A 41,096-nucleotide genomic window follows, 5' to 3' on the forward strand; every position below is an offset into this window, starting at 1 on the left:
ACTCAGGTTGATATCAGGATAGATTGTACTTTTATGAAGTCAACACCACTTTCTGTACGTTGGGGATTTAATACTGCAGATCACAGTGACCGGTTTACCATTGCAGGAAAACTGAGTGATATTTCCGCTGCAGCGCTGAATGCATTTGTCGTTCCTTACATGAGCGTTACTGCTACCGGAACTATACAGGAGATGTTGTTTAATTTTAAAGGAAACCCTGAAGGTATTGGAGGAACTTTTAATATCAAACATAAAGATCTGAAGGTTTCAATTTTAGACAAAGACAGCAAAAAGAAAAAAGGGGTTTTAAGTGCGGTGGTGAATATTTTTGTCAAATCAGATTCCGGTAAATTTCCCGAATCGGTTATAGTGGAAGATGTGAAAAGAGATCCGACAAAATCTTTTTTCAATCTGTTCTGGAAAGGAATCGAAGATGGCCTTAAAAAGACCCTGATTGGAATCGATGTGGATAAAACAAAAAAAACCGTTGAAAAAACGAAAAATACAGTACAGGATGTAAAGAAAACCGTGAAAGAAGTTAAAACTTCTGTGAGAGATATTGAAAAAGACGTCTCAGGTGCTGTTACATCGGATAAAAAAGCTGAACCTGAAAAACCTGTGGAGAAGCGGGGAGTTTTCAGAAAAATATTTAATAAAAAAGAAAATCCCGGAACCAAATAGGCTTCGGGAATATATTTTTACAGCAAATTAGAAATTGTATTCATCACTTTCATTTACAGGAATGTCCCGCAGAAAAGTATCAAAGTCCTGTCCTGAATAATTGCTTTCCGCACCGTAAGAATCGATAATGATACCCTTGTTGCCTGAATTGTCTTCAAGAACGTACAGTACGGCACTGTCATCAGGATTGCTGTCTCCTTCAAAGCGGTAGGTTTTTAAAATAGTCAGTTCGTCAGGATGATAATTCTTTTCTGAATCTTCATATCTCATCTCACAGGATTCATTCATTCTGAATTCTCTGTGAATGCCTCTCTCCCGTAATCTTTCCATTACCTGGCTTAATGTGGTCATTCTGTCTGGGGTTTCCGGATTTTCCATAATATTATTTTTTATTGAGTGTCAGTTAAACAGATCAGTACAATTTTCAAACCACAACAGGCTGCGGGGGTGAAATATTGTTTCTCTGAAACAGGATCCTGTGTTAACAAAAATTATAATTATAACAGAAAAAAAAGGTACACTATTTGATAGATCAAAATACAAAATTGTACTAAATATGAAAAAAGAAGTAGGAGTATTACTTGCGGGAGGTATTGGTCTCCTGGCGGTGCTTAGCTTTTTAAGCGTAAAAAAAATATTAAATAAAAAACATAAAAAGTATAACGAATATTACTCTGACCATCACAGACATTTTGATAGAAATTCTGAAGATGATGATCATGGGATCGAGTTTTATGCGTTCAAGTAAATTCAGCAGTAAGTAATAGAAGATAGATAAATTTGTTAAAAATCCGGTATCCATTTTTTGGTACCGGTTTTTTTGTGGAAAACTTTACTGTTAAAACTCATTATTTTTCCATTTATGGTTTATAATTTTACATCATCAATGCAGAATGAGAATATCATAAAAGGACAGGGTGCTCAGCGAAATGTAATTAACCGTTTCGACCGGTATACCTTTGAACCTGAAGATGAAGATCTGGAAACTGTAAAAACGTCTTTTACTGAAGTGTTTCCTAAAAGCATTGTTAATCACGTGAAAAGCGAAGATTTACCCATGCAGTATTCAATGAATCCGTATCAGGGCTGTGAACATGGCTGCTCTTACTGTTTTGCGAGACCAACGCATGAGTATTGGGGATATAGTGCAGGAATTGACTTTGAAAGAAAAATCATGGTCAAGAAAAATGCTCCGGAATTATTGGAAACATTTTTCAGAAAAAAAGGATACCGGCCTGAATCAATATTGCTGTCCGGTAATACAGACTGTTACCAGCCTGCTGAAAGACAATTTGAAATTACCAGAAAAATACTGCAAGTCTGTCTTGCCTACAGGCATCCCGTTTCTATACTGACAAAAAATGCTCTTGTTTTAAGAGATCTGGATCTTCTGAAATCTCTTGCTGAACAAAATCTTGTTTCTGTTTCACTAAGTATTCCTACGATTAATGAAGATCTCAGAAGGAAGATGGAGCCCAGGACAAGTTCTTCAAAAAACAAACTCAAGGCTGTAGAGATTCTGTCCGAAAATAAAATTCCTGTGAATGTAATGGTTGCGCCTGTGATCCCGGGATTAAACAGTGAAGAACCTTTAAGTATCCTGAAAGCAATCTCTGATGCAGGAGCGCAAAGTTTTGGTTACTCTTTAGTGAGGCTGAATGATAGCGTAGAACCTGTTTTTGTGAAATGGATTGAATCTAATTTTCCGGACAGGGCACAGAGGGTTTTGAATTTAATCAGATCGATGCGTGGAGGTAAACTCGGAGAAAAAAGATATTTTGAGAGACAGAAAGGGCAGGGGAATATTGCAGAAATGATCCATAATACATTTAAAATTGGCCGGAAGAAGTATTTTGAAGGGAAAGATTTTCCTAAACTTTCCACTGATGGTTTTACCGGGACAAAAGAACAGCAGCTGAGGCTGTTTTAAAATAAAAAACCACTCCCGTAGAGAGCGGTTCCAATCATTTCTGATCATTTTTTTAGATCGAATCGTCCGGACATTTAAAATCATTACTGCAGGTTGCACATACTAAAACGCCGTTACAGTAATACATACAGAAGTCAGGTTCAGGTAATCCCTTCACTCCACCTGCTCCTGAAATTGATTTCATTTGACCTTTACTTAGTTTTTTTAAATTTTTCATGTTGTTTTTGTTTAAAGTTTGATGATTTAGTAAAGATAATTAAAATTTATATACGTTTATGTTTTATTTGTCATTCAATGTACCACATGTTTTAAAACTGAGTTTGAATCATGGGGAAGATTAAGATAATTCCTTTTGAACAAAAGATAGAAGGAGCAGAAACAGTTAATAATTATTACTATGCTATCCAATTTGATTTGTGTCTGGATTGTAATAAAATATATTTAAGCTAAATGAATACCTTAATGATTGTGATGTTCTTCCTGCATATTTCGTCTCATGATAGATAAATATTATTTATATCCGCGGCGGGTAAAGGGTGTTATAATATCTATTCTGAATGTGTTTCAAAAGAAGATTCTGTGATTATAAAAAGTAAAAGAAAGTCTATGAAATTGGCTTAGTCTCATCCATTATGCTAAAATATAGTGATTATTTAAATAAAAATTGATATTTATTATTTCTAATCAAAAGATCATTCAACAATTGAGATAAAAAAATTAGAGTATAAGAATTTTTTATGATAATGGATACTTATAAAGAAGAGTTGGAATTTACAAAATGTAGTGTAGAACTTTGTAAGATTCTGTTTTATTATATATGTACAGATTGCAGAGCATATACCGAAAAAACACACAAAAATATAGACGGTCTAGATATTTCGAAATCTTTAAAATGTGGTTATAGTCCATACACTGGAGAATGGGAAGAGTGGAGTACAAATCCTCTCAAAGAAAAAGCTATAAAATATTATGGGATGTAACTATACAATAAATTTGAAATATTATTAGATTATTTATTATCTTCATCCCCTTAATAATATACCAAATCCATGAACTTCGACAAACTAATAGACTATTTTAAGCTCGACAGGCAGGAATTTTATTTCCAGTTCAACTCTCATCCCAATTATCCTTCAGCCCTGGCTTTCAGCGATACACTCAACTTTCTGGGTTTAAAAAATGATGCCTATGAATTGGAAAAAGAATATTGGGATGAACTCCCTGAAGAATTTATAGCTTTAGTCGATAATTCCTTTTCTCTGGTTAAAAAGAAAGGAAATGAATATACGGTCTATTCTGATAAAATAAAAAATCTGAATAGGGATGAACTTTACAAAAATTCAGGTGATTTTGTACTTCTTTTTGAAAAGACGGATCATGTAAAAACAACATCTTTTTTCGATTTTAAGCCGATAATCTATATCGTATTCGGAATTATTATTCTGTTTTCAGTTCTGCAGTTTGCGTGGTATGAAAGTGTATTTAATATTTTATCTTTACTTGGAGTTTATATTTCTTTAGAGCTTTTCAATCAGAAGTTCGGACAGGAATCGGTGATGGTCAGCAATATTTGCGGCGGTGGATCAAACACTTCTTCTCAAAGTTCATGTTCTAAGATTTTTTCTTCTGACAAAACCAACATTATAGGACTAAAACTATCGGATTTCAGTTTGATCTACTTTCTGGGAATTACATTGACAGGATTGATCTTTCCGCAGACTCAGTTTCTGTTGAAAATTGCAACAGCAGTTTCGATTCTTGTCATCCTATATTCTGTTTATATCCAGGCTTTTGTTGAAAAAGCTCTTTGCAGGGTTTGCCTTGTGATTATCTTTATTTTGCTGGCGCAGTTGGTTCTTGCTTTTCTCTATTTCGGCTGGTCAGTAAGTTTATCTGTTGTCTTTATCACGGCTGTATTTTTTATCTCTTTATTTTTTACCGTTGCTTTTTTAAATAATCTGATGAATCAGAAAGAAGAGTTGAAAAAATCAAATTCTAAAAACCTGAGATTTAAAAGAAATTACGATTTATTTAAAAGAGAACTTTTAGATAAAGAAAAAATTGAATTTACAGATAATCAGACCTTCTTCTTGGGCAGCAAAGACGCTAAACTTCATATTTCTGTTGTTTCCAATCCGTACTGTGGATTTTGTAAGGATGCTCACAAGATCATTGAAAATTTATTGTTACAGCACCCTGATGAAATCTCCGTACAGATAAGATTTAACTATGCAGAAGGAAATATGAATGAAAAGTACACTCAGCTGATTTCAGATTTTTTGAGTACTTACAGAAACAAACCGCAACGTGAATTTTTAAGTTCAGTTGATACTTGGTTTAAGAATAGAGATGAAAATGAAATTAACAAAAAGTATGGTGCCGGGCAAGGGGAAGATCTGAAAGATATTATTCAGATGACTGCAGAAAACAGTGCTGCAGGATTGAATTTTACCCCTGTTTTTATCATTAATGGTTACCAGTTTCCTGACAAATATGACCGTGAAGATATTCATTATTTCGTCAGTGAACTGATTGAAGATGAAGATTTTCCATCATAAATGATTTTCGTTTGTAAAAATTGATTAATTTTAAAATGATTAAAGCGGGATCCGAAAAGCTTAGAAAGAGTAGGAAATTACCAAATCAATTTTTATGAAAAATTTAAAAAAAATCAACCGACAGGAAATGAAAACAATTCAGGGCGGTCTTAACTGCAAAGGCGGACAACTTTGCCTGATCGAAGGAAAATGGAAATGCATGCCTTATGATGGATGCGGTGGTGGAAATCAGCCATAATTTAATTATCAAATCAAACTAAATCAAATTATTATGAAAAATTTAAAGAAAATTTCAAGAAGCCAGATGAAAAGTCTTAACGGTGGAGCTCCTACCTGTTCTGAAGCATGTTGCCCGCCACCGGGTATAAAAAGATGCCCAAATATTTATTGTTTTGCACCATGTCCAATAGAATCTTAAAATTTAGAATATGAAAAATTTAAAAAAATTAGCAAGAAACCAGATGAAAAATATCTTGGGAGCAGGACCAATCGTTGGTTGCTCAACAGCTTGTTGTCCGACAGATGGCAGACCAAGATGTCCTAAAATTTATTGCCCGGCGGTTATCTGCCCGCAATAATATGAAGGAATGTTAATTATGGAATTAACACAGATCTGAAAATTAGATAATGGCATTTCGGATAATACTTTTCTGAAAAATCAAATAATTTTAAATTTTTCAGTGAATATAATCTCCGTGTTTTAAAAATCACTAATTTAGGATAAAATTAAAGCGGTATCCGAAAAGCTTCAATAGAGTAGGAAAACCAAACATTATATATTATGAAAAATTTAAAAAAGCTGTCAAGAGAAAATCTTAGAAGTGTACAGGGTGGAATCACTATAGAGTGTGCACAAGGGCAGGCGGCATCTGTGAAATGCTATTCTACAAATGCTGAATGTGTAAATGATCCTGATTCAGGTGGTTTTTGCATTCGTTACTGCAATAAGTCTTGTTACTAAAGGTCAAAAACCTTTTAATTAGAAGAAAAATTGTCGTCTCTGGGCGACAATTTGTTTTAATTAAAAGTTTGAAAATTTCTTATTTTCTTCAGTGTAAATCTTCAACTTTCATGCTGATTCTTAAACACTTTAAATAGTATTATAGAATAAATATCTCTTGTAATAATATAAATTACGGAGAAAACTTTTTGTAAGGATTTCCTAGTTTTATCTCATTACAGTTTGGTGCCGCAAGCGCAGAGTAGAAATAAGGCATACTCATTCAGATAATATCAGCGGTCTTAATAAAATTCATTCAGATCTGTGAATTTTAATCTTGGATATCCATATTGTAAGTATATCAAATATTTGGGAATATTGGTTAGCGTAAGATCAGATTGAAATTTATTTCTTTGATTTTATAAAAATATAATAATTGAATTTTTTATAAACTATTCTTTAATTTGTCATTATTGTTGATTTAATGATTGTAATACTTTTAAAATTTTATGAAATAAAAATAATTTTAATAGTTGGGATTTAAATTATTTCCTTAAATTTGGAATTATTAATATAAAAAACCATGAAAATATTAAATTCAAATTCTAAAGGATTTTCAAAAAATAGCAAACTAAAGTTTAGTAATAAAATTCTAACCTGTTATAAGCTTCATTAAAGTTTTTGTTTTTTTTATATCATCTTTTGTTAAAAGATATTATCATTTTAATAAAAATTATGAAATTATTCCTTACCTATCTTTTTTTATTTTTTATAGTGTATATGTATCCTCAAAGGATACTTATGGGAAGTGTGAAAAATGAAAATAATGAGGTGGTATCTTATTGTTCAATAAGTTCTACAAAAGAAAATAGGGGGACGACTACCGACAGAAATGGAAATTATTCTTTTGAAATTTCCAAAAATGATTCTCTTGTTTTTGAGGCTAATGGGTATGAAAATAAAAAAATATCAATCACTGATATCGCAATAAATCCTAACATCGTTTTATATAGGAGAGTGTATGTTATTCAGGAAATTAATATTACCGGAAAAAAAACAAAGAAAGACATTTTGGGGGCTAAAAGCAGGCCAATGCTCACTTTTTCTAAAATGTTTGATCAAAATGTTCCCACCATTGAGCAGGGACAAATATTCAATATTTATAAGTGGACTAAACTTAACAGCTATAATTTTTACATTATTCCGAGCTCCAAATTCAAGGAAATTACTTTAAAGCTCAATATACATTCTGTAAAGAATAATGTACCGGATAAATCTCTCCTTCAGGAAAATATAATATTTAAAACCAATAGTACAGGCTGGCAAACCATTGATCTGGAAAAATATAAACTTATTTATAATGATCTGGACCAACTGGCGGTTACCTTACAACTTGTTGAAAGTGTACCTCAGGATAATGTAGATTTCATTTTCGGAATCTCTGCAAAAAAAACATTGTCCAAGGACTTACTGTTCCGTTATCAAAGCCAGGGGAAATGGGAAGCCAGTGGAGGAAGCTTTATCTCCAATATTGACATTAATTATATGAAGGATAAAAAGGAAATCGTTTCTAATAATGTACTTCCAACAGATAACAGCCCTGAGGATAAGATGCTGATGGATTATTATTTAAATAAAGAGAAGGCTAAGAAAACGGTTTATGGAAAAAATAAATCTGGAAAATATATTGATCTCAAGAATGCTAAAATATATTATGAAGAATACGGAAGCGGAGAGCCACTTGTCCTGCTTCATGGGAACAATGGCAGCATATCAGATTTCTATAACCAGATTCCTGATTTGGCAAAGCAATTCAAAGTGATTGTATTGGATACAAGAGGACAAGGAAGAAGTACAGATCTTACCACAGATGATTATACCTATGAAGAATTTTCTGAGGATTTATTAGCCGTAACAAAAGAACTTAATATCAGTAAATTCAGTATTGTAGGATGGAGTGACGGCGGAATTACAGGTTTGCTATTTACTATTAATCATCCTGATTTAGTTAATAAGCTAATCGTTATTGGAGCAAATACAAACCCTGAAGGAATAGAGCCTAAAACCCTGAATACTTTTAAAAAGCAGCTTGAAATAAAGGATGCCCCTAACCAGAGATTGATAAAACTGATGATTCTGCATCCTCATATAGAAACAGAGCAGCTAAAAACAATAAAAAACCCTGTTTTAGTTATCGCAGGAAGTAATGATGTGATCAAGGAAGAGCATACAAAATTGATCAATAGCAGTATCCCAAACTCAAAACTATTGATTGTTCCCGATGCTTCTCATTATGTTCCGTTTGAAAAACCAGACATACTCAATAAGTCGATCATCAACTTTTTAAAAATATAATTTAATTGATAATAAAGCGGAAACCGAAAAGCTAACGAGTAGGTACAAATTAAAATTTTTAAACCATGAGCAAAAAGCTTACAAAAAAGTTAACTCTTAAAAAAGAAAAGTTAACTCAATTAAACTCTGACGAAATGAAATCTGTAAAAGCTGGAAAAGAGCTAGTAACATCTGTTGTTGATTGTTCACACTGGACATGTACAGCTGGAAGCAGTAGGTCTACAAACCTTTGCGTTTGTCCTGCTTAGTAAATCAGAAACATTTTACAAAAATTGTAGCTACTCCGTAAGGAGTAGCTGCTTTTAATAGCTCTATTATGGCAAATAAATTAAAAATAGGCCTTTTAGAATTTGGCATAAGAGAAAACTCGCTCAACAATTCTAAGAAATCATTATACGATATCATTGACTATGCTACAAGAGCGGATCAAATTGGTTTCTCCAGATTCTGGGTTACTGAAAACTATTTTTCAAAAGCACATGACATGGCCTGGTCTACTCCTGAAATGCTGATTCCCATCTTATTAGGATTAACAGAAAAAATAAAAATAGGAATTGCCGGAGTTATTTTACCCTTACAAAGCCCATTCAGAGTGGCTCACAATTATAAGTTGTTATCCAGTTTATATCCCCGAAGATTAGACTTAGGGTTCGTTAAAGGCCTCGTTGGTGAATATGATCTTCAGTATTTTAATGTGGATGTAGATAAAGAAAACTACTTTTCTTCATTTCTTCCAAAACTGGAATCTACATTAAGCTTTCTGAGAGAGGAAAGTGAATTTCTAAAAAAAGACTTAATTATCCCTCCTTATAAAGGAAATATTCCGGATGTATGGTATATGGGATCTTCACACTCTGGCTTAAAAATCGCTTTAGAGCATGATCTTAATTTTGCAAGATCCATCTTTCATGGAGAATCAAACAAAGATTATCTTAAAGAAGAATTACAAAATTTTAGAACAGAATATAAAGCAAAACATGGAAAAGAAGCATCAATGGTACTTACTTTTTCAGGCTGCTGTCATAAAACAAAACAAAAGGCGATTAATGTTGCTAAAAGGAGTACCAACAACGATATAAGCAATATAAGCCTTGTAGGAGATGGAAGTTTTTTTCAGGAAAAACTGCTGGAATTTAAAGAACTCTACGGATATAATGAATTTATGTTTAATAATATCTCAAAATCACACAAAGATTCTTTAACAGCCATAGAAATATTAAGCCAATATGTATAAAGATAAAATTGACTTCTTTTTGACCCAAATTTCAGAAAAATGTAATGAAGATCAAGGTGAAAACATTACATTCAGCCTGGGAAATGGGTATTACTCATTATTTTACAACAATGATGTTGAGATTGAAAAAATTGAGGAACTGATTGACATGGCTTCAGAAGCTTCTTATTCCTCATTTGCTACCGGCAGCTTAGCAATCATCTACTTCATGAGGCTTTTGCATAATGCCAATATTATTGCGGATGAAGACATTGAAGGGATAGAAGAAGATTCTATTGAATTTTTCTTAGAATTACTTTCTGCCGCTGCAGACAGGAAGGAGTACGATTTATTCACAGGACTCATCGGATTGGGAATTTATTTTCTTGAAATTAAAAAATTCGATGCTGCGGCCAAAATAGTGTCTTATATAGACCATTTAAAACATGAAAGAAACCAATCCTTTTTCTGGATTGATCATATAGTAAAAGAAGACAATGTGATTGACCTAGGTCTTGCCCACGGCCAGCCTTCTGTCATCTCCTTTTTAGCCGAATGCTATCATAAAGGCTGCGAGAAAGAGACGTGTGCAAAACTGATAAGAGGAAGTGTCAACTTTCTAAAGGAACTTTACGAAGAAAATAAAGATTCACAATTCATCTTTCCTTCAAAACTCAATATCGCTACAGGAGAAAAGCAATTATCAGAAAGGCTCGCATGGTGCTATGGAGACTTAGGAGTTGCTATAAGCATCTGGAAAGCTTACACCGTTCTGCAGGATGAGGATCTGAAAGCGATGTGCCTTGCTATTATTCTGAATTTATCAAAAATAAAAGCAGACAAGTCCGGAGTTTTCTACAGCCAAAAAAATGAGTGTATAGACACAGGAATATGCCACGGAACATCTGGAATTTCTCATATATTCAATAAATTCTACAGAATATTTCAAAATCCAGAACTGAAAGAAGCACATGATTACTGGATGTCCTTAACCTTACAACAGCTGGATAAAGGAGCTAAGTTCCCTTATGACCTTAAGAATGATGAATGGGTAGAACACACAGGACTTTTGGAAGGGATTTCCGGAGTAGGAATGGTATTGCTGGACTATCAGTATCCCGATAGAGCCAGAGATTGGGATAAAATTTATTTAATGAACATAGGATGAAATACAACGATATAGAAAAACTGAACTTTTATCTGCTGAGAACACCACTTCTTCCGCAAAAAAATATTGATCAGTGGGAAGAGGATATCAGTACAGAAGGCTTCCGTAATACCATTTATTTATCATCACCGGATTTGTATGAACAGCTTATCAACTGGGACGAAAAAAAACTGTCCAAAGAAAAAGCTGATAAAATAAAAAAATCTCTGCTTAAATATTGGCTGAGAACTCATTTCAGAACCATCCCTTTTGGCACCAATGCCGGAGTAAGTATGGGCGAATGGAGTGACAGCACAAGCATAACCCTGGATAAAGAACAGGATAAAATATATGCAAGACTGGATATGCAGCTTTTGCATGATATTACGGTAAAGTTGGAGGAGAATATGCACGTGAGGAAGGTTTGTAAATTCTATACCAACAACACAATATACAGCACTAAAAATAAGTACCGTTATATTGAGCCTACCATAAAGGATTCAGGGTTGAAATATGAAATTATTTCTACAGAAAAAAACAAATATCTGAATTCCATCATAAAAGCCTGCCAAGACGGTTTAAAGCTTTCCGCGATTATAGAAATATTAGTTAATCAGGATATTTCTTATGAAGACAGTTTTGACTATATCAACGAATTGATAGATTCAAAAATTCTTGTCAGTGAACTCTCACCCAAGGTTACTGACAAGAATTTTCAGAATTTTATTTATCAGTTTTTGAAAGATTTGAAAATTCCTTCAGATAAAGAAAATAGTGAAGATGCAGAATTGATCCACAGCCTGACTATCATCTTTGAAATTGTACAAAAGGCCAACAAAACCAATAACACATTTCTTGCTGTTGATCAGATTTCTGAAATATTAACGTCAATCGGGATTAAAAACCACAAAAAAAATATCCTTCAGACCGATTTACTGAAAGGCAAAACTTCGAATACGCTTGATAAGAAGATTTTTAAAGATTTAAAAAAAGTACTTTCAACGGTTTTTCAGATTGGAGCGGCTGACACAATTGATTCTCTGGATAACTTTAAAAAGGAATTCACGGCAAGATATGACCAGCAGGAAATTCCAATACTATTGGCCCTTGATCCGTTATCAGGCATTAATTACCCTTTACATTCGGATAATGACAGCTCTAATCTCACCGATGGAATCCAGTTTAAGTCTGAAAATACGACCAATGTCATTCAGGGATCCCTGAAATGGAACCAGTTTTTAGGAGAAAAATTAATTAATGCTCTGAAAAATAATGAAAATTTAATACAAATTACTCAAGAAGAAGTTCATCCATTTTTAGAAGAAAATAAAAACATTCCTTTCTCAATGTCTTCATTGGTACATCTCTATGAAGATCAGGAAGGACAGCCGGTTATTTTCCATAAATTCAGTGACGGACCTTCATCTTCCACTTATTTGGGGCGCTTTTGCCATATGGATGACCAGCTGGAGGAATCAGTGAAAAATGCGCTGTCTGAAGAAGAATCTTTCTTTGACGGGCAGATCATTGCTGAAGTGATACACAATCCGCAGCCGAGAGTCGGGAATATTACAATCAGACCACATTTAAGGAAACATGAAATCCCAATCATTAACCGTCACAATGCAGATAGTGAACCTATCTATTTGAATGACCTTATGATTTCTGTTAAAAATGACAGAATTGTTCTTCGTTCTAAAAAATATAATAAAGAAGTTATTCCAAGTCTGTCATCTGCGCATAATTATAACCTGCATAAAGTACCGATGTATCATTTTCTCTGTGATCTTCAGTACCAGCACATGACACCTTCCTACAACTGGAACTGGGGCATGTTTGTAAATTATGAATATCTACCCAGAATAATGATCCATAACGTGATTCTGTCGAGAGCTTCATGGTTGTTGGATTACGATAAAATATTCAAAGGTAAAAAGGCTTCTATTCAGGTTTTTAAAGAGTATTTAACGGAGAAAAACATTCCTGAAATCTGTGTTTTCACAGAAAAAGACATGGAACTTCCTGTATTTACAAACAATGCGCTGTCACTGGAAATTCTCTTTGATTATCTATTGAAGGAAAAGCAGATCAGAGTGCTGGAAAATCTTTCTGGACAATACAAGACTGTGACTAAGGATGAGAACGGAAATCAACATAGCAATGAATTCCTAATTCCATGGCATAATTCCAGCAGCAAAAAGAAGGATAAGCTTACTTTTTTCCCTGTAAAAAATACAGTGGTTAGAAATTTTGTTCCCGGAAGTGATTGGCTTTTCTATAAGATTTATTGCAGTACAAAAGTTTCGGATCAGATTATTAAAGATACCATCTATAAATTTGCCAATGGACTTGTTAAAAAAGGAATTATACAAAAATGGTTCTTTATCCGTTACAGCGATCCGGATATGCACATCAGAATAAGATTCCTGACGACATCGCAGGACCATACTCTTTCCAGCCAGATCTATCAGTTGCTTGACAAATATCTGACCAGAGAAATGATTATCCATAAAATTGTTCTGGATACCTACAACAGAGAGATTGAGCGATATGGCGAAACTACAATAGATCAGATGGAAAGTATTTTTTACTTCGACAGCGAATGTGTCTGCCAGTTACTCAAAGAAGCTGAATACACAGAAACTCCCATCTGGAAAGCTGCCGTTGCAGGAATCAACCGTATTCTTGATGATTTCGGTTACCGTATAAAGGAAAAAAGAGACATCTTACAGCAGCTCGCCAACGGATACGGAAACATGCTGGATGATCATTCTAAACAGACATTGAAAGATAAATATAGGGATCACAGACATCAGACACTGGAACTTCTGGCAGGTACAGATGAGTTCTCTAAAACTCTGGATATAAGGTCTAAAAAAACAGCCCATTATATTACTGAAATTAAAGAACTACAGTCTCAGCAGATGGTAAAATCGTTAGTTGTAAGTTATATCCATATGTTTATCAACAGAACATTTGCTTCGAAACCGAATATCCATGAGTCTATCCTGTATTATTTTTTACATAAAAGCTATGACTCAGTGCTGAATATTAAAAAACTGACGTAAGATGACCAGAATCGCATTAATAAACTGTTATTTTGGCAAAAGCTGGCCTGAGTATTTCACCCATTTTTTATACAGCTGCAAATACAATCCGGATGTTGATTTTTTATTATTCACCAACCTGGAAGCGCCTTTCCATTTACCGAATGTCCATTTTATAAAGATTAATAATCTTGCTGAATTCAGTATAATGGCAAGCGAAAAACTGAACCTTGCGATCAACATTCTGGATGGTTACAAATTGTGTGATTTTAAGCCTACTTATGGATTGATTTTTCAGGAATATCTAAAAGAATATGACTTTTGGGGATACTGTGACATTGATATTATTTTCGGTAATATCCGATATTTTATCACAGAGAAATTATTGGAAAAATATGATGTTATTTCACCCCACAAAAACTATCCTGCTGGATTTTTTACCTTATTGAAAAATAATGAGCAATGCATTAATCTATTCAGACAGAGTAAAGATTACGCCCATGTTCTACAGAATACACGTCATTTCTGTTTTGACGAATGTAACTTTGAGTTTAATCTTGTTCATACCACAGATATTACAGAAATAACGACCGAAATTGAAAGTTTCACTCTTGTTGTAAGAAGGATGGAGCTTCAAAAAGAAATTAAATATTATCATAAAAACATTGTTCAGGAGTTTGTTTATTCCAATGTAACCCATCATTGGGTAGAGGGTAATATTTTCAATACAGTAACGGAAAAGCAATACCTGCTGATTCACCTTATCAATCTAAAGGACAATCCGTATTTTTTTATAGATCCTTTTGAAGCAAAGGGCAATTTTTCAATTTCTCCACAAGGGATTCATTATAAATCTAACAAAATTTCTTACTCATTAAAAAAGATCAGGAGAAAAATAGAAAAAATAGTGACCAATGCATTTTACAGATTTTTACTGCTGAAATCTAAGCTGCTCGCTTATATCCAAAAACAGCATGTCAATTTTCTGGAAGAACAGTCTTACAAGATTGGAAAAACATCTATTACCTTTTATCCACAGGACCAGAACAAACTCATCATTATTAACGAAAGCGATAACGGACTCCATTATAATCAATACTCTCTTTATAAACTTAGGGACAACCAGTGGATAGGAATAAGCAAAAAAAATATCAGTACTATTGATTTTCATTATAAAGATCAGGAAGATATTCCCTATAAAGTAAGTATAAAGAGTATAAAGAATGATATCACAGAAAATGCCTACTACATCTATTAAAAAAAATCAGCATCTATGATTGCAAAATATGATTATTTACTGGCCTTTAATTTTTTGTTGAAGAAATTCATACAACAGCATAAAAAAGCGGGAAAAATGCAAAACTATACTTTACCGATAGATGATTACAATTTCCTTAGCTTTTACAATATATTACAGAATGATTTTGAAATTGAAACAATGGTGATAAGGCTGGATGATTGGGAAGATATTGAAGAGCTCAGTTTTCCGGCTATTGCTTTCTTAAAAATCAATGGAGGAATCTTTGTATTGATGACTGATTATAAAGACGGAAAAGTATATTGGGAAAGCAAAGAATACGGAAAACAGACCAATACAATTAATCTGTTTAAGAAAATAAGTACAGGAATTCTTTTAGTCTCCTGTTAAGTCAGTTAAAAAGTGGGAATTGCTTTCTAATAAATATTTTTGTCAATAATTTTTAACAAAAAGCATATCTTTATTTTTGTGATAGACTTTTATTTTCAATAAAATGATTCTCCTTAGAGAAAGATATCCCATAAATTTGTTGAATTAACATTATAAACTGAATTATTAAAAGCTGGTATTCCCTTGTTTTAAGTATAATAAATTAAATTTTGAAAAAATTTCCTTTTTATAAACAGCCCGACTCCAAAGACTGCGGACCTACGTGTCTCAGAATTGTAAGCAAGTACTACGGAAAGAGTATCTCTTTACAGCAGATCCGTCACCTTTCGGAAACGACAAGGGAAGGAAGCAGTCTTCTTGGTCTAAGTGATGCTGCTGAAGATCTGGGGTTCCGTTCTCTGGGCGTACAGATTGATTTCAATACCCTCGCCGAAGAGGTTCCCCTGCCCTGTATCGTACACTGGAACAAGCAGCACTTTGTCGTGGTGTATAAGATTGATAAAAATAATGTGGTGTACATTTCAGATCCCAGTTATGGACTGATTACCTATAGCCGCGAAGAATTTATCAAGTTTTGGATCGGTGAAAATGCCAATGAAAATACAGAAGAGGGAATTGTCCTGATTCTTGAAACGACTCCTGCATTTTTTCAGACCGAATTTGATGATCATGAAAGCAAAGCCAGTTTTTCTTTTCTTTCAAAATATTTACTCAAATACAAGTCTTTAATTGTTCAGCTTGCGATAGGTCTTCTGGCCGGAAGTTTACTGTCTCTGATCCTGCCTTTCCTAACCCAGAGTATTGTCGATGTGGGGATCCAAAACCAGGATCTGAATTTTATTTACCTTGTTTTACTGGCCCAGATCATGCTTTTCCTTGGCAGAATGGGAATTGAAGTAATCCGCAGCTGGATTCTGCTCCATCTGTCAACCAGAATCAATATTTCCATTATTTCAGATTTCTTTATCAAGCTCATGAAACTTCCCATTAGTTTCTTTGATACCAGAATGACAGGAGATATCATGCAGAGGATCAATGACCACCACAGAATCGAACAGCTCCTGACCAATTCTTCTCTGAATACATTGTTTTCACTGGTCAATCTTATTATCTTCAGTATTGTTTTACTGTTTTATGATTACAGGCTTTTTGTAGTTTATCTCGTGGGAGCAGTGTTGTATATTACCTGGATCATGTTCTTTCTCGGAAAAAGAAAAGAACTCGATTATAAAAGATTTTCTCAGGTTTCGCAGGAGCAGAGCAAAGTCATTGAGCTCATCAACGGGATGCAGGAAATTAAAATGTTCAATGCCGAAAAACAGAAACGCTGGGATTGGGAGTTTCTGCAGGTTAAATTATTTAAGATCAGAATAAAATCTCTGTCACTGGAGCAGTGGCAGTCGGTCGGGGGAAACTTTATCAACCAGATGAAGGATATTCTCGTAAGCTTTCTGTCCGCCAAATTGGTGTTGGAAGGCAATCTTACATTAGGGATGATGCTTTCCGTTCAGTACATTATCGGGCAGCTCAACAGTCCTTTACTGCAGTTGATCGATTTTATCAAACAGACCCAGGATGCAAAAATATCCCTTGAAAGACTGGGTGAGATCCATGACAAGGAGGACGAGGAAAATAAAGATGAGCAGTATGCCACAGAAGTTCCCGAGAAAGATATAGAGATCACCAATATGTCTTTCCGGTATATTGGTTCAGATATACCCGTTTTTGAAAATCTGAGTTTAAACATTCCATATCAAAAAACCACGGCCATTGTGGGAGCCAGCGGAAGCGGGAAAACCACTCTGCTGAAGTTACTGATGAAATTCTATGAACCCAATGAGGGGGAGATCAGGATAGGAAGTACACAGATGAAAAATATCTCGCCGAGATTCTGGAGGGATCAGTGTGGGGTGGTCATGCAGGAAGGATATGTTTTCAATGATACGATAGCCAATAATATAGCTGTAGGCGAAGATTACGTAGATAAATCAAAACTGAGGAAAGCGGTGGAAATTGCCAATATCAAAGATTTTATAGAAGATTTGCCTTTAAGCTATAATACAAAAATCGGAAATGAAGGTCTTGGTGTGAGTGGTGGGCAGAAACAGAGGTTGTTTATTGCCAGGGCAGTTTACAAATCTCCCGAGTATATTTTCTTTGATGAAGCCACCAGTGCCCTGGATGCCAATAACGAAAAGGTAATCATGGAAAACCTGGAACAGTTTTTTGAAGGGAAAACAGCTATTGTCATTGCCCACAGGTTATCCACTGTAAAACATGCCGATAAGATTATCGTTTTAGATAAAGGAAAAGTGGTGGAAGAAGGAAGCCATACAGAACTGGTGGCATTAAAAGGTGAATATTACAGGCTTGTTAAAAATCAACTTGAACTGGGGAATTAACCATAAGAAATAATTCATAGATATATCAAAATTATTTTTAAATTTAAAAAAACATAATCAAGCGGAATCCGAAAAGCTATACGAGTAGGGAAAACTAAAACAAATTTATTTATCATGAAAAATTTAAAAAAATTAAAAAGAAACGAATTGAAAACTGTTAAAGGAGGTGCTCCCACTCGAGCTTATTGTTATCAACACAGAACTGAATTTTTCGAAGCACTTCCAGATGATTTTTGTTATCACGAAGAAAATGCGGGTCATATTGCTTGTGAATGTAAAAGACTTTATGGTTTGTAATATGAAAATGAAAGTTAAATCCTCAGAATGAGGATTTAACTTTAAATATATAAACGTGCAAAAAGACATATTAGACAACATAGAGCTCCGCTCAGAAAGCGTACAGGATATCCTCACAGAACCGCCTCACTGGATGTTTCGGTGGGGGAATACGATTATATTAATTATACTACTGCTCATTCTTGGGATGAGTTATATCATTAAATACCCGGAATTTGTTCCGGCACCGATAGTCGTAACCTCACAGAATCCGCCTGAAAAAATCGAGGCCAGGAGCAGTTCAAAGATCGAAAAAATATTTATCAAAGATCATTCGAAAGTAAAAAAAGGTGATGTGATGCTGGTACTGCAGTCTACTGCAAACTATCAGGACGTTTTACAGTTAAAGAAAATGATAGACTCTACCGCTTCAGATCAGCTGCTGTCATTTCCCGTGAATATAGCGGCCCATTTTAAACTTGGTGAGCTGCAGGGGGACTACAACAGTTTTGCGAAAGCATTTCAGGATGAGAATTTATTTACACGATTACAGCCTTACGCTCCGGAAAATATTGCAGCCAATCAAAGTATCCTGGAATCCAAAAGCCGGATCGCAACCCTTAAACAGCAGAAAAATCTTGAAGCTGCAAAAGCAGAGCTTTCCCGTAAGAGCTACCAGCGCTCACAGGACCTGTTCAATCAGGGAGTTATCGCTGCAGTAGAGCTTGAAACCGAAAAAGTAAAATATCTGCAGGCCCAGCAGAACCTGGAAAATCTTAATATTTCGCTTTCCCAGTTACAGGAAAGTATTTCTAATTTCAATAAAACCAAAAGCGGTACTGCAATCAATACCGAGAAGGATAAAATCACCTTTTCATCCCAGACTTTGCAGTTATTTGAGCAGTTAAGAAAATCTCTCAAACAGTGGGAGCAAAGCTATCTGATCGTTTCCTCTACCGATGGAATGGCGAGTTTCCAGCAGTTTTTTGGAGAAAACCAGTTTGTAAAAGCCGGGGATCCGATCGTATCGATCCTACCTGATCACACTGAACAGCTGGTAGGAAGAATGTCTGTTCCTACGGCAAATTCAGGAAAGATTATTCCGGGAGAGAAAGTATTGATTAAACTGGATAATTACCGGTTTCAGGAATACGGAATTATTGAAGGGAAAGTACAGAACATCTCTCTCATTCCGGATGATAAAGGAAATTATTATGTAGATGTCGTCCTGCCGAAAGGCTTAAAAACTTCGTATAACAAAACTCTGAAATTTGATAAAGAACTGAGGGGAAATGCTGAAATTGTGACTCAGGATTTAAGACTGATCGAAAGATTTTTCTATCAGATCAGAAAATTGCTCGGATACCAATCTTAATTCAACAGAGGAATTCAAAAAAATCTCTGTCAATCTGTGCGATCAGTAAGGAATTTTGCCGTCAGATTTCATAGATTGACACAGATCGTTTTCAAAATAAAACCGGACTTTTTTAGTCCGGTTTTATTTTATTTTTTAATTAATCCTAATTCAATTAAGCGTTCGTGAAGAAACTCTCCTGCTGTCGTATCTTCATACAGTTTAGGATGGTTTTCATCTACACAGTTTTCCAGTGCATTCAATGACATTTCGCTCACCGGATGCATGAAGAAAGGGATTGAGTACCTTGAAGTACCCCACGATTCTCTCGGAGGATTGACTACTCTGTGAATCGTAGATTTCAGTTTGTTGTTGGTATGTCTTGAAAGCATATCCCCTACGTTGATCATTAATTCGTCAGGTTCTGCAATCGCATCGATCCATTCTCCTTTATGATTCTGTACCTGAAGACCTTTTCCCTGAGAGCCCATTAAAAGTGTGATCAGGTTAATATCACCGTGAGCAGCTGCTCTTACCGCATCATCAGGCTCCTGTGTGATTGGCGGATAGTGAATGGGTCTTAAAATAGAGTTTCCTTCTGCGATTTTGTCATCAAAGTAAAATTCATCCAGACCAAGGTATAATGCCAATGCTCTTAAAACGTATTTCCCTGTTTTTTCAAGCATCTGGTAAGTTTCTTTACCCACCTCATTGAACTGTGGAAGTTCATCCACGATGACATTATCAGGATATTGGCCTTTGTATTTTGAGTCATCCGAAACATACTGTCCAAAATGCCAGAATTCTTTCAAATCCCCTTTTTTAAATCCTTTTGCAGTTTCTTTTCCGAAACCTACATAACCTCGCTGCCCTCCAATTCCGGGAATCTCATACTTCTGTTTGGTTTCTGTGGGAAGTTCAAAGAAGTTTTTTACTTCTCCATAAAGATCATCTACGAGTTGGTCATTGAGGAAATGTCCTTTTAAGGCAACAAAACCAATTTCTTCGTAAGCTTTTCCGATTTCATTTACAAATTTCTGTTTGCGTTCCGGGTCACCCGAAAGGAAATCACGCAGGTCTACACTAGGTATTTTATCCATTTTATAGAAATTTTACGTGATGCTAAAATACAGCTTTTTTGAATTAAATGATTTTAGAATTAATTATTTATAAACTAAATTTGTGCTGTGAAATCGCTGAAGACCCAATTGGTAAATAAATGGGGATGAAATTCAGTCGATTGCATTTGACCTTCAAAAAATAATAGAATTTTCAAATGAAAAAATATTCTTCCAAGAGAAGTATTCAGATACTTGCCCATCTTTTTCAGCAATACGGAATTGTAGACATCGTGATATCTCCGGGATCCAGAAATGCCCCCTTAGCTATTCATTTTTCTGAAATGAATGATTTCAACTGTTTCAGTATTGTCGATGAGAGAAGTGCATCTTTTGTAGCTCTTGGAATGGCGAAAAGTGAGAAAAAACCGGTGGCAATTACCTGTACAAGCGGTTCCGCAGCAGCTAATTATTACCCTGCAGTGACTGAAGCTTTTTACCAGAATATTCCGATGTTGATTTTAACAGCTGACCGGCCTACCGATTATGTTGATCTTTTTGACGGACAGACCATCCGGCAGAATAATCTGTTCCACCAGCATTCCTATGGGGATTTTCAATTGTTGGAAGATAGTAAAGAAGATGCTGAAAACATCAATTCGGATATTATTAAAAAGGCGATCGAACTGTGTTTTGAGAAACAGGGACCGGTCCATATCAATATTCCTTTGGAGGAACCTTTGTATGATCTGGTTTCTGAACTGCCGACTTTTCCTGAAGTGGAAAAGACCATTAAGAAGAAAGAATATGAAATTCCATCCAATTTAATCGCTGACTGGAATACTTCACAGCGAATTATGATTCTGGTCGGAACAAAAGACTACAGCCCGGAGTTGGAAAATCAATTGTCTCAATTGGTTAAAAATCACTCTGTGGTTGTTCTGAGTGAAGCGAATTCGAATGTATATCATGAGAAATTTTTCAGACATATTGACCGGTATATTTTTGCTTTCAGTGAAGAAGATTTTAAAACATATGCGCCGGATCTGTTAATTACGGTAGGACAGAATGTTGTTTCCAAAAAAGTTAAATTGTTTTTGAGGAAGGCGCATCCCAAACAACATTGGCATCTTGATGAGGTGTGGCAGCCGGATACCTATTTTTCCCTCACGCAGAAAATAGAAATCAAGCCTGAGGTTTTCTTTTCTAAATTATTAAATTTCATCAATTTAGAGCCGAGGCCTTATTATAATTTATGGGATGTTTTAAGAGATAAAAAAGATAAGAAACATAGAGATTTTTTAAACTTAACCGAGTTTTCAGATTTCTATTTCTTTAATAAAGCTTCACAGAGTATTCCTGAGAATTATAACATTCATTTCAGCAACAGTTCGGCAATCCGCTATGCTCAGCTGTTTGATTTCGGTAAAAGGAGAATGTACTGTAACCGCGGAACAAGCGGTATTGATGGTTCAACATCAACAGCAATGGGTTTTGCAATCAAAAATGCAAATCCGACCTTGTTAATTACCGGGGATTTAAGTTTTTTCTATGACATTAATGGTCTTTGGAATCAGTATATCCCGCCATTCACAAGAATTATTATTTTTAATAACGGAGAAGGGAATATCTTCAAAATAATTCCCGGTCCGGGAAATGCCAATTCAAATACAGTGGATGAATTTATTGCGACAAAGCATCATAAAAATGCAGAGTTTTTAGCAAAACATTTCGGGTTTTCTTATGTAAAAGTAGAGGATGACGGGACTTTAGACCGTGTTTTTGATAATTTCTTTAAGCCTGATGTGCAGCCTAAGATTATGGAGGTCAACACACAGGGTAAAAACAATGCAGATACCCAGAAAGCTTATTTTAATTTTTTAAAAGAAATCTAAACGGACTTTTAAAAGTTAGCTTTCGGAATCAAAGATGAAAAATACAATTTTACACCATTCTTGTATTTTGTAAAGATCAATGGATTAATCATCAAAGCAATTGTATTTCTTAAGCAATGAAAGGCGACCGTTTATCGTAAAAAACATGTGTTCAAAAACGTTAACTTACTTTTCTAAATGTGATATTCAAAATACACAATAGGTTAATTTTAAACTCTCTAAAGATATTGTTTGGAAAAAAAATCAGATTTATGAACCCATAAATCTGATTTTTTTTGATATAAAAGTAAATTTTTCGGCAGAATAAATTCTATAAATCCAGATAATCATTATTTCCCGGTAGATTTGTGATTTTGTGAAGAGGATAAATAAACATGTCATCAAAATCATTCAGCGCATTGATCAGTTGAAAATGTGAAAATTCCTTTATGTTCTGTAAAGTGATTTCAGCTTCTTTTATCTTCTTTTTCTTTAGAAGATGCTGTCTCTGAACTCCATTTAACAGGTAAGTGGACGGAGTAAACCATTCTTTCCCTTTTTGAAAAAGAATATTTGAAAATGAAGTGTCGGTGATGTGATTATTTTTCACAATAATAATTTCTTCAGCCTTAGATTTCATCTTCATCTTTTCCAGTTCTTTACGGTCTTCAAACTTAAAGGAATAATCGTAACTGTTGTTTTCAACCAGTTGAAAATCCTGAATTTCCGGTATTGCATAAGGAATCATCATGGTTCTGAATCTCTTATCAAGATCATAGGTAAGTCTTAGTTTGTACAAACCGTCTTCATCATGGTTCAGTTCTTTAAAAATCTTATTCAGGTCAATGGAACCTTCTTTCCCGAAATGGGCGAAAGTATCATTAACACGTTTCTGGTGAAATTCAAGCAGGAACAGCTCCTGATCTTCTACTTTAATGCTTTCAATGAATTGGGACATAAATTTTATTTTTCATTTCCTGATACTCGTCTTCTAACTTACTCATATGCGTAATACCGCCGCCGCTTTTGAAATACAGCTCATCTCCTTCTTTTTCAATAAAACGGATCATTACACAACTGTCAAGATTTTCACCGTCGAACCAACCACAGACGCCGGTATAAAAACCTCTGTCAAAGCCCTCTGCTTCAAGAATAATCTCTAAGGTTTTTGATTTGGGGGCTCCTAAGATTGATCCTGCAGGCAGAAGTTTCTGCATAATGCTGCCTATCTTTCCCTTAAATTCAGGTTTTACATCTCCTGAAATTTCAGAACTCATTGCATACAGATCTTTTTCGTGGGTTTTAAGAAAATCAATATACTGAAATTTATCTACCTTCACGTGATCTGCGACCATACTCAGATCATTTCTAAGCAGATCAACGACAGTATAATGTTCGGCTTTTTCTTTTTTGTCATTCTTAAGTATCTCTGCTGCATTCTCAAGAGATGCATCAATCGTCCCTTTCATCGGATAGGTGAATATTTTATTACCAACTATTCTGACGAAAGTTTCAGGAGAAAAAAATACAAAAAAATCTTTGAATAAAACCTTATATTTTGCCTGAGAATGATGAAAAATTTCTTCCAGGCTCAGATTGGTCTCGATTTTCGTTTTTCGGGTATAATTGACAAGATATGAATTTCCCAGACGAATATTTTTCTGAACGAGTTCAAACCCATTCTGAAAACTTTTTACAGGCTCCGGAAAAGATTTCCATTCTGTTTTTTTTGCTAATACCTGTTGTTTTTCTGTGTTTGAAAATAATTGAAAATCAATGAGTAGACCGCTTTTTGAAATCTCATTTTCCCTGAAGATTTCCACTTGGTCAACCAGGAAATCAATCATAAAGAAAAAGGGAACTTTCTGATGTGAAAGTTCGTCCATCTCAATAAATTTTTGATGATTTGCAGAAAACATTCCGCAAAAGTAGTTATTGATGTTTACTTTTGCACAAAATATTTTTAATGCAGGAGAAATATCCACAAAAACCGGGACTCGACTTTATCTTAAAACAGGCATTTTATTACTGGAACAGAACGCTGCTTTTTCAGCTGATGTTTTCAATCATTTACTTTTCTGTATTTTTGACCGTCCTTTTTTATTTTTCTGAAAAGTATGGAATCATCAATCAGTTTTTTGGTGCTGCATCAGATTATATGAAGGCCGGACCTGCAGGACTGGACGACTATAAAAATAATATTGCGGCCATCATGGCAACAGAAGGATTTCAGAATTTTTATCTTGGTATGGTGGGAGTACAGGTTTTTCTTTACCCTTTAAATATGGGTTTCTTTCAGATTTTCAGAAAGATGGATCTGAAAGAAACGGTTACAATCGGAGATCTCTTTACAGGATATAACGGGTTGAATTTTTTCAGATATATCAGCTATTTTATTTTCTGGTTTTTCTTTTATACTTTTATTGCTCAGACGATTATATTGCCGGTAGCCTGGGTGATGGTTACACTTTTTGTTGCTCCACTTATGTTTTTCCAGAACAAAACAATTTTTGAAGGAATTGCTTTAAACTGGAAAGTTTTAAAACTCTATTTCATAGAAATCTGTGTTTGTGTGATTGTAGCAGTTTTATTCAGATATATAGGTTTTGCTTTATTCTTAATAGGTGGTTTGTTGACCTTACCTTTTTGGAATGCAATGATTTATTCGCTTTACAAAACAATTTTTAACGAGGAGAATTAAATTTGAAAATGGTAATGATTTGTTCTCAGAAAAAAAGTTAAATTTGAGAAACATTAAAAAAATCTAACCATGTCTGAATTTAACGAATTTGACCAACAGGGTTCTGTTCCCAACAAAGATGCCGGATCCATTATTTCGCATGCCTTTGAGATGTATAAAGGGGTAATTCTATATGCAGTCGTTACCATGATTGTCTATTTTATTGCTGATTATGTGATTCAGTTCTTCAGTGGATATAACTCATGGAGTAGTTTTACCGAATTTCGTGATCTTGATGGTGATTATTCAAGTTACGGGGATTGGAATAAGCCGGGATTGTCACTCTACTATTCTTTTTCTAGTATTTTAGGGATTCTACTATCCCCGCTTTATGTTGGATTAATTTACATCACCAATAAATTTAATACAAAAGTTCCTGTGGAATTTGCAGATCTTTTTATAGGTTACCGTCAGAATCTGGGCAATATTCTTTTGTACAGTTTAATCATCAATATCATACTGGGGATCTCATTAATTATGTGTATCGTACCCTTTTTCTTTGTGTTTCCTCTGTTTCTTATTGGTTATCCTATTCTGTTATTTGAAAATTCATCTGCACTTGATGCACTGAACAAGACTTTTAATATTGCCAAAGAAAACTATGGTGTATTTTTGGGAAGTGCAATTTTAGGTGGACTTATTAGTATTGCCGGAATCTTTTTGTGCTGCATTGGTATAATTTTTAGTGCACCATTCATCATGATAGTAATGTATTCTACTTACTGTGCCTATTTAGGGAAACCAAGACAAATAACATATAAATAATGTCACATCACGAAAAACAAATCAGCAGTGTTGTAATCAAACAGATTGCTCTGCTCGCTATTATTTTAATTTTAGCAGCTTTAATCTGCTTTAACCTGGCACTTTTCATTCCTTCAGTACTTGGTGCAATTACCATTTATGTACTTTGTCGGAAGTACAATTTTTATCTGCAGGAAGAGAAAAAATGGAAGCCCTGGGCATCGTCTCTTCTGCTGATGTTTGCGAGTCTTGTCATTATCATTCTGCCATTATACTTTATTGGAGATCTTCTCATTGAGAAATTAGGGAATGCGAAGATGTACATGGAAAAATTTAATGTATTTGTCGAAAAAATCCACACATTCGTTTACGATAAAACGAAATTTGATCTTCTCAGTAAAGAAAATATGACAAAGCTTAAAAACTTTGCAGGACAGTTTTCCACCATTGCTTTGAGTGGCACTTTCAATACGCTGACAGTAATTCTGTCGATGTATTTTATTCTGTATTTTATGTTTGAAAAGCCTAGGTTTTTTGAAAGAATTCTTGCTTCTGCCGCACCGTTAAAGAGATCAAATGTTTCTTTAATCGGTGAGAAAATGAGAAAACTGATCATGGCCAATGCGATTGGAATTCCGGTTGTTGCTATAGGACAGGGAATTGTTGCGCTGATAGGATATTTCATTTTCGGTGCACCAAGTCCGATTCTTCTTTTTGCCCTTACCGCGGTCGCGTCGATGATTCCTATTGTAGGAGCTGCAATCATTTATGCCCCGATCTGTATATTTATGATTGCAGAAGGACAGACAGGGCCGGGAATCGGTTTAGGTATTTACTGTTTGGTTGTAGTTGGAGTAACTGACAATGTGCTTCGTTTCACACTGTTAAAAAGACTTGAGGACATACATCCTTTAAATACAGTATTTGGAATTATTATGGGAATGAACCTTTTTGGGTTTATGGGATTAGTGTTCGGACCGATTTTGGTTTCGTTTACGCTACTCCTGATTCAGGTATATAGAAATGAATTTTCAGATGATGATAAGCCTGAACTTGAACTTTCCAGCAAAGGAAGAAATGATGATTCAGAAAATAAAATTGATTTAATTGTTTAAAATGGAGCAGGGAATAAATCCGGAAATATTAAAGGAGATCTGTGTAGATAGGATGCCTTTCGGAAAATATCAAAATACCATTATCGCTGATCTGCCCATCAGTTATCTGGAATGGTTTAACAGGCAGGGAATGCCTAAAGGAAAACTGGGAATGCAGCTTTCTACCATCTATGAAATAAAACTAAACGGTCTTATGGATCTGCTTACTCCTCTCCGTGGCGGTAAAACAGAATATCAGAAACCTAAAACAAAAGTATATAAGTTTTAAGAAAAAAGCTTGATTTTAAAAGAAAGGCGACATCTCCAGATGTCGCCTTTCTTTTAAATTATGTCTTATTGTATCATTAACCTCTCAACGCTGCAATTTCATCTCTCAGCTGTGCTGCTTTAATAAAGTCTAAATTTTTGGCTGCCCCTTCCATCTCTTTTTGTTTTTGGAGGATTAATTTTTCAACGTCTTCTGTTGCATAAGTTGCTTTTACATCAGCAACTTTTTGCAAAATTTGTTTTTGCGTGTATTTTTCATCCGGGAAATCCTTGCTTCTTCCCACAAGGTTTTCAGAAATCTTTTTATTCAGTGCCATAGGAACTTTATTATGTTCCGTATTATAGGCGATCTGTTTCTCTCTACGGTATTCGGTTTCGTCAAGAGTTGACTGCATTGATTTGGTGATTTTATCAGCATAAAGAATGGCCCGTCCGTTAAGGTTTCTCGCCGCACGTCCGACAGTCTGAATCATTGATCTCCTGCTTCTCAGCATACCCTCTTTATCCGCGTCCAGAATTGCCACAAGTGAAACTTCAGGCAGATCCAGACCTTCTCTCAATAGGTTCACTCCAATCAAAACATCAAAAATACCAAGACGTAAGTCCTGCATAATCTGAATACGCTCCAGAGTTTCAACGTCAGAATGAATGTACCTTGTTCTGATTCCGAATTTTGTAAAGTACTTGGTGAGCTCTTCTGCCATTTTTTTGGTCAGGGTAGTTACCAAAACCCTTTCATCGATTTCAGCTCTTTTACGGATTTCTTCCATTAAATCATCAATCTGATTTAGAGAGGGTCTTATTTCTATAATAGGATCTAAAAGTCCGGTAGGACGGATGATCTGTTCGATATATTCTCCGCCTGTTTTTTCGAGTTCGTAGTCTGCCGGTGTTGCAGAAACATAAATTACCTGATTCTGGATGGCTTCAAATTCTTCAAATTTTAATGGACGGTTATCCATTGCTGCCGGAAGCCGGAATCCATATTCCACCAAAGCCTCTTTACGGCTCCGGTCACCGCCATACATAGCATGCACCTGTGGTACCGTAACATGGCTTTCATCAATAATCATAAGATAATCTTTCGGAAAGTAATCCAACAGGCAGAACGGACGTGATCCCGGGAGCCTGCCGTCAAGATAACGGGAGTAATTTTCAATACCTGAGCAGTAACCCAATTCTTTAATCATTTCAAGATCCAGTTCTGTTCTTTCCTGAAGCCTTTTTGATTCTAAAGGTTTTCCGATTTCAGAGAAAAAGTCTACCTGTTTTACCATATCATCCTGTATATTTCTGATGGCACCGTTCAATGTTTCTTTTGATGTCACAAAAAGGTTGGCAGGATAGATCTGGATCTGGTCAAAATTAGCGGTAGTATTTCCTGATACAGGATCAAAACTCTGAATTTTTTCAATTTCATCACCGAAAAACTGAACTCTTACGCCGTTATCTGCATACGCAGGAAAAATATCTACAACATCCCCTTTTACACGGAAGGTTCCTCTTGAGAAGTCGGCTAATGTTCTTGAGTATAATGCATTAACCAGTGAGTGGAGAAGTGCTGTTCTCGTCGTCTTTTCGCCGATTTCCAGTGAAATCAGGGATTTGTGAAATTCTGCGGGATTCCCGACACCGTAAATGCATGATACAGAAGCTACAATCAATACATCTCTTCTTCCTGATAATAAACTGGCGATCGCTGAGAGACGGAGTTTCTCTACCTCTTCGTTGATACTTAAATCCTTTTCAATATAGGTTCCTGAACTAGCTATATAAGCTTCAGGCTGGTAATAATCGTAGTAACTTACAAAATATTCAACCGCATTTTCCGGAAAGAATTCTTTAAATTCCATAAAAAGCTGGGCCGCCAATGTCTTGTTATGTGCCAAAACCAATGTAGGTTTCTGGGTATTATGAACGACATTCGCGACGGTAAATGTTTTACCGGAGCCTGTCACCCCAAGTAAGGTCTGGTATTTTTCACCGATTTCTATTCCTTCAGTCAGTTTTTCGATTGCTGTAGGCTGGTCTCCGGTCGGTTTATATTCTGATTGCAGCGTAAATTTCATACATCAAATTTATGAAATAAAAAGAGTCCGAAATAAGACTTCAGATATAATTTATTGAGTATTTTTTGCGAACTCAGAGCATATGACATCAGGAATTTAAGTTTCATTTAATTTCTTTAATTTAAAAATGAAATACTATTTCATGGATTTTGTGGCATTATTTTTACACTCAATAATTTCATGTGCATCAATTGATAATAAGTAAATTTTTGCTGTGATTCGCAGAGATTATTTTACAGATACTCACATTCATTTTATAACCAATAAATATCTATATATGAACAAGATTTTTTTACCCATTTTACTGGCTTCTGCAACAACTATTGTTTCGTGTCAGGGAAAAGGAAAGCCCAGTGAACCGTCAGCTAAACAGGAAAAAGCCAATACCAGCTATAAACCTGCTTTTGAAGGACAGACAAGAATTGCTCCGGTAAAAACAGCAACCCCTTATAATGTCGAAGTACTGAATAAAGATTTAGGAAAGCCATGGGGAATCATTAATTTACCTGATGGGAGATTTCTCATTACGGAAAAGTCAGGATTTATCAATGTCGTTTCCACAGACGGGAAACAGGTTTCTAAAATTGAAGGTTTTCCGAAAGTTGATGATAAAGGACAGGGAGGAATGCTTGATGTAGCTTTGGATCCTGATTTTAAAACGAACAATATGATTTATTTCGTTTTTTCAGAACCTTTTGGCGAAGGAAACTTAACTTCCGTTGCAAAAGGAAAGCTTTCTGCGGATCTGAAAAATATCTCCGAAGTGAAGGTAATTTTCCGTGCTACACCTTCCTATGACGGAGACAAACACTACGGTAGCCGACTGCAATTTGATAAAGACGGAAACTTATTTGTCAGTACAGGGGAGAGATCTGATAAAGAAACCAGGGTGTATGCGCAGAAAACAGACAATTATCTGGGGAAAATCTTAAAAATAACAAAAGACGGTAAACCTGCACCGGGAAATCCGTTTATCGGAAAAGATGGCTATAAGCCTGAAATTTATGCATTCGGAATCAGAAGTCCGCAAGGTTTGGCTCTTGATGAGAAAGGACAGCTCTGGGACATCGAAATGGGTCCGCGAGGAGGCGATGAAATCAATCTGATCCAACCTGGAAAGAATTACGGATGGGGTGACGTTACGTATGGCATCGAATATTCCGGAGAGAAGATCAACAACGGTACTACGCAAAAAGAAGGAACAGAACAGCCTGTTTATTACTGGGATCCTGTAGTGTCACCAAGTGGAGTAACTTTCTATACCGGAAATATTGCTGAATGGAAAAATAATTTATTTATCGCCTGTCTGAGTGGTAAGCATATCAACAGAATCGTTTTTAAAGATAATAAAGTCGTTGGTGAAGAGCGTTTGCTTTTAGACCAGAATGAGAGATTCAGAGATGTGCTGAACGGGACTGATGGTAATCTGTACGGAATTACTGATAGTGGTAAGCTGTATAGAATTTCAAAAAAATAAAGTTTTTATCAAGGTGATTAATACAAACATTACGAATCACATTTGAAAGAATAGGCAAGATACAGTTCGGGCGCAGAATCATTGATTCTGCGCCCGAACTTTTATCAGAAATAATAATAAATTTAAGCTTCTTCAAGATGCACAGTAAAATGTCTCAGGATTTCCGGTTCCCAGGTTATGCGATACCCTTTGGAAATTTCGTCTCTCCTTTCATAAACATTTTTCACTGCAGCTGCAATGTAATCCATGTGGTTATTCGTATAGGTTCTTCTTGGAATAGCAAGACGAACCAATTCAAGTTTCGGATACCTGTTTTCACGCGTTGCAGGATCACGGTCTGCCAGTAAAGTTCCGATCTCTACCGTTCTGATTCCAGCTTCTTTGTAAATTTCCAGACCTAAAGTCTGAGCAGGATATTCTGAACGGGCTACATTCGGTAAAAAATTAAGAGAATCGATAAATACAGCATGTCCTCCGATAGGTTTCTGTACAGGAATTCCATACTCAATCAGTTTATTGCCAAGATATTCCACCTGAGAAATCCGGCTTTCAAGATAGGCAAATTCTGTAGCTTCATCAAGTCCTACTGCCAATGCTGCCATGTCTCTTCCTGCCATTCCGCCATAGGTAATGAATCCTTCATAGATAATAGTGAAATTGGAAGCCTTTCGGAAAACATCTTCATTATTTAAAGCGATAAACCCACCAATATTGACCAATCCGTCTTTTTTTGAACTCATCGTCATTCCTTCACCATAAGAAAACATTTCTTTACAAATATCCTTGATCGTTCTGTTTTCCTGTCCTGCCTCTCTTTTTTTGATGAAATAAGCGTTTTCAGCAAATCTTGCAGAGTCGAAGAAAACGGGAATTCCGTATGTATCCGAAAGTGCTTTTACCGCTTTCATATTTTCCAGGGAAACGGGTTGTCCTCCTGAAGAATTACAGGTAATGGTAATCAGGCAGAAAGGAATCTGCTCTTTTGGATAGGATTTATAAACTTCTTCCAGTTTTCCCAGATCAATATTTCCCTTAAAAGGATGAAGGTCATTAATGTCAAAAGCTTCATCGATCGTACAGTCGATGGCGTGGGCCTTTCTGATTTCGATGTGACCTTTGGTGGTGTCAAAATGAGAGTTCCCCGGAACGACGTCACCGTCTTTTACCAAAACTGAAAATAGAACATTTTCTGCAGCTCTTCCCTGGTGGGTTGGCAAAAGATATTTAAATCCGGTAATGCTTTGTACAGTATTGTGTAATTGCTCAAACGAACGGGAGCCTGCGTAACTTTCATCCCCGGTCATCAAAGCTCCCCACTGTCTGTCAGACATTGCCCCTGTTCCGGAATCGGTAAGAAGATCAATGTAAACCTGCGAAGATTTCAGATTAAACAGATTGAATTTTGCATCTTTCAGCCACTGTTCTCTTTCTACTTTTGTGGATTGACGGATTTCTTCCACCATTTTGATACGGTATGGTTCTGCGTATGGTAATTCCATGTTGATATATTTTTAGATTAATTAAAGAAAAATTTATTTGAAATTCAATTTCAAATCATCAAAGTGTATAGGTAAGGAGGTAAAGAATTTTACTCAGGAGCCTTAAATATATTTTCATCTGAATGGAAGCCTGCTACACCGCCGCTTACTGCAAATTTCATTGCAGTAGCAGCCGTCATTCCCAATACAGGTTTGATGTTTTTTTCTTCAGTTACAATGACCCAGCCGGATATTGCATACGAATGCGGAAGATATACGGCCACAAAATTGTGTTTATGTACATCTGCCATTTCTTTTTGAGTGAGAAATCCGATTCTCCAGATTTCAGGATTTTCATTGGTTTTTACCCAGACAGGATCACTGAATTTCTTTTTATCGCCAACAAACGAAGACATCACGTCTTTAGTGGGAGAGTAAATGTGTTTGATGCCAGGCGTTTTTTCCAGGATACGATCGATGGCATCCACGAAAAATCTCCCGACCACAAATTTGTTTCCAAGATATCCTAACAATGCGGTTACAAGAATGGTAGAAATGAAAACCAGTCCCGGAATTTCTCTGGCGACAGACGGGATAATGTTATCAATAGAAGAAATGACGTACCAGATCACAAAAATAGTGAGCCCGATAGGCCCAATGATTAACAGTCCCTGAAAAAAGTTTTTCAGGAAAAAGTTGGTGATGTTTTCAAAAGTAAGTTTTTTCAATTGATTCGTTTAACCGTGGATGGTCTCTTTATTTCCGTAGGATTTTATAATTTCAGCTTCGTATTCCAACCATTCTTCCCAACGTTTATTCACGGTCTCGAGGTCACCAAGCTGTCTTGCAAAACCGATGAATGTTGTATAGTGATTTGCCTCGGAAATCATTAATTCTTTGTAAAAAGTTCTTAATTCTTCGTCTTTTATATTTTCTGTTAAAACCTTAAATCTTTCACAGCTTCTTGCTTCAATCATTGCGGCAAAAAGCAATTTATCAATGATTAATTTTTCACGTGTTCCCTGAACTACAAATTTTGCCAGCTCATTTACGTAATCATCTTTTCTGGCTTTCCCAAAAGTATATCCTCTTTTCTTAATGATCTCATGAACCTGATTAAAATGATCAAGTTCTTCCTGAGCGATTGCGAGAAGTTCGGTCACGATTTCCGGATATTCCGAAAGCATAATAATCAGGCTGATGGCATTGGTGGCGGCTTTCTGCTCACACCATGCGTGGTCAGTTAAAATTTCCTGAATGTTTCCTTCTGCAATATTTGCCCACCTCGGATCGGTAGGGAGTTTCAACTTAAACATAATATAATTTTAAATGCTGATCTTGATCTTGATTATTTTTTTTCTAAGAGACTTTTTAACAGAGTGATCTGAGCATCCTTATCTTTAATCCTTTCTTCATACTGTTCAATCAGTTTTTCAGAGAGCTGTTGATTGATGATATAACCGGAGTTGTTTGCGTGCTCACCATTGTTGTTATTGATGATCGTCATATTTTCAGGCAGGATGTCGGTAAAGTTTTTATCATATATTTTTGAAATTTTATCCAATGTAAACACATCAGGAAAACTTTTGTCGCTTTCAAATCTTCTATAAGTAGATTCAGAAATGTCCAGCATATCCGAAACCTGTATAGTTGACAACCCTTTTTCTATTCTCATTCCTTTTAGTTTTTGACCTATTTTCATCTTTTTTCGTATTTAAAACAAAGGTATCTAAAAATATTAAGCTCCCAAACAAGGAAATTTCCAAAATTGCATAAAAATTTTCAAAATGTGATAAAACATTTTTCAGTTTTGAATGAACTAAAAATAGTTCACCTTCTATTTTTGTAATATGTTCTGTCAAAAACATAATATGTGTAAAAAATTAATCAAAAACAATAAAAGTTACTATTGTAAAAAAAAATATTCCAAATAATGTGTGTTCTTACTTTTTTAACAGGTGGCTTTATTACTGCACAAAATCAACAGCAAAAAAAGAAAGTGGAGTTTGCATATTGTAAAAAATTTTACCTATCTGTAGGGATTGGTACAGTAACAGTTGATACGGATTTGTACGGTCGCCTAGCTAAAGTCAATGAGCTGCCAATGATATGGTGGGGAAGGAATGCGAATGGAAATGATCAAAGTGATAATCAGGTTGATTATATGTATGTAGAAGAAGAGGAATTGATAAAACAATTAAATTTAAAAGATTCCAAGGATCTTGCAAATATAAAAATTATCAAAAGTGGAATTTGGGATTATGAAGGAATTAATTATATCGTTGATACAGGAGCGGATATTACAGTCCTTGAATTGGATGGTGTTAAATATTATGCATTTCACTTACAGAAAGTAAAGTGAAGACTTTTATAACTTTAACAGCTAATCATGAAAAAGATCATTTCTCTGTTACTTATTGTTTTTTCTGTTACCTTCATTATCATAGTAGTTTTTAATTCGCAGATAGTAAAAAATACTACTGTTACATTTAATGATAAAGATTTAAAATTTGAAGACTCACCGTTTTATAAAAAATACTATAATTCAAGCAACATTATTGTGGTTACTATTTGGGCCACCTGGTGCAAACCATGCTTGGAAGAAATTCCTTTGTTGAATAAATTAAAAAATGATTATAATAAAGAAGGGTTAGATTTTATCTCATATTCAATTGACAGTGCAGGTGATATAGAAAAATTAGAGAAATTCATAGCTTCTGAAAAATTTAAATGGACTGATATAACAATTGAAAATCTTGTGTATAAAAAGTATTTGGAAAACTTATTTTATAAAAAACCGGCAAGATCTAATATTATTCAGATTACTTCATTTGAAATACCAAGAACAGTGATCTTTAAAGATAGAAAATTGATAAAAGAATATCAGGGATTAATTGATTATGATGATATATCAAAGTTTTTACATACGGAATTACGAGGAGAATAAAGCTCCACCTAAATTTCACGAAGTCTAAGCATTAAATTTTCTTTTCTGTTTGAAATATCAGCTTGAATGAGTTTTTTAGATGAATAATAAACCGTAGGTTGTGGCAAAGTCGCTGTCCGTAATTTCAAACAAACGTATTGAACCTGATTATATAATTTTATTATAATAAATATACATAGAAATCAGGAACATGAATAATTTGAAAATGGACACATCTTCTATAAAATGAAAATTAAAAGTTTTATTGCATGTATTGTAATCTTTACGGATTCACGATTTTTTTAATTGTCCATTTAAATGATCTTTAGTTGTTTTTACAACAATGGTCACAATAATTATATTCCGTAAAATAGATCTCTTCTCAATTATCTTTCAGATAGATTTAAATGCAATTTAACCTCAGATTCAACATCTACAAATGTATCTGAAGTTATTTTTTTGTTTGTTCATTCCAGTTTTAAAACCTGAAATATTACACGCTTCCTTTTATTTGATGATTATAATTTTGTAAAAAAGCTATTCCGACAGGAAATTTCCAAAATTGAATAAAAATTTCCAAAATGTGATAAAACATTTTTCAGTTTTGAAGGGAAGATAAATATTTCACCCGTTATTTTTGTAATATGTTCTCGCGAAAACATAGATGTGTAAAAAAAATTAATAAAAAAAACACTTATAATTAAAAATATTATGAAAAAGTTAATTAAGATTGTATGTATTATTTCAATGTTTACTGGGATTTCTGCTTCAGCACAGAACTATGTTAATAAAAATGCAGAAGAATTATTGGCGTCAACAAAAGAACCGTCTTCTGAAAGAAAAAGATTACTGATGTGTACTACAATCTCATGTTGTTCGATAGGTTCTTTTGGGATTGAAATCTGGTCAGACAAAGAGTGTCATTATATTATTACAAATAGTAAAATTGCAGTGGTTGATTTGAAAAATAGAGATGGTTCTGTTTATAAAGAATCTCAAATTGAAGTTAAAGAAGATGTTACTTTAATTGATAAAAATAATACTTTAGAAAAGGACGGATTGGAAGCTGTGATGAAAGCGGGCCTATATCAGGTAATCAATGGACAGGTTGCTTTTGAGCCGACCGTTCAGAAAATACGTGTGAAAGCAATCTGCTATCAGGAAACTCATGAAGGAACTCTTTTCGGTCATCATTACAGCTATTCAACGAGCATCTGTGTTGTTTACCCAAGCTTTAGCCGTCAGACTAAAAATATTGAGGGAGGATATGCAGTTATTGATTTGACTAAAGATGAAAAAGTGCTGAAGCTGGCAAGAGAAAATGCAGATACTTTGGTTTTTGATCAGGATATTGTTGTGGATAATAAATATGTCATAAAGGCAGGAAGGTATTCTGTTGAAGAAGGAAAGATATATACCAGAAACATCCAATTAAAATAAACATGAAAAAATTTCTAATAGCTCTGTCTGTAATTATTGTCCTGGTTTTGATTATTTACAATGTCGGATTCCAGTTTGGTGATGTAACTATAGGAAAGCAGTATGATAACATAGAATCTGAGAGTAAATATGATATGGAAAACAGTGAGTTTTCAAAAAAATATTTACAGGATGGCGATGTTTCGGTCATCAACTTATGGGCCAGTTGGTGCAGGCCGTGTATAGAGGAAATGCCTGTATTTATTAAATTAAAAAATAATTTTCCTGCTGTTAAGTTTGCTACAATATCCATAGATAGAGATGAAAAAAAACTGTCTCAGTCGATTAGGAAATTTCACCTTACGAATGATATTACCCTCGAGAATTCAGAATACAGGAGAGCTATTAGGAACTTTTTAGAGAACAGAGAATTGAAATCACTGATAAAAACAGAGGTAGTTCCTGTTACTTATATTATTAAAAACAGAAAGGTTATATATAAAACGACAGGAACGATTGACTATGATACATTTAGTATTCAACTGAATATTCTTAAATAATGAAAGGTATATATGGATGTTTGTTAATTATTGTTCTATTTTCTTGCGATTTAAAATCTCAGACTACAACATCTGGTTTAGATAAAGGGTTGGCAATAGGTAATATTCTTGTACAGGGCTATATGGCTATAAAAGGTAACGGAGCCAAGACGGTCGATCCCAATGCTAAAACTGTTGACAGCTTCTGTTTTAAAAACAAAATGGATGAGAAAATTACCGTAAAGCTAAACGGAAGCGTAGAAGATGAAGAAGTGAAAAAAGAATTCGTTATTCAAAAGAACGAAAAAGAGTGTACCTACAATTTACCTAAAGGAATTTATACCTACGAAGTTTTACTTTCGAGTAAAGATACGTACCAGAAAGGTGAATATAAAGTTTCTCAGGAAGCTTTGATGACAATTAATCGGTAGTGAATGATCAGACCGCTTTACTGAATAAAGCGGTCTTTTTGATTTCTGTTAAACCGGAAGTTTAATAATGGGATTATGTACTGGTAATTTGTGATTACCAGCTCATAATTATCATATGATGAAAATATCTTCTTTTAAAATTGCGTGTGGCATAAAGTTGGATTTAGTTAACATAACATTAAAATTATAAATCATGACTACATCAATTACAAAGAATCTTCAGAAGTTTGCATTAACGATGCTGACTTTATTTTTCAGTATTATTACATTTGCTCAGGAAACAGCACCTGATACTAAAGTAAGTTCTTCTACTACAACTACAACGACAGAAGAATGGTATATGGATCCAACTTACTTAGTCGTTGGAGGTATTGTTCTTATCGTTATTATAGCACTGTTAGTAAGGGGAGGCAGAACCAGAAGAGATTAGGTTTCAAAAATCAATATATAGCCGCTCAGTAATTACTGAGCGGTTTTTTTACGGAGAATTTCTAAGATATTCCATCCGAAAGCATCTACTTTCTTTAAACCGACAGCGATGATGAAAGCTAAAAAGATATTAATAGTATAGATGATTATCATTAGCAGCCACCAGGACATAAGTTCTTTCATCGGAACCACCAGAAAATAAACTAATGAAGAACTGATCCCCTGGCCGAAATAAAAGAAGATGGCATTTTTACCGATATAGGTGATGAAATTTTCCTTCGTTATCTTTAATCTGTTGTACAGTATAAATAAGGTAGTCAGTGAAAATAGAGACCAAATGATGTATGGTGTTTGTGGAGGAAATTTCTGTTTATTGATTTTAAAAAATATTTCGTTCCCGAAATACCAGAACATCCAAAACAAAGCTGCTGCCACCAAGCTATACAGAACAGGGATTAGCTTTACAGGAATTGTTTTACCACGCATCCTGTTTCCGATAAGAAAAACAGTCATGTAGAAAGCAACATATCCGACCTGTCCGGTTGGGTACAATTCAGGAAAAATATTAAAGAGTAAAGTCAATACGATGCATATGCCAATAAACCAATTGATATGTTTCGGGAAAAACCGTAAAATTAAAACTCCGAATACTGTAAGAATATAATAAACTTTGAGGTACCAGAAACTTCCCATAACAACAGGGAAAGTGTCGGCATTTGAATATTCATGAAGGTACCAGTTGCCTAAATTTTGCCACTGTGGAGCTGTAGAAATACTGGTTGCGGCATATTTGGATCCGAAGGTAGAGTAAAAACTCTTTAGCCATTCCAGAGAGAAAAAAGTAAGCCCAAAAATTTTGAATAGATAATCCATAAAAAAAAGGAGGGTTACAAAAATCATATAAGTGACCTGTAGTTTCAGTAACCGGTAAAGGGTTTTTTCAATATTTGAGCCGGATGTGATGCCGCTTAAAGCATAGAAAAGCGCAACATCAAATACCAAAGAAAAAACCCTGATTTCGGGTATTATATAAAATTGTCCTGACCAAAAGGCGGTATGAATAAATATAATAGAAAGGGTGGCTAACCCTTTTGCAAAATCTATATAGAGATCTCTGTTCATGTTATAAGATATGATGTTCAAAAGTAAACAAAACTTCGTGAATATAAGGTGCAAAAAAAAGAGGTAAGAAAAATGTCTTACCTCTAACTGAAAAGATATTAACTGATGTTTATTTAAGGTTTTTAAATTCTTCTGCAGAAATTTCTCCGTTTTGAATCTTTCTTAACTCATCTATATATTGGCTCATATAAGCATCAAGTTCAGGATTCTGGGAGTTTTTCCCCATTTTGTAAGTTCCGTTTAAAACACCCTGATAATAATAGAAGAAGTTGTAATCGAAAGCAGAAGCTGTAAGATCGTACTCACCTAGCAGAAATCCTAAACGAACAGCAGATCTTCGCTGCGGCGGTGTTCCATGGTGACCTGCGCTTGTAGTTTGGTAATCTCCGATGCTTTGGGCAAATTCGTACGCTGCAGCAATCTGGGCGAAGGATGTTTGGTTATATCCGTTTGGTCTTCTCAGGTAATATCCTGCAAAACCGTCTGCCTCCAGTTCGTTTGGTCTGGCAGTGGATTCACTTACGGAAGGAAGTCCGAAAATATACTGCAGCTGATGACCGTATTCGTGAGCCAGAATCATAGCATTGACAATATTTCCTCCTTTATTTTTTGCATCCGCATAAATAGCATATCCATAATAGATTTTCCCTGTTGAATAGGAAATTGCGTTGTAGGTAGAGTTTGGACTGGAAGGATCATTTACAAATCTCAGCGTAGGATTGCTTCTTCCCCAAAGACTTGCAATTTTCGTCATTTGTGCATTCATAAAATTGGTGTCTGTAGAAGTAGGCAGTGAAGTGGTCAAAACTGCGTTTGAGCTCCAGTACTGATCTACGTAATAACAAACCTTTTCGAGTTCACCGGGTTGTTCAGGTTTTAAGTTTTGCGGCTGCTGTTGCTGTTGCGGATCGATGTTTTCCAATGAATCGTCATTACATGCTGCTAATGATAATACAGCGATAGCTCCCGTAAGAATCGGGAAATAGAATCTTTTTTTCATATTAATAAAATTTGGTGATAACGAAATTATGTATTTTAACTCATTTTAAGATATTTTTTTCACTAAAAATTATTCAGAGCATAGTTAATTTTATAAATGGTAAAAATATTGTTTTGACAGTAAGTTAATTAGAAAAAAAATCTTATATTTGCACCTCGAATTAACTAAAAATTTATAGACAATGTTTGCAATTGTAGAAATAGCAGGGCTTCAATATAAAGTTGAGCAAGACCAGAAGTTGTTTGTGAACCGTTTAAAAGGAGATAAAGGAGGAAAAGTATCTTTCGATAAAATTCTTCTTACTGTAAACGGAGCAATCACTGTAGGCGCCCCAGCTGTAAGCGGTATCACTGTAGAGGCAGAGATCTTAGACCACGTAAAAGCTGATAAAGTAATCATCTTCAAAAAGAAAAGAAGAAAAGGTTATGAAGTAAAGAATGGTCACAGACAATCTTTAACTCAAATTCAAATCACTGGTATTACAGGATTTGAAGGTAAAAAAGCAGAAAAGCCTGCTAAAAAAACAACTAAAAAAGCTGACGCTGAAAGCGCAGAATAATTGTTAAACCAAAAAACCTTAAAATAAAATGGCACACAAGAAAGGAGTTGGTAGTTCCAAAAACGGTAGAGAATCTCATTCTAAAAGATTAGGTGTGAAGATTTTCGGTGGACAAGAAGCTATTGCTGGTAATATCATTATCAGACAAAGAGGTACTCAACATCACCCAGGTGAGAATGTTGGTATGGGTAAAGATCACACTTTGCATGCACTTGTTGACGGTAAAGTAGTTTTCAGAAAGAAAGCAAACAACAGATCATACGTATCTATTGAGCCAAACGCATAATTAAATAAGCGT

44 protein-coding genes (1 of these 44 cut by a window edge) are annotated in these 41,096 nt (G+C 34.9%); 32 read left to right on the forward strand and 12 right to left on the reverse strand.

Translation table 11 applies throughout. The features are described 5' to 3' along the window. Window positions 1-681, forward strand: partial view of a hypothetical protein gene (locus tag AC2A07_RS13505; protein ID WP_484050850.1) — the 3' portion only. Its footprint begins 2,004 nt before the window's first position; 681 of the gene's 2,685 nt are visible here — the last part of the coding sequence; the start codon falls outside the window, past its left edge; it ends in the stop codon at window positions 679-681. Between the two features lie 27 nt (window positions 682-708). Here AC2A07_RS13505 and AC2A07_RS13510 read toward each other — a convergent pair whose 3' ends face one another. Next, on the reverse strand, window positions 709-1,059 hold the full coding sequence (locus AC2A07_RS13510) for a hypothetical protein (protein ID WP_484050851.1): 351 nt from the start codon (window positions 1,057-1,059) through the stop codon (window positions 709-711). Between the two features lie 178 nt (window positions 1,060-1,237). Here AC2A07_RS13510 and AC2A07_RS13515 point away from each other — a divergent pair, with 178 nt between their 5' ends. Then, window positions 1,238-1,429: a hypothetical protein gene (locus AC2A07_RS13515; protein WP_314494766.1), complete on the forward strand. Its 192-nt coding sequence runs from the start codon at window positions 1,238-1,240 to the stop codon at window positions 1,427-1,429. A 138-nt stretch (window positions 1,430-1,567) separates the two neighbouring features. Beyond that, window positions 1,568-2,611, forward strand: coding sequence for a PA0069 family radical SAM protein (locus AC2A07_RS13520; RefSeq protein WP_484050885.1), 1,044 nt, complete (start codon window positions 1,568-1,570; stop codon window positions 2,609-2,611). A gap of 52 nt (window positions 2,612-2,663) precedes the next feature. On the opposite strand, the gene AC2A07_RS13525 is transcribed toward AC2A07_RS13520, so the two are convergent. Continuing rightward, window positions 2,664-2,828 (reverse strand): bacteriocin-like protein, encoded by a 165-nt coding sequence (locus tag AC2A07_RS13525; RefSeq protein ID WP_314494770.1) that lies wholly within the window; start codon window positions 2,826-2,828, stop codon window positions 2,664-2,666. 832 nt (window positions 2,829-3,660) lie between these two features. Between AC2A07_RS13525 and AC2A07_RS13530 the strand changes: the two genes are divergently transcribed. From AC2A07_RS13530 to AC2A07_RS13600, 15 genes are all read left to right on the forward strand, one after another. Continuing rightward, entirely contained in the window at window positions 3,661-5,169 is a 1,509-nt protein-coding gene (locus AC2A07_RS13530; RefSeq protein WP_484050852.1) for a vitamin K epoxide reductase family protein, read from the forward strand. Window positions 5,170-5,263: 94 nt separating this feature from the next. After that, window positions 5,264-5,407: a bacteriocin-like protein gene (locus tag AC2A07_RS13535; protein WP_484050853.1), complete on the forward strand. Its 144-nt coding sequence runs from the start codon at window positions 5,264-5,266 to the stop codon at window positions 5,405-5,407. Window positions 5,408-5,440: 33 nt separating this feature from the next. Next, a complete protein-coding gene (locus tag AC2A07_RS13540) occupies window positions 5,441-5,587 on the forward strand; it encodes a bacteriocin-like protein (RefSeq protein ID WP_484050854.1) in 147 nt (48 codons plus the stop codon). A gap of 10 nt (window positions 5,588-5,597) precedes the next feature. Beyond that, complete coding sequence (locus AC2A07_RS13545) at window positions 5,598-5,747, forward strand: bacteriocin-like protein (protein WP_484050855.1); 150 nt, start codon at window positions 5,598-5,600, stop codon at window positions 5,745-5,747. 203 nt (window positions 5,748-5,950) lie between these two features. Then, window positions 5,951-6,130 carry a bacteriocin-like protein gene (locus AC2A07_RS13550; protein WP_484050856.1) on the forward strand — a complete coding sequence of 60 codons (180 nt, stop codon included), beginning with the start codon at window positions 5,951-5,953 and terminating at the stop codon, window positions 6,128-6,130. 714 nt (window positions 6,131-6,844) lie between these two features. Continuing rightward, a complete protein-coding gene (locus AC2A07_RS13555; protein ID WP_484050857.1) occupies window positions 6,845-8,464 on the forward strand; it encodes an alpha/beta fold hydrolase in 1,620 nt (539 codons plus the stop codon). A gap of 65 nt (window positions 8,465-8,529) precedes the next feature. Further along, window positions 8,530-8,712 (forward strand): class I lanthipeptide, encoded by a 183-nt coding sequence (locus AC2A07_RS13560; protein WP_484050858.1) that lies wholly within the window; start codon window positions 8,530-8,532, stop codon window positions 8,710-8,712. 68 nt (window positions 8,713-8,780) lie between these two features. Beyond that, on the forward strand, window positions 8,781-9,698 hold the full coding sequence (locus tag AC2A07_RS13565; RefSeq protein WP_484050859.1) for an LLM class flavin-dependent oxidoreductase: 918 nt from the start codon (window positions 8,781-8,783) through the stop codon (window positions 9,696-9,698). 19 nt (window positions 9,699-9,717) lie between these two features. Then, a complete protein-coding gene (locus tag AC2A07_RS13570; protein WP_484050860.1) occupies window positions 9,718-10,845 on the forward strand; it encodes a lanthionine synthetase LanC family protein in 1,128 nt (375 codons plus the stop codon). Further along, entirely contained in the window at window positions 10,842-13,892 is a 3,051-nt protein-coding gene (locus AC2A07_RS13575) for a lantibiotic dehydratase (RefSeq protein ID WP_484050861.1), read from the forward strand. The genes AC2A07_RS13570 and AC2A07_RS13575 overlap by 4 nt, the downstream gene beginning before the upstream one ends. A gap of 1 nt (window position 13,893) precedes the next feature. After that, window positions 13,894-15,129: a DUF6625 family protein gene (locus AC2A07_RS13580; protein ID WP_314494782.1), complete on the forward strand. Its 1,236-nt coding sequence runs from the start codon at window positions 13,894-13,896 to the stop codon at window positions 15,127-15,129. A gap of 15 nt (window positions 15,130-15,144) precedes the next feature. Beyond that, window positions 15,145-15,519, forward strand: a complete 375-nt coding sequence (locus AC2A07_RS13585; RefSeq protein WP_314494784.1) for a cysteine peptidase family C39 domain-containing protein — start codon at window positions 15,145-15,147, stop codon at window positions 15,517-15,519. A 209-nt stretch (window positions 15,520-15,728) separates the two neighbouring features. Further along, on the forward strand, window positions 15,729-17,921 hold the full coding sequence (locus tag AC2A07_RS13590) for a peptidase domain-containing ABC transporter (RefSeq protein ID WP_484050862.1): 2,193 nt from the start codon (window positions 15,729-15,731) through the stop codon (window positions 17,919-17,921). A 114-nt stretch (window positions 17,922-18,035) separates the two neighbouring features. Further along, a complete protein-coding gene (locus AC2A07_RS13595; protein WP_484050863.1) occupies window positions 18,036-18,218 on the forward strand; it encodes a bacteriocin-like protein in 183 nt (60 codons plus the stop codon). A gap of 55 nt (window positions 18,219-18,273) precedes the next feature. Further along, a complete protein-coding gene (locus AC2A07_RS13600; protein ID WP_484050864.1) occupies window positions 18,274-19,572 on the forward strand; it encodes an HlyD family secretion protein in 1,299 nt (432 codons plus the stop codon). Window positions 19,573-19,700: 128 nt separating this feature from the next. Here AC2A07_RS13600 and AC2A07_RS13605 read toward each other — a convergent pair whose 3' ends face one another. Further along, window positions 19,701-20,651: an isopenicillin N synthase family dioxygenase gene (locus AC2A07_RS13605; RefSeq protein ID WP_484050865.1), complete on the reverse strand. Its 951-nt coding sequence runs from the start codon at window positions 20,649-20,651 to the stop codon at window positions 19,701-19,703. Between the two features lie 176 nt (window positions 20,652-20,827). Between AC2A07_RS13605 and menD the strand changes: the two genes are divergently transcribed. Next, window positions 20,828-22,504: a 2-succinyl-5-enolpyruvyl-6-hydroxy-3-cyclohexene-1-carboxylic-acid synthase gene (menD, locus tag AC2A07_RS13610; RefSeq protein ID WP_484050866.1), complete on the forward strand. Its 1,677-nt coding sequence runs from the start codon at window positions 20,828-20,830 to the stop codon at window positions 22,502-22,504. A 310-nt stretch (window positions 22,505-22,814) separates the two neighbouring features. On the opposite strand, the gene AC2A07_RS13615 is transcribed toward menD, so the two are convergent. Further along, entirely contained in the window at window positions 22,815-23,441 is a 627-nt protein-coding gene (locus AC2A07_RS13615; RefSeq protein ID WP_484050867.1) for an aminotransferase class IV, read from the reverse strand. Further along, a complete protein-coding gene (locus AC2A07_RS13620) occupies window positions 23,425-24,402 on the reverse strand; it encodes an aminodeoxychorismate synthase component I (protein ID WP_484050868.1) in 978 nt (325 codons plus the stop codon). Before AC2A07_RS13620 ends, AC2A07_RS13615 begins: the two co-directional genes overlap by 17 nt. Window positions 24,403-24,449: 47 nt before the next feature. Here AC2A07_RS13620 and AC2A07_RS13625 point away from each other — a divergent pair, with 47 nt between their 5' ends. The 4 genes from AC2A07_RS13625 to AC2A07_RS13640 all read left to right on the forward strand — a co-directional run bounded on the left by AC2A07_RS13625 (window position 24,450) and on the right by AC2A07_RS13640 (window position 27,350). Further along, window positions 24,450-25,184, forward strand: a complete 735-nt coding sequence (locus AC2A07_RS13625; protein ID WP_484050869.1) for a hypothetical protein — start codon at window positions 24,450-24,452, stop codon at window positions 25,182-25,184. 69 nt (window positions 25,185-25,253) lie between these two features. Beyond that, window positions 25,254-25,988 carry a beta-carotene 15,15'-monooxygenase gene (locus AC2A07_RS13630; protein ID WP_484050870.1) on the forward strand — a complete coding sequence of 245 codons (735 nt, stop codon included), beginning with the start codon at window positions 25,254-25,256 and terminating at the stop codon, window positions 25,986-25,988. Beyond that, window positions 25,988-27,082: an AI-2E family transporter gene (locus AC2A07_RS13635; protein WP_484050871.1), complete on the forward strand. Its 1,095-nt coding sequence runs from the start codon at window positions 25,988-25,990 to the stop codon at window positions 27,080-27,082. The genes AC2A07_RS13630 and AC2A07_RS13635 overlap by 1 nt, the downstream gene beginning before the upstream one ends. A gap of 13 nt (window positions 27,083-27,095) precedes the next feature. Beyond that, the gene (locus AC2A07_RS13640) at window positions 27,096-27,350 is read left to right on the forward strand and encodes a putative quorum-sensing-regulated virulence factor (protein WP_314494839.1); all 255 of its coding nucleotides are present in this window, start codon (window positions 27,096-27,098) and stop codon (window positions 27,348-27,350) included. Window positions 27,351-27,426: 76 nt separating this feature from the next. Here AC2A07_RS13640 and uvrB read toward each other — a convergent pair whose 3' ends face one another. After that, the gene (gene uvrB / locus AC2A07_RS13645) at window positions 27,427-29,418 is read right to left on the reverse strand and encodes an excinuclease ABC subunit UvrB (RefSeq protein WP_484050872.1); all 1,992 of its coding nucleotides are present in this window, start codon (window positions 29,416-29,418) and stop codon (window positions 27,427-27,429) included. Between the two features lie 277 nt (window positions 29,419-29,695). On the opposite strand from uvrB, the gene AC2A07_RS13650 reads away from it, so the two are divergent. Continuing rightward, a complete protein-coding gene (locus AC2A07_RS13650) occupies window positions 29,696-30,895 on the forward strand; it encodes a PQQ-dependent sugar dehydrogenase (protein ID WP_484050873.1) in 1,200 nt (399 codons plus the stop codon). A 122-nt stretch (window positions 30,896-31,017) separates the two neighbouring features. Here the strand turns inward: AC2A07_RS13650 and tnaA are convergent, their stop codons facing one another. From tnaA to AC2A07_RS13670, 4 genes are all read right to left on the reverse strand, one after another. Beyond that, window positions 31,018-32,394 carry a tryptophanase TnaA gene (tnaA, locus tag AC2A07_RS13655; protein WP_314494808.1) on the reverse strand — a complete coding sequence of 459 codons (1,377 nt, stop codon included), beginning with the start codon at window positions 32,392-32,394 and terminating at the stop codon, window positions 31,018-31,020. Window positions 32,395-32,483: 89 nt separating this feature from the next. Beyond that, window positions 32,484-33,101: a DUF502 domain-containing protein gene (locus AC2A07_RS13660; protein WP_314494810.1), complete on the reverse strand. Its 618-nt coding sequence runs from the start codon at window positions 33,099-33,101 to the stop codon at window positions 32,484-32,486. A gap of 9 nt (window positions 33,102-33,110) precedes the next feature. Then, the gene (locus tag AC2A07_RS13665; RefSeq protein WP_484050874.1) at window positions 33,111-33,689 is read right to left on the reverse strand and encodes a MiaE family protein; all 579 of its coding nucleotides are present in this window, start codon (window positions 33,687-33,689) and stop codon (window positions 33,111-33,113) included. 32 nt (window positions 33,690-33,721) lie between these two features. Continuing rightward, the gene (locus AC2A07_RS13670; RefSeq protein ID WP_314494814.1) at window positions 33,722-34,075 is read right to left on the reverse strand and encodes a helix-turn-helix domain-containing protein; all 354 of its coding nucleotides are present in this window, start codon (window positions 34,073-34,075) and stop codon (window positions 33,722-33,724) included. Window positions 34,076-34,306: 231 nt separating this feature from the next. On the opposite strand from AC2A07_RS13670, the gene AC2A07_RS13675 reads away from it, so the two are divergent. From AC2A07_RS13675 to AC2A07_RS13700, 6 genes are all read left to right on the forward strand, one after another. Next, entirely contained in the window at window positions 34,307-34,735 is a 429-nt protein-coding gene (locus tag AC2A07_RS13675) for a hypothetical protein (RefSeq protein WP_484050875.1), read from the forward strand. Between the two features lie 27 nt (window positions 34,736-34,762). Continuing rightward, window positions 34,763-35,320 (forward strand): TlpA family protein disulfide reductase, encoded by a 558-nt coding sequence (locus AC2A07_RS13680; protein ID WP_484050876.1) that lies wholly within the window; start codon window positions 34,763-34,765, stop codon window positions 35,318-35,320. Window positions 35,321-36,010: 690 nt separating this feature from the next. Continuing rightward, window positions 36,011-36,739: a hypothetical protein gene (locus AC2A07_RS13685; RefSeq protein ID WP_484050877.1), complete on the forward strand. Its 729-nt coding sequence runs from the start codon at window positions 36,011-36,013 to the stop codon at window positions 36,737-36,739. Between the two features lie 2 nt (window positions 36,740-36,741). Beyond that, entirely contained in the window at window positions 36,742-37,278 is a 537-nt protein-coding gene (locus AC2A07_RS13690; RefSeq protein WP_484050878.1) for a redoxin domain-containing protein, read from the forward strand. Beyond that, window positions 37,278-37,688, forward strand: coding sequence for a hypothetical protein (locus tag AC2A07_RS13695; protein ID WP_484050879.1), 411 nt, complete (start codon window positions 37,278-37,280; stop codon window positions 37,686-37,688). The genes AC2A07_RS13690 and AC2A07_RS13695 overlap by 1 nt, the downstream gene beginning before the upstream one ends. A 193-nt stretch (window positions 37,689-37,881) precedes the next feature. Continuing rightward, complete coding sequence (locus tag AC2A07_RS13700; RefSeq protein WP_314494822.1) at window positions 37,882-38,118, forward strand: hypothetical protein; 237 nt, start codon at window positions 37,882-37,884, stop codon at window positions 38,116-38,118. A gap of 32 nt (window positions 38,119-38,150) precedes the next feature. Here the strand turns inward: AC2A07_RS13700 and AC2A07_RS13705 are convergent, their stop codons facing one another. Next, window positions 38,151-39,239, reverse strand: a complete 1,089-nt coding sequence (locus AC2A07_RS13705; protein ID WP_484050880.1) for an acyltransferase family protein — start codon at window positions 39,237-39,239, stop codon at window positions 38,151-38,153. Window positions 39,240-39,348: 109 nt separating this feature from the next. Next, entirely contained in the window at window positions 39,349-40,239 is an 891-nt protein-coding gene (locus AC2A07_RS13710) for a neutral zinc metallopeptidase (RefSeq protein ID WP_484050881.1), read from the reverse strand. 181 nt (window positions 40,240-40,420) lie between these two features. Between AC2A07_RS13710 and rplU the strand changes: the two genes are divergently transcribed. Together rplU and rpmA are read left to right on the forward strand one after the other, a co-directional pair. Then, window positions 40,421-40,798, forward strand: coding sequence for a 50S ribosomal protein L21 (gene rplU / locus AC2A07_RS13715; protein ID WP_314494827.1), 378 nt, complete (start codon window positions 40,421-40,423; stop codon window positions 40,796-40,798). A 28-nt stretch (window positions 40,799-40,826) separates the two neighbouring features. Next, a complete protein-coding gene (gene rpmA, locus AC2A07_RS13720; protein ID WP_300348999.1) occupies window positions 40,827-41,084 on the forward strand; it encodes a 50S ribosomal protein L27 in 258 nt (85 codons plus the stop codon). Window positions 41,085-41,096 lie beyond the last annotated feature (12 nt).

This window comes from Chryseobacterium sp. HNCC26DJ238, from assembly GCF_057180465.1.

What these genes read in the sequence shown, in the direction of transcription:
- AC2A07_RS13510 (WP_484050851.1), bottom strand. Translation starts at nt 1,059, where the DNA reads ATGGAAAATCCGGAAACCCCAGACAGAATGACCACATTAAGCCAGGTA.
- AC2A07_RS13515 (WP_314494766.1), top strand. Translation starts at nt 1,238, where the DNA reads ATGAAAAAAGAAGTAGGAGTATTACTTGCGGGAGGTATTGGTCTCCTG.
- AC2A07_RS13520 (WP_484050885.1), top strand. Translation starts at nt 1,568, where the DNA reads ATGCAGAATGAGAATATCATAAAAGGACAGGGTGCTCAGCGAAATGTA.
- AC2A07_RS13525 (WP_314494770.1), bottom strand. Translation starts at nt 2,828, where the DNA reads ATGAAAAATTTAAAAAAACTAAGTAAAGGTCAAATGAAATCAATTTCA.
- AC2A07_RS13530 (WP_484050852.1), top strand. Translation starts at nt 3,661, where the DNA reads ATGAACTTCGACAAACTAATAGACTATTTTAAGCTCGACAGGCAGGAA.
- AC2A07_RS13535 (WP_484050853.1), top strand. Translation starts at nt 5,264, where the DNA reads ATGAAAAATTTAAAAAAAATCAACCGACAGGAAATGAAAACAATTCAG.
- AC2A07_RS13540 (WP_484050854.1), top strand. Translation starts at nt 5,441, where the DNA reads ATGAAAAATTTAAAGAAAATTTCAAGAAGCCAGATGAAAAGTCTTAAC.
- AC2A07_RS13545 (WP_484050855.1), top strand. Translation starts at nt 5,598, where the DNA reads ATGAAAAATTTAAAAAAATTAGCAAGAAACCAGATGAAAAATATCTTG.
- AC2A07_RS13550 (WP_484050856.1), top strand. Translation starts at nt 5,951, where the DNA reads ATGAAAAATTTAAAAAAGCTGTCAAGAGAAAATCTTAGAAGTGTACAG.
- AC2A07_RS13555 (WP_484050857.1), top strand. Translation starts at nt 6,845, where the DNA reads ATGAAATTATTCCTTACCTATCTTTTTTTATTTTTTATAGTGTATATG.
- AC2A07_RS13560 (WP_484050858.1), top strand. Translation starts at nt 8,530, where the DNA reads ATGAGCAAAAAGCTTACAAAAAAGTTAACTCTTAAAAAAGAAAAGTTA.
- AC2A07_RS13565 (WP_484050859.1), top strand. Translation starts at nt 8,781, where the DNA reads ATGGCAAATAAATTAAAAATAGGCCTTTTAGAATTTGGCATAAGAGAA.
- AC2A07_RS13575 (WP_484050861.1), top strand. Translation starts at nt 10,842, where the DNA reads ATGAAATACAACGATATAGAAAAACTGAACTTTTATCTGCTGAGAACA.
- AC2A07_RS13580 (WP_314494782.1), top strand. Translation starts at nt 13,894, where the DNA reads ATGACCAGAATCGCATTAATAAACTGTTATTTTGGCAAAAGCTGGCCT.
- AC2A07_RS13585 (WP_314494784.1), top strand. Translation starts at nt 15,145, where the DNA reads ATGATTGCAAAATATGATTATTTACTGGCCTTTAATTTTTTGTTGAAG.
- AC2A07_RS13595 (WP_484050863.1), top strand. Translation starts at nt 18,036, where the DNA reads ATGAAAAATTTAAAAAAATTAAAAAGAAACGAATTGAAAACTGTTAAA.
- AC2A07_RS13605 (WP_484050865.1), bottom strand. Translation starts at nt 20,651, where the DNA reads ATGGATAAAATACCTAGTGTAGACCTGCGTGATTTCCTTTCGGGTGAC.
- menD (WP_484050866.1), top strand. Translation starts at nt 20,828, where the DNA reads ATGAAAAAATATTCTTCCAAGAGAAGTATTCAGATACTTGCCCATCTT.
- AC2A07_RS13615 (WP_484050867.1), bottom strand. Translation starts at nt 23,441, where the DNA reads ATGTCCCAATTCATTGAAAGCATTAAAGTAGAAGATCAGGAGCTGTTC.
- AC2A07_RS13620 (WP_484050868.1), bottom strand. Translation starts at nt 24,402, where the DNA reads ATGTTTTCTGCAAATCATCAAAAATTTATTGAGATGGACGAACTTTCA.
- AC2A07_RS13625 (WP_484050869.1), top strand. Translation starts at nt 24,450, where the DNA reads ATGCAGGAGAAATATCCACAAAAACCGGGACTCGACTTTATCTTAAAA.
- AC2A07_RS13630 (WP_484050870.1), top strand. Translation starts at nt 25,254, where the DNA reads ATGTCTGAATTTAACGAATTTGACCAACAGGGTTCTGTTCCCAACAAA.
- AC2A07_RS13635 (WP_484050871.1), top strand. Translation starts at nt 25,988, where the DNA reads ATGTCACATCACGAAAAACAAATCAGCAGTGTTGTAATCAAACAGATT.
- uvrB (WP_484050872.1), bottom strand. Translation starts at nt 29,418, where the DNA reads ATGAAATTTACGCTGCAATCAGAATATAAACCGACCGGAGACCAGCCT.
- AC2A07_RS13650 (WP_484050873.1), top strand. Translation starts at nt 29,696, where the DNA reads ATGAACAAGATTTTTTTACCCATTTTACTGGCTTCTGCAACAACTATT.
- tnaA (WP_314494808.1), bottom strand. Translation starts at nt 32,394, where the DNA reads ATGGAATTACCATACGCAGAACCATACCGTATCAAAATGGTGGAAGAA.
- AC2A07_RS13665 (WP_484050874.1), bottom strand. Translation starts at nt 33,689, where the DNA reads ATGTTTAAGTTGAAACTCCCTACCGATCCGAGGTGGGCAAATATTGCA.
- AC2A07_RS13670 (WP_314494814.1), bottom strand. Translation starts at nt 34,075, where the DNA reads ATGAAAATAGGTCAAAAACTAAAAGGAATGAGAATAGAAAAAGGGTTG.
- AC2A07_RS13675 (WP_484050875.1), top strand. Translation starts at nt 34,307, where the DNA reads ATGTGTGTTCTTACTTTTTTAACAGGTGGCTTTATTACTGCACAAAAT.
- AC2A07_RS13680 (WP_484050876.1), top strand. Translation starts at nt 34,763, where the DNA reads ATGAAAAAGATCATTTCTCTGTTACTTATTGTTTTTTCTGTTACCTTC.
- AC2A07_RS13685 (WP_484050877.1), top strand. Translation starts at nt 36,011, where the DNA reads ATGAAAAAGTTAATTAAGATTGTATGTATTATTTCAATGTTTACTGGG.
- AC2A07_RS13690 (WP_484050878.1), top strand. Translation starts at nt 36,742, where the DNA reads ATGAAAAAATTTCTAATAGCTCTGTCTGTAATTATTGTCCTGGTTTTG.
- AC2A07_RS13695 (WP_484050879.1), top strand. Translation starts at nt 37,278, where the DNA reads ATGAAAGGTATATATGGATGTTTGTTAATTATTGTTCTATTTTCTTGC.
- AC2A07_RS13700 (WP_314494822.1), top strand. Translation starts at nt 37,882, where the DNA reads ATGACTACATCAATTACAAAGAATCTTCAGAAGTTTGCATTAACGATG.
- AC2A07_RS13705 (WP_484050880.1), bottom strand. Translation starts at nt 39,239, where the DNA reads ATGAACAGAGATCTCTATATAGATTTTGCAAAAGGGTTAGCCACCCTT.
- AC2A07_RS13710 (WP_484050881.1), bottom strand. Translation starts at nt 40,239, where the DNA reads ATGAAAAAAAGATTCTATTTCCCGATTCTTACGGGAGCTATCGCTGTA.
- rplU (WP_314494827.1), top strand. Translation starts at nt 40,421, where the DNA reads ATGTTTGCAATTGTAGAAATAGCAGGGCTTCAATATAAAGTTGAGCAA.
- rpmA (WP_300348999.1), top strand. Translation starts at nt 40,827, where the DNA reads ATGGCACACAAGAAAGGAGTTGGTAGTTCCAAAAACGGTAGAGAATCT.